This is a genomic window from Saccharothrix deserti, from assembly GCF_009769385.1.
GTDB classification, from domain to species: Bacteria; Actinomycetota; Actinomycetes; order Mycobacteriales; family Pseudonocardiaceae; genus Actinosynnema; species Actinosynnema deserti.
The window spans coordinates 512,142-562,689 of sequence record NZ_VKAB01000002.1; the positions used below are offsets into that span (position 1 = coordinate 512,142).

General features: G+C 70.5%; 51 protein-coding genes and 1 pseudogene (1 of these 52 running past the window's edge). 26 read left to right on the forward strand and 26 right to left on the reverse strand.

Annotated features, from left to right (window positions below; all coding sequences use genetic code 11):
* Both FM051_RS17045 and FM051_RS17050 read left to right on the forward strand, forming a co-directional pair.
* On the forward strand, window positions 1-1,900 hold the 3' portion of the coding sequence (locus FM051_RS17045) for a 2Fe-2S iron-sulfur cluster-binding protein (protein WP_158844007.1). Its footprint begins 851 nt before the window's first position; only the last 1,900 of its 2,751 coding nucleotides appear in the window; its start codon lies beyond the left edge, outside the window; its stop codon occupies window positions 1,898-1,900.
* Window positions 1,890-2,384 carry a sarcosine oxidase subunit gamma gene (locus FM051_RS17050; RefSeq protein ID WP_158844009.1) on the forward strand — a complete coding sequence of 165 codons (495 nt, stop codon included), beginning with the start codon at window positions 1,890-1,892 and terminating at the stop codon, window positions 2,382-2,384. Before FM051_RS17045 ends, FM051_RS17050 begins: the two co-directional genes overlap by 11 nt.
* Window positions 2,385-2,391: 7 nt before the next feature.
* On the opposite strand, the gene FM051_RS17055 is transcribed toward FM051_RS17050, so the two are convergent.
* From FM051_RS17055 to FM051_RS17065, 3 genes are all read right to left on the reverse strand, one after another.
* Window positions 2,392-3,882, reverse strand: a complete 1,491-nt coding sequence (locus FM051_RS17055; RefSeq protein WP_158844011.1) for a flavin-containing monooxygenase — start codon at window positions 3,880-3,882, stop codon at window positions 2,392-2,394.
* A 308-nt stretch (window positions 3,883-4,190) separates the two neighbouring features.
* Entirely contained in the window at window positions 4,191-5,795 is a 1,605-nt protein-coding gene (locus FM051_RS17060) for an SLC13 family permease (RefSeq protein WP_158844013.1), read from the reverse strand.
* 110 nt (window positions 5,796-5,905) lie between these two features.
* Window positions 5,906-7,330: a M1 family metallopeptidase gene (locus FM051_RS17065; RefSeq protein ID WP_158844220.1), complete on the reverse strand. Its 1,425-nt coding sequence runs from the start codon at window positions 7,328-7,330 to the stop codon at window positions 5,906-5,908.
* Window positions 7,331-7,403: 73 nt separating this feature from the next.
* Here FM051_RS17065 and FM051_RS51785 point away from each other — a divergent pair.
* Both FM051_RS51785 and FM051_RS17070 read left to right on the forward strand, forming a co-directional pair.
* Window positions 7,404-7,769 (forward strand): annotated as a pseudogene (locus FM051_RS51785) (hypothetical protein); the annotation flags it as partial.
* Window positions 7,679-8,137 (forward strand): hypothetical protein, encoded by a 459-nt coding sequence (locus FM051_RS17070; RefSeq protein ID WP_158844015.1) that lies wholly within the window; start codon window positions 7,679-7,681, stop codon window positions 8,135-8,137. The pseudogene FM051_RS51785 and the gene FM051_RS17070, both read left to right, overlap by 91 nt.
* On the opposite strand, the gene FM051_RS17075 is transcribed toward FM051_RS17070, so the two are convergent.
* Window positions 8,125-9,462, reverse strand: coding sequence for a polysaccharide lyase family 7 protein (locus FM051_RS17075; protein WP_158844017.1), 1,338 nt, complete (start codon window positions 9,460-9,462; stop codon window positions 8,125-8,127). The genes FM051_RS17070 and FM051_RS17075 overlap by 13 nt on opposite strands.
* A 138-nt stretch (window positions 9,463-9,600) precedes the next feature.
* Window positions 9,601-11,037, reverse strand: a complete 1,437-nt coding sequence (locus FM051_RS53170) for a glycoside hydrolase family 16 protein (RefSeq protein WP_158844019.1) — start codon at window positions 11,035-11,037, stop codon at window positions 9,601-9,603.
* Window positions 11,038-11,244: 207 nt separating this feature from the next.
* Here FM051_RS53170 and FM051_RS17085 point away from each other — a divergent pair, with 207 nt between their 5' ends.
* From FM051_RS17085 to FM051_RS17095, 3 genes are all read left to right on the forward strand, one after another.
* The gene (locus FM051_RS17085) at window positions 11,245-13,788 is read left to right on the forward strand and encodes a chondroitinase-B domain-containing protein (RefSeq protein ID WP_158844021.1); all 2,544 of its coding nucleotides are present in this window, start codon (window positions 11,245-11,247) and stop codon (window positions 13,786-13,788) included.
* Window positions 13,789-13,954: 166 nt separating this feature from the next.
* Window positions 13,955-14,626, forward strand: a complete 672-nt coding sequence (locus FM051_RS17090; protein WP_158844023.1) for a hypothetical protein — start codon at window positions 13,955-13,957, stop codon at window positions 14,624-14,626.
* A gap of 109 nt (window positions 14,627-14,735) precedes the next feature.
* Window positions 14,736-15,389: a hypothetical protein gene (locus FM051_RS17095; protein ID WP_158844025.1), complete on the forward strand. Its 654-nt coding sequence runs from the start codon at window positions 14,736-14,738 to the stop codon at window positions 15,387-15,389.
* A 45-nt stretch (window positions 15,390-15,434) separates the two neighbouring features.
* Here the strand turns inward: FM051_RS17095 and FM051_RS17100 are convergent, their stop codons facing one another.
* Complete coding sequence (locus FM051_RS17100) at window positions 15,435-15,581, reverse strand: hypothetical protein (protein ID WP_158844027.1); 147 nt, start codon at window positions 15,579-15,581, stop codon at window positions 15,435-15,437.
* A gap of 445 nt (window positions 15,582-16,026) precedes the next feature.
* Here FM051_RS17100 and FM051_RS17105 point away from each other — a divergent pair, with 445 nt between their 5' ends.
* The 6 genes from FM051_RS17105 (at window position 16,027) to FM051_RS17130 (ending at window position 23,478) form a co-directional block, all read left to right on the forward strand.
* On the forward strand, window positions 16,027-16,269 hold the full coding sequence (locus tag FM051_RS17105; protein WP_158844029.1) for a helix-turn-helix domain-containing protein: 243 nt from the start codon (window positions 16,027-16,029) through the stop codon (window positions 16,267-16,269).
* 107 nt (window positions 16,270-16,376) lie between these two features.
* Window positions 16,377-16,913: an FG-GAP repeat domain-containing protein gene (locus FM051_RS17110; protein WP_158844031.1), complete on the forward strand. Its 537-nt coding sequence runs from the start codon at window positions 16,377-16,379 to the stop codon at window positions 16,911-16,913.
* A 378-nt stretch (window positions 16,914-17,291) separates the two neighbouring features.
* The gene (locus FM051_RS17115; RefSeq protein WP_158844222.1) at window positions 17,292-19,733 is read left to right on the forward strand and encodes a M14 family zinc carboxypeptidase; all 2,442 of its coding nucleotides are present in this window, start codon (window positions 17,292-17,294) and stop codon (window positions 19,731-19,733) included.
* Between the two features lie 337 nt (window positions 19,734-20,070).
* Window positions 20,071-20,805 carry a carbonic anhydrase family protein gene (locus FM051_RS17120; RefSeq protein ID WP_158844033.1) on the forward strand — a complete coding sequence of 245 codons (735 nt, stop codon included), beginning with the start codon at window positions 20,071-20,073 and terminating at the stop codon, window positions 20,803-20,805.
* A gap of 144 nt (window positions 20,806-20,949) precedes the next feature.
* Window positions 20,950-21,378 (forward strand): hypothetical protein, encoded by a 429-nt coding sequence (locus FM051_RS17125; protein WP_158844035.1) that lies wholly within the window; start codon window positions 20,950-20,952, stop codon window positions 21,376-21,378.
* Between the two features lie 543 nt (window positions 21,379-21,921).
* Window positions 21,922-23,478, forward strand: coding sequence for a carbohydrate-binding protein (locus tag FM051_RS17130; protein ID WP_158844037.1), 1,557 nt, complete (start codon window positions 21,922-21,924; stop codon window positions 23,476-23,478).
* Between the two features lie 63 nt (window positions 23,479-23,541).
* Here the strand turns inward: FM051_RS17130 and FM051_RS17135 are convergent, their stop codons facing one another.
* The 4 genes from FM051_RS17135 to FM051_RS17150 are packed head-to-tail and all read right to left on the reverse strand — an operon-like array spanning window position 23,542 to window position 25,303.
* The gene (locus FM051_RS17135; RefSeq protein ID WP_158844039.1) at window positions 23,542-23,697 is read right to left on the reverse strand and encodes a hypothetical protein; all 156 of its coding nucleotides are present in this window, start codon (window positions 23,695-23,697) and stop codon (window positions 23,542-23,544) included.
* Window positions 23,678-24,004 carry an amidohydrolase family protein gene (locus tag FM051_RS17140; protein ID WP_158844041.1) on the reverse strand — a complete coding sequence of 109 codons (327 nt, stop codon included), beginning with the start codon at window positions 24,002-24,004 and terminating at the stop codon, window positions 23,678-23,680. Before FM051_RS17140 ends, FM051_RS17135 begins: the two co-directional genes overlap by 20 nt.
* A gap of 26 nt (window positions 24,005-24,030) precedes the next feature.
* On the reverse strand, window positions 24,031-24,750 hold the full coding sequence (locus FM051_RS17145) for a leucine-rich repeat domain-containing protein (protein WP_158844043.1): 720 nt from the start codon (window positions 24,748-24,750) through the stop codon (window positions 24,031-24,033).
* A 58-nt stretch (window positions 24,751-24,808) separates the two neighbouring features.
* Window positions 24,809-25,303, reverse strand: coding sequence for an FBP domain-containing protein (locus tag FM051_RS17150; RefSeq protein ID WP_158844045.1), 495 nt, complete (start codon window positions 25,301-25,303; stop codon window positions 24,809-24,811).
* Window positions 25,304-25,384: 81 nt separating this feature from the next.
* Between FM051_RS17150 and FM051_RS17155 the strand changes: the two genes are divergently transcribed.
* Window positions 25,385-25,954 (forward strand): TetR/AcrR family transcriptional regulator, encoded by a 570-nt coding sequence (locus FM051_RS17155; RefSeq protein ID WP_158844047.1) that lies wholly within the window; start codon window positions 25,385-25,387, stop codon window positions 25,952-25,954.
* Window positions 25,955-26,028: 74 nt separating this feature from the next.
* On the opposite strand, the gene FM051_RS17160 is transcribed toward FM051_RS17155, so the two are convergent.
* From FM051_RS17160 to FM051_RS51795, 4 genes are all read right to left on the reverse strand, one after another.
* On the reverse strand, window positions 26,029-26,640 hold the full coding sequence (locus FM051_RS17160) for a TetR family transcriptional regulator (protein ID WP_158844050.1): 612 nt from the start codon (window positions 26,638-26,640) through the stop codon (window positions 26,029-26,031).
* A 117-nt stretch (window positions 26,641-26,757) separates the two neighbouring features.
* The gene (locus FM051_RS17165; RefSeq protein WP_158844052.1) at window positions 26,758-27,399 is read right to left on the reverse strand and encodes a PIG-L deacetylase family protein; all 642 of its coding nucleotides are present in this window, start codon (window positions 27,397-27,399) and stop codon (window positions 26,758-26,760) included.
* 462 nt (window positions 27,400-27,861) lie between these two features.
* Window positions 27,862-28,584 carry a FadR/GntR family transcriptional regulator gene (locus FM051_RS17170; protein ID WP_158844054.1) on the reverse strand — a complete coding sequence of 241 codons (723 nt, stop codon included), beginning with the start codon at window positions 28,582-28,584 and terminating at the stop codon, window positions 27,862-27,864.
* Between the two features lie 79 nt (window positions 28,585-28,663).
* On the reverse strand, window positions 28,664-29,404 hold the full coding sequence (locus FM051_RS51795; protein WP_238412456.1) for an MFS transporter: 741 nt from the start codon (window positions 29,402-29,404) through the stop codon (window positions 28,664-28,666).
* On the opposite strand from FM051_RS51795, the gene FM051_RS51800 reads away from it, so the two are divergent.
* A complete protein-coding gene (locus FM051_RS51800) occupies window positions 29,285-29,596 on the forward strand; it encodes a hypothetical protein (protein WP_238412455.1) in 312 nt (103 codons plus the stop codon). The two genes, FM051_RS51795 and FM051_RS51800, sit on opposite strands and share 120 nt — an antisense overlap.
* Here the strand turns inward: FM051_RS51800 and FM051_RS17185 are convergent.
* From FM051_RS17185 to FM051_RS17200, 4 genes are all read right to left on the reverse strand, one after another.
* Window positions 29,565-31,061 carry a hypothetical protein gene (locus FM051_RS17185; RefSeq protein ID WP_158844060.1) on the reverse strand — a complete coding sequence of 499 codons (1,497 nt, stop codon included), beginning with the start codon at window positions 31,059-31,061 and terminating at the stop codon, window positions 29,565-29,567. The two genes, FM051_RS51800 and FM051_RS17185, sit on opposite strands and share 32 nt — an antisense overlap.
* 159 nt (window positions 31,062-31,220) lie before the next feature.
* The gene (locus FM051_RS17190; RefSeq protein WP_158844062.1) at window positions 31,221-31,421 is read right to left on the reverse strand and encodes a hypothetical protein; all 201 of its coding nucleotides are present in this window, start codon (window positions 31,419-31,421) and stop codon (window positions 31,221-31,223) included.
* 211 nt (window positions 31,422-31,632) lie between these two features.
* Complete coding sequence (locus tag FM051_RS17195; protein ID WP_158844064.1) at window positions 31,633-32,037, reverse strand: hypothetical protein; 405 nt, start codon at window positions 32,035-32,037, stop codon at window positions 31,633-31,635.
* Window positions 32,038-32,318: 281 nt separating this feature from the next.
* Window positions 32,319-32,984 carry a TetR/AcrR family transcriptional regulator gene (locus tag FM051_RS17200; RefSeq protein ID WP_202918876.1) on the reverse strand — a complete coding sequence of 222 codons (666 nt, stop codon included), beginning with the start codon at window positions 32,982-32,984 and terminating at the stop codon, window positions 32,319-32,321.
* A 69-nt stretch (window positions 32,985-33,053) separates the two neighbouring features.
* Here FM051_RS17200 and FM051_RS17205 point away from each other — a divergent pair, with 69 nt between their 5' ends.
* A complete protein-coding gene (locus FM051_RS17205; protein WP_158844066.1) occupies window positions 33,054-33,977 on the forward strand; it encodes a zinc-binding dehydrogenase in 924 nt (307 codons plus the stop codon).
* Window positions 33,978-34,265: 288 nt separating this feature from the next.
* Here the strand turns inward: FM051_RS17205 and FM051_RS17210 are convergent, their stop codons facing one another.
* The 3 genes from FM051_RS17210 to FM051_RS17220 all read right to left on the reverse strand — a co-directional run bounded on the left by FM051_RS17210 (window position 34,266) and on the right by FM051_RS17220 (window position 37,486).
* On the reverse strand, window positions 34,266-35,603 hold the full coding sequence (locus tag FM051_RS17210) for a ferredoxin reductase family protein (protein ID WP_202918877.1): 1,338 nt from the start codon (window positions 35,601-35,603) through the stop codon (window positions 34,266-34,268).
* 217 nt (window positions 35,604-35,820) lie between these two features.
* Complete coding sequence (locus FM051_RS17215) at window positions 35,821-36,285, reverse strand: hypothetical protein (protein ID WP_158844068.1); 465 nt, start codon at window positions 36,283-36,285, stop codon at window positions 35,821-35,823.
* A 16-nt stretch (window positions 36,286-36,301) separates the two neighbouring features.
* Entirely contained in the window at window positions 36,302-37,486 is a 1,185-nt protein-coding gene (locus FM051_RS17220; RefSeq protein WP_202918878.1) for a DUF6745 domain-containing protein, read from the reverse strand.
* A 210-nt stretch (window positions 37,487-37,696) separates the two neighbouring features.
* On the opposite strand from FM051_RS17220, the gene FM051_RS17225 reads away from it, so the two are divergent.
* A complete protein-coding gene (locus FM051_RS17225) occupies window positions 37,697-37,939 on the forward strand; it encodes an ATP-dependent Clp protease adaptor ClpS (protein WP_158844070.1) in 243 nt (80 codons plus the stop codon).
* A 98-nt stretch (window positions 37,940-38,037) separates the two neighbouring features.
* Here FM051_RS17225 and FM051_RS53175 read toward each other — a convergent pair whose 3' ends face one another.
* Both FM051_RS53175 and FM051_RS17230 read right to left on the reverse strand, forming a co-directional pair.
* Complete coding sequence (locus FM051_RS53175) at window positions 38,038-38,160, reverse strand: hypothetical protein (RefSeq protein WP_274383607.1); 123 nt, start codon at window positions 38,158-38,160, stop codon at window positions 38,038-38,040.
* A 1-nt stretch (window position 38,161) separates the two neighbouring features.
* Window positions 38,162-38,725 carry an alpha/beta fold hydrolase gene (locus FM051_RS17230; RefSeq protein ID WP_238412443.1) on the reverse strand — a complete coding sequence of 188 codons (564 nt, stop codon included), beginning with the start codon at window positions 38,723-38,725 and terminating at the stop codon, window positions 38,162-38,164.
* 71 nt (window positions 38,726-38,796) lie between these two features.
* Between FM051_RS17230 and FM051_RS17235 the strand changes: the two genes are divergently transcribed.
* Window positions 38,797-39,759 (forward strand): helix-turn-helix transcriptional regulator, encoded by a 963-nt coding sequence (locus FM051_RS17235; protein ID WP_158844072.1) that lies wholly within the window; start codon window positions 38,797-38,799, stop codon window positions 39,757-39,759.
* A 15-nt stretch (window positions 39,760-39,774) separates the two neighbouring features.
* On the opposite strand, the gene FM051_RS17240 is transcribed toward FM051_RS17235, so the two are convergent.
* The 3 genes from FM051_RS17240 to FM051_RS17250 all read right to left on the reverse strand — a co-directional run bounded on the left by FM051_RS17240 (window position 39,775) and on the right by FM051_RS17250 (window position 42,917).
* Window positions 39,775-40,251: a cupin domain-containing protein gene (locus FM051_RS17240; protein WP_158844074.1), complete on the reverse strand. Its 477-nt coding sequence runs from the start codon at window positions 40,249-40,251 to the stop codon at window positions 39,775-39,777.
* Between the two features lie 128 nt (window positions 40,252-40,379).
* Window positions 40,380-41,936: an HD domain-containing phosphohydrolase gene (locus FM051_RS17245; protein ID WP_158844076.1), complete on the reverse strand. Its 1,557-nt coding sequence runs from the start codon at window positions 41,934-41,936 to the stop codon at window positions 40,380-40,382.
* Window positions 41,937-42,020: 84 nt separating this feature from the next.
* Window positions 42,021-42,917 carry a serine hydrolase gene (locus FM051_RS17250; protein ID WP_238412444.1) on the reverse strand — a complete coding sequence of 299 codons (897 nt, stop codon included), beginning with the start codon at window positions 42,915-42,917 and terminating at the stop codon, window positions 42,021-42,023.
* Between the two features lie 78 nt (window positions 42,918-42,995).
* Between FM051_RS17250 and FM051_RS17255 the strand changes: the two genes are divergently transcribed.
* From FM051_RS17255 to FM051_RS17290, 8 genes are all read left to right on the forward strand, one after another.
* The gene (locus tag FM051_RS17255) at window positions 42,996-45,311 is read left to right on the forward strand and encodes an NACHT domain-containing protein (RefSeq protein WP_274383608.1); all 2,316 of its coding nucleotides are present in this window, start codon (window positions 42,996-42,998) and stop codon (window positions 45,309-45,311) included.
* Window positions 45,312-45,435: 124 nt separating this feature from the next.
* Entirely contained in the window at window positions 45,436-46,596 is a 1,161-nt protein-coding gene (locus tag FM051_RS17260) for a WXG100 family type VII secretion target (protein WP_158844078.1), read from the forward strand.
* Window positions 46,574-46,918 carry a hypothetical protein gene (locus FM051_RS17265; RefSeq protein WP_158844080.1) on the forward strand — a complete coding sequence of 115 codons (345 nt, stop codon included), beginning with the start codon at window positions 46,574-46,576 and terminating at the stop codon, window positions 46,916-46,918. The genes FM051_RS17260 and FM051_RS17265 overlap by 23 nt, the downstream gene beginning before the upstream one ends.
* Window positions 46,915-47,718, forward strand: coding sequence for an ESX secretion-associated protein EspG (locus FM051_RS17270; protein ID WP_158844082.1), 804 nt, complete (start codon window positions 46,915-46,917; stop codon window positions 47,716-47,718). Before FM051_RS17265 ends, FM051_RS17270 begins: the two co-directional genes overlap by 4 nt.
* A 31-nt stretch (window positions 47,719-47,749) precedes the next feature.
* Window positions 47,750-48,097: a YbaB/EbfC family nucleoid-associated protein gene (locus FM051_RS17275; protein WP_158844084.1), complete on the forward strand. Its 348-nt coding sequence runs from the start codon at window positions 47,750-47,752 to the stop codon at window positions 48,095-48,097.
* On the forward strand, window positions 48,094-48,396 hold the full coding sequence (locus FM051_RS17280; protein WP_158844086.1) for a type VII secretion target: 303 nt from the start codon (window positions 48,094-48,096) through the stop codon (window positions 48,394-48,396). Before FM051_RS17275 ends, FM051_RS17280 begins: the two co-directional genes overlap by 4 nt.
* Window positions 48,393-49,265 (forward strand): hypothetical protein, encoded by an 873-nt coding sequence (locus tag FM051_RS17285; protein WP_158844088.1) that lies wholly within the window; start codon window positions 48,393-48,395, stop codon window positions 49,263-49,265. Before FM051_RS17280 ends, FM051_RS17285 begins: the two co-directional genes overlap by 4 nt.
* The gene (locus tag FM051_RS17290; protein WP_238412445.1) at window positions 49,262-50,359 is read left to right on the forward strand and encodes an alpha/beta hydrolase; all 1,098 of its coding nucleotides are present in this window, start codon (window positions 49,262-49,264) and stop codon (window positions 50,357-50,359) included. The genes FM051_RS17285 and FM051_RS17290 overlap by 4 nt, the downstream gene beginning before the upstream one ends.
* The last annotated feature ends 189 nt before the right edge of the window (window positions 50,360-50,548 follow it).

Genomic DNA, 50,548 nt, shown 5'->3' on the forward strand with positions numbered 1-50,548 from the left:
CCGCACCGAACCACCGGCCGACCTGGCGGCGCGCGCGATGTCGCTGGGCATCACGGTGTCGCCCGATCAAGTGGTGCGGAGGGCCTCGGGTTCATCGCGGATCACCGGTGTGTCCACAAGGGATGGATGGCTGGACTGCGACCTGCTGGCGGTGTCCGGCGGGTGGAATCCGGTGGTGCACCTGTTCAGCCAGTCGCGCGGCACGGTGCGGTGGGACGACGGGCTCGCCGCGTTCGTCCCCGACGTGGCGGCGCAGGCGAACCGCGTGGTCGGCGCGGCCAACGGTGTGTACGACCTGGCCGACTGCCTGGCCGAGGGCGCGGCGGCCGGTGGCGAGGCCGCCGAACTGGTCGGATACCCCGGTGCGGCCCCGGAACTGCCGTCGGTGGCACGCCGGAACGCCACTCCCCCGGGCCCGCTGTGGCAGGCGCCCGACGACCCGTCGCGGTGCTTCGTCGACCTGCAACGGGATGCGACGGTGGCGGACGTGCTGCGCGCCACCGGCGCCGGGATGCGGTCGCCCGAGCACGTCAAGCGGTACACCACCATCGGCACCGGCGCGGACCAGGGCAGGACGTCGAACGTGGTGGCGCTGGGCGTGATCGCCTCCGCGCTGGGCCTGGACTCCCCGGGCGAACTGGGCACGACGACGTTCCGCGCGCCGTACGCGCCGGTGTCGTTCGCGCTGATGGCCGGGCGCAACCGCGGCGCGCTGCACGACCCGGTGCGCACGACAGCGATCCACCCGTGGCACGTCGAGGCGGGCGCGGTGTTCGAGGACGTCGGGCACTGGAAGCGGCCGCGGTACTACCCGCACGCGGGCGAGGACATGGACGCCGCCGTGCTGCGCGAGTGCCACGCCGCGCGCACGGGGGTCGGCGTGCAGGACGCCTCCACGCTCGGCAAGATCGAAGTGGTCGGCGCGGACGCGGGCGAGTTCCTCAACCGCATGTACACCAACGCGTTCAAGAAGCTCGCGGTCGGCTCGGCACGGTACGGGATGATGTGCAGGGCCGACGGCATGGTGTTCGACGACGGCGTGACCATGCGGCTGGCCGAGGACCGGTTCTACGTCACGACCACGACCGGCGGTGCGGCACGGGTGCTGGACTGGTTCGAGGAGTGGGCGCAGACCGAGTGGCCCTCGCTCGACGTGAAGTTCACCTCCGTCACCGAGCAGTGGTGCACCGTGGCGGTCGTGGGGCCGAAGTCGCGTGCGGTGATCGGCCGGTTGGCGCCGTCGTTGGACGTGTCAGCCGAGGCGTTCGGGTTCATGACGTTCCGGGACACGGTGCTGCACAACGGAATCCCTGCCCGGATCGCGCGGATCTCGTTCTCCGGCGAGCTGGCCTACGAGGTCAACGTCGCGTCGTGGTACGGGTTGGCGGTCTGGCGGGCGGTGCTGGAGGCGGGCGCGGACTTCGACATCACGCCGTACGGCACGGAGACGATGCACGTGCTGCGGGCCGAGAAGGGGTTCCCCATCGTCGGGCAGGACACCGACGGCACGGTGACGCCGCACGACCTCGGCATGTCGTGGATCGTGTCGAAGCAGAAGGACTTCGTCGGCAAGCGCTCGCTGCGCCGGCCGGACGCGGTCCGCCCGGACCGCAAGCACCTGGTCGGCCTGCTGCCGGTCGAGCCGGACGTGGTGCTGCCGGAGGGTTCGCAGCTCATCGCGCCCGGCACGCCGTTGACGCCGCCCGTGCCCATGCTCGGGCACGTCACGTCGAGCTACCGCAGTGCCGTGCTGGAGCGCAGCTTCGCACTGGCCCTGGTCAAGGGCGGACGCGACCGGATCGGCGAGACCGTGCTCGCGCCGCTGGGTGATCGGCTGGTCGAGGCGACGGTGACCGAGCCGGTGTTCTACGACAAGGAGGGGGCGCGCCGTGACGGTTGAGTCCTTGCGCCGCAGTCCGCTGGCCGACCACCCGCTGGTCTCCGGTAGCGGCGTGCGGCTGGTGGAGATCCCGTTCCTCACCGCGGTGAACGTGCAGGGCGCGCCGGGCTTCCCGACGCCCCCCGCCAGCGGCGTCGCCGCGTGGGGCGAGCGGTCGGTGTTGTGGCTAGGGCCCGAGGAGTGGCTGGTGGTCGGGCCGGACGGCGACACGTTCGACCTACCCGGCGGTGTGGACGTGTCGGCCAACCGGACCACGATCGAGCTCAGCGGACCGAACGCGAGGGACGTCCTGGAGAAGGGCTGCACCCTCGACCTGCACCCACGGGCGTTCGGCGCGGGCCGCTGCGCCCAGACCACCCTGGCCCGGTCGCAGGTGCTGCTGTGGCAGACGTCGAACGCCCCGGTGTACCGCCTGATGGTGCGCGGGTCGTTCGCGCACTACCTGGCCGACTGGCTCACCGACGCCGCCCAGGAGTACCTCTAGAGCGGGCCTAGGAGTTCCGTGACGTGCCCCGCCTCCGAGTCGCCGAATTTGCCCTCGTCAGGCCCTTGTAGCGGTGTGCGACTCCGCCTGGAAGCAGATATTCGGCCGGCAGGTTGCCGGCGCGGCGGGATGGCAGCCCCATGTCGTGCATGAGCTCGTCCGCACAGTGGATGTCGTAGGGACCGAAGTCGTAGCCACCGGAGCCTGGAAGCACCTGCTCCTGCCAGGCCAGGCGAGCATCGACGGCCTCCTGCATCTCCTGCTCGCTCGGGGTGGTGCGCAGTGCCACCCGGAAATGACAGGCCAGCCAGTGCGCGGTGAGTTCCACGCCCATGATGTTGTTGAAGACCTGCCGGAACCCGACGAACCCCAGCCGGTCGGCGCCGGGTGGCACGATGCCCCGGTAGAGGCGCATCCGCCCGGTGGAGTCGTGCACCCGCACCTTCGGATCCAGGAACGGGAAGACTTTGTGGTGGCCGGTGGCGAACACGATGACATCCGCCGGCACTTCCTCGCCGGTCGCCAGTCGCAGCCCCTTGTCGGTGTACGCCTCGACAGCACCGACCTCGGCGGCGATCAAGCCGCGGCGGACGGCCCGCACGTAGCCACGTGGCATCACTCCGGCGTGTGCCAGGTGGAAGGGGAGCGTGTGAGTGGGCCGCAGCTGCCTCGGCAGCCGGTACAGCCCCGTGGAAATCAGCATGTCGCGGGTGATGAGCCACCACAGACCCCGCTTGACCCGCTCGTTGATGCGGTCGATCGGGCGGACACAGGCCGGATCGTGGTAACGGGGCAGGAGCGCCTCACCGAGCCGGGTGAACAGGATCCACTTGTAGCCGACCAGACCGAGCACGAGCCGTTCGGGGATCATCCAGTTCACCTTGCGCTGCACGATCGTGGCTGAGGTCGCCTCGTGCGCGGCGCGGGTGATCAGGTCCAACGCGGACTTGCCGCCGCCCACGACGACCACGCGCCGGCCGGTGAACGTCTCGGCCCGCACCTCGTTGGAGTGCAGCACGGTCCCGCTGAACAACTCACGGCCGGGCAGGTCGGGCACCTGGACGTGATGATGAGCCCCGCTGGCGACAACGACGTAGTCGAATGTTTCGCGACGAACCCGCGCCGCCTGGTCCCCGGCGGGCCGGGAGTCGACCGACCAGCCGGAGGCGCCCACCCGCCCGAGCCCGTCCACCGGCCGGATGGAGATCACCTCGGTGCCCGGTCGGAGGCGGTCGAGCACACCGAAGGTCTCGGCGTAGTCCTCCAGGTAGCGCTGGGTGTCCACCGCGCCGGCGAAGTGCAAGCGGTTGGGCAGGTCCGCGAACTCGAAGAGGCGGAGCGCGGACTGGTTGGCCAGCCCGTCGTAGCAGCCCCCTGGTGACCAGATCCCGCCGACCCGCTGGTACTTGTCGAAGACCGTGACGTCGAAGCCGTTCTCCAACAGCACCTTGGCGGTGACGATTCCCGCGGGGCCCGCCCCGACAACACACGCTCTCATAGGCTGCCACTCCCCGGGGTGATCGGCGCATCCAGCACGCCCATCATCCCGGTCGCGGACCCCCATGCCCAGCGACGTGATCAGGACACGGGACACGGTGGGCATGACAGCCACGTCGGGCAGCCACAGCAGGCAGGCAAGCCGGCCCGCCAGTCAGGCCGGCTGCGAGAGCAGCGCGTCGGTCGTCTGCGCGGTGGACGCGGTGCCGCCCACGTCGGCCGTTCGGGAGGACCTGGCGGGCGGGCCCGATCACCTCCGGCCGATGCCGTCGCCCGGGCGCACCGCGACGCGGTGCGCCGTCCCGGCCATCAGGCGCCGATCCCGAGCAACGCGACCATCGCGGGCAGGCCGAGCAGGATCAGGATCGCGCCGATCACGTCGAAGGAGATGCCCGACCGGATCATCTTGGTGATCGGCACCGCGCCGGAGCCGTAGACCACCGCGTTCTGCGGTGTCGACACCGGCAGCATGAACCCGAACGACGCGGCGAACGTCGCGGCCAGCGCGGGCACGAACGGGTTGGCCCCGGCGGCGACCGCGATCGGGATGATGATCGGGACCACCACGGCCGCCGACGCCGTGTTGCTGGTCGTCTCCGACACCACGATCGCCAACACGACGGCGAAGATCGTGATGGGCACGACGCTGCTCAGGCCGAGCGCGTCGGAGGCCGTCTCCCCCAGGGTCCTGGCCAGGCCGGTGCTCGCCAGCAGCGAGCCGAAGATGATGCCGGTGCCGAACAGCAGGATGGTGCCCCAGTCGATCTCCGCGGCGTCGCGCCAGCGCAGCGTGAACTCCCGCTTCGGCCAGTCGGTCGGCAGCAGGTACAGCAGGGACGCGCCGAGCACCGCGACGACGCCCTCGTCGAGCCGGTCGCTGATCGCCGCGTAGACGTCCGAGTCGTTGCCCGCCACCAGCGCGACGATGCCGGGCACGATCCACAGCGTCACGGTGACCCCGAAGGCGACCAGGGTGTTCTTCTCCGCGCGGGACAGCGGGCCCATGGCCGCACGCTCTCCCGCGACGTAGTCCGAGACGCCCTCGATGCGCCGGATCTCCGGCCGGTTGAGCAGCAGCAGGACGACCGCCAGCGCGACGAACATGAGCGCGCAGATCGGCAGCGCGGTGGCCGTCCACTGGGCGAACGAGATCCGCTCGCCGGTGGCCTCTTCGATCAGCCCGCGACCGATCAGGTTCGGCGGGGTGCCGACCGGTGTCAGCAGACCGCCGACGCTGGCGCCGTAGGCCAGCATGAGCATGATCGCGGTGCCGACCCGCAGCCGCAGCGGGTCGAAGTCGGCCGCGACCATGCCCCTGTCCTGCAACAGCTTCGCGATGACGCCGAGGATGCCCAGCGCGGTCGGCAGCAGCATCGCCACCGTGGCGGTGTTGGACACGAACGCGGACAGCACGCAGGTGATGCCGCCGAATGCGACGATCACCCCCGTGGCCGAGCCGCCGACCCGGGGCAGGGCGAGGATCCGGAACGCGAACCGGCGGGCCAGACCGTGCTTGAGCATCGCCTGGGCCAGGATGAACGCGCCGATGAACGTGAAGATGGTCGAGGACCCGAACGGGCGCAGCGCGTCGTCGGGCGGCACGACGTTCAGCAGGACGATGAACGCGACGCCGATGAGCCCGCCGACCGGGATCGGCACCGCCTCGGTGATCCACAGGACGATGACGCCGAGGAGGATCCCGCCGAGCGTCTGCTGGTTGCCCGGGATGTCGAGGGGCAGGGCCAGGAAGACGATCGCGACGAGCGGCGCGAGCCACAGCCCGACCGTGCGGCGGGCGCGCTCGAACTTCTCCTCGGCGGGGGTGAGCCGCTGCTCCCCCAGGCCGCGGTAGGTCGCGTGACCGAGCAGGGCCTTGTCGACGTCGGTTCGGTTCGTGGGCTGTTCGTCCGCCATCGTGACCTCCCGTCGATGCACCACCAGCCTGACACCGGTGGCGGTCACCGGCCACCCGTGCGCCGTGCACGGGTCCCGGCGACCGCCGACCGGCGGATCGGCTCAGCGCGTCAGCGGCGGTGGATCTGCCGGAACGACACCGGCTCGGCGGTGGCCGCCGCGGCCGTCATCACCACGGGCTTGCCCGCGCTGAACACCCAGGTGCGGAACAGGGTGTCCAGGTCACGCCCCGCCACCTCTTCGGCCAGCGCGGCGAACTCGGCCGACGTGCCGTTGCCGCGGGCCTTGCGCTCGGCCCACGTGCGCAGCGTCCGGAAGAACACCGCGTCGCCGACCTCGGTCCGCAACGCCTGCAACGCCAGCGCGCCGCGCTCGTGCACCGCCGCCCCGTACTGGTACTGAGGCGTCGGGTCCGCCACCGCCACGTCCCACACCTCGTGATCGGCCGCGTAGTAGTTGTACGTCCAGTTCGCGAGCTCCCGCGCGGTGCCCTCGCCGTTGGCCTCGGACCAGAGCCACTCCGCGTAGGTGGCGAACCCCTCGCTCAACCAGATGTCGCTCCACCGGCTCATGGACACCGAGTTGCCGAACCACTGGTGCGCCATCTCGTGCGCCACCACGTACGTGTTCGGCCCGTTGCGGAACACCCACGCCGGGTACGACGGCCGGGTCTGGGTCTCCAAGGACGACGACGTGTACGGCGTGACCAGACCACCCAGGTCGGCCATCGGGTACGCGCCGAACTTGCCCTCCAGGAACCGCACCACCTCGGGCGTCCGCTCCACGCTCTGCTGCGCCGCCGTCCCGCTCAACGCGGTCGAGTAGGCGTTCAGGACCGGCTTGCCGTCCGCCGTGGTGGACCGCCGGAGGTCGAACTGCCCGATCGCCAGGAACGTCGCGTACGTGGTCTGCGGCGTGCCGCTGTACCAGCCCCACGTGACCCGGCCGTCGTTCTGCGGGTACGTGCCCAGCAGCTCGCCGTTGGAAATGGCCTCCACCCCGGCGGGCACCGTGATGGCGACGTCGTAGGTGGCCTTGTCACTGGGGTGGTCGTTGCTCGGGTACCACCACGGCGACATCGACGGCGCCGCGATCGCCAACGCCCCGTCCGGCGTCCGCTTCCACATGGTGACGGGCACGTCCGCGTGCGTGTCCGAGGGCGAAACCGAGTACCCGACCGTCACGAACACGTTCGTCCCGGCGGGCACGTCGCCACCCGTGCCGACCAGCAGCTCCTTGTGGTGCTGCGCGAAGCCGCCCTCCCGCCCGTCCACCTTGGTCCACCGCACGGGCAGCGCGAAGTCGAAGTAGACCCCCGACAACTCCCGCGTCGTGGTCAGCAGGACCGTCGTGTAACCGGACACCACGTCCGTGGCGGGGTCGTACTCCAGATGCACGTCGTAGTGCTTTACGTCGTAACCCCCGTTGCCCGCACCGGGGTAGTACGGGTCTCCCAATCCGGACGGGCCTGGCTCGCCCGCGTGCGCCGGCACCGCCGCGAACACCAGCGCCGCGACGACCAAGCCGGACAACATCGCTCTCACTTGTGGTCCTCCTCCGCGAGGGGAGTTCGTGCCCCCCTCACGGACGAAGACGCGTCGACCGGCGATCCTGTTGCTCGTCCGCCACGATTGCGAACGGCTGCCTTCGGCGTCACGAAGTGCATTCCGGTTCCCGGCGGCACCCGGTCCTCTGTGGACGTTCAGGCGACGGGGAAGACGCGACGCTCGCCACCGGCCGCAGCGACTTCCGTCGGCACCAGCGGGTTTCACCGGTCGCCGGCACGAGCTGGCCACGTTGACCGCCGCCCTGGACGCCGGGAACGACGAGGGCGCGTCCGTGGTGATCTCGGCGATCGGCGGGCCGGGTGGCGTGGGCAAGACGTGGCTGGCGTTGCACTGGGCACACCGCCACCTCGACCGGTTCCCCGACGGCCAGCTGTTCGTGAACCTCCGCGGCTTCGACCCCGCCCCCTGCCGGACCGGGAGGCCGCGCTGGAGTGGTTCCAGGCCGAACACGCCAACCTGCTGGCCACACCGCACATCGCCGCAGAGCTGGGCCGGCCCGACGTCGCCTGGCACCTGACCGAGGCCCTCGGCTACTACCAGCAGGCCCGCGACCTCTTCCACGACGTCGGGCACACCTACGCGGAAGCGAGCACGTCCGACTGGCTGGGCCACACCCACACCGCCCTCGGCGAACACGACCAGGCCCGCCGGGCGTGGCGGCGCGCCGTGCGGCTGTACCGGGCGAAGGGCTTCACCACCGATGCCGAGGCGGTTCAACGCCGCCTCGGCACCAGTAGCGCACCCCCTCGCGCTCACGTCGTTCAGGGCGCGTAGACCACGATCTCCAGGACGGAAGTCCAGTCGTTCGAGGTGTTGCCGTAGCCGACGACTCGGAGGTAGCGGGCTTTCGCGTCCGCGAAGTCGTAGTTCTCGAACCCGGCTGTGCCACCGCTGCTGTCGCGCCGCGGGAGGGCGGTGGTCCACTCCTCGCCGTCGACGGACGTCTGGAGTTCGAAGGTCGCCTTCCTGGTGTCGCCCTTCGACCAGGCGATGGCCGTCGATCCGGCGTCCACCGCCCGACACAGGTCCAGCCGCAACCAGACGCCGTCGCCTTCGTCCGACCACCGCGTGGTCATGTCACCGTCGATGGTGTTCTCCGGCAGGTTGCCGTCGTCGTCGCTGGCCCACGTGTCGCACACCTCCAGCTTGCCGCCCGTGGACGGCGGCGGAGTGGTCGTGGGCGGCAGGGTCGTCGTGGTGGTGGGCGGCAGGGTCGTGGGCGGCACGGTCGTGGTGGGCGGCGGAGTGGTCGTGGGCGGCGCGGTCGTGGTGGACGGCGCGGTCGTGGTGGGCGGCACGGTCGTGGTGGGCGGCACGGTGGAGCCGTGGGTCACGCGCACGTCGTGGACGACGACCTGGCCGTAGTTGCTGCTGCTGCACGGCGAGGAGTTGGTGCAGTTGGCCTGGGTGTAGGCGCCGGCCTTGAAGTAGGCGGTGGAGACGGACTTGTTGAGCTTCGTCTGCAGCACGCCGTTGTAGTAGGCCTCGATGACACCGCCGCGGGCGATGAACTTGGCCTCGAACCGCGTCCCCAGCTGGTAGTTGTCGGTCACCAGCTTGTGGTGGGCGTTGTCGCCGTCGGTCACGTAGAGCTTCGTGCCTTCCAGCCGGAAGACCGTGACGTCGTCGTCGCCACCGTGGATCTGGCCCGCCACCAAGTGCGACTTGCCGGCGGGCAGGTTCGTGATGGTCTGGTCGACGACCATCGTGTGCACGCCGGACGTGGTGGACCAGGCGGCCTTCGAGCCGTCGCGGTTCACCTCCCGCAACTCGGACCGGGGGTACTTCGAGCCGCTCGTGGTGACCCCGTTGACCGCCGAGCGGAACCGGATGCCGTCACACCCGTTCGCGACGAACCACGGGTCCACGCGGAACGTGTCGAGCTGCGGTTGCGTGACCTCGTCCACCGAGCCCTGTGATCCGGTGGGGAGTTGGATCTTCCACATCGACAGGTCCACCACGTCGGCCGGGTACTCGCACGCCGCCGCGGTCGGAGGTTCGGCCGCCGTGCCGCCACCGGGCGCCGCGACCGCGACCGCGACGCCGGACAGCGCCACCACCACCATGGCCGACACACCGGCCACTTTCCTTGCGTACATCGTTGTCCTCTCGAAAACGCACACCTGGATCGTCAGTGGTGACGAATCCGCGGAAGACCCAGGTTGGCGCACACCGGGCACCCCGGTGTGCGCCGTGTCCGGTTGATGCCGTGCCCGATTGACGCCGTGCCCGGTCGATCAGTAGTAGACGCGGACCCAGTCGACCTCGAACACCGCCGGCCGCAGGCCGCCGTCACCGGTGAAGTTGTCCAGCTGGATGTTGAGGTGGCCCGACGGCATCGCCTGGATGTCCGCCCGACCGTCCGGGCCCGCGCCGCCGGACAGGCGGAACCACTCGACGCCGTCGACGTAGCCGACGAGCGCGGTGGGGCTCCACTCGAAGGCGAAGTTGTGCCACTGGGTCATGTCGACCGGGCAGCTCTCGCGGTAGACCTTGTTGTCGTTCGGGCTCTTCGGGTAGTGCAGGAACGCCGACAGGCACTGCTCGTCGGGGTTCGAGTACTCCACCCAGTCGTACTCGCCGTCGATCAGCCGCTTCCCCGAGGTCGGCCAGATCAGGTGCAGCGGGTGGTACAGGCCGCCGGACGCGCCGGTGTTGCGCGAGCGGGACCGGATCTCCCACTTGCCGTACTGGCGGTCCAGCTTCTGCCTGAGCCAGCCGGTGTCGCCGTTCGCCTCACCGGTCATGGTCATGATCCCGCCGGCCACCGCGGAGTTCTTCGCGCAGCGCCTGCCGTTGCCGGCGTGGCCGTCCCAGCAGCCCTCCGTGCCGCCCACCGTGCCGCTGGGCGTCGCCCACTTGGCCGGGTCCACCGGGCCGGTGTAGTCGAACTCGTCCGAGATCGGCTGCGGCGTGCCCCAGCCGTGGCGGACGGCGGCCTGCGTCTGGTCGCCGGGCTGCGTGGTCGTGGTCGTCGGCCCCGTCGTGGTGGTCGTGGTGGTGGTCGGGTTCGTCGGACCGGTCGTGGTCGTGGTGGTCGGGCCGGTCGTGGTCGTCGGGCCGGTCGTGGTCGTCGGCTCTGTGGTGCCGGTCGGCGTGGTCGTGCCCGCGCGGTAGTCGCACGCGGTCGCCCGGAAGCTCGCGCCGGTGGCGGTGTACTCGTGGTCGCTGAGCACGTTGGCGCGCACCGCGCCGGCCGGCGTGGTCAGCTCGGCGGCGACCCGCGTCCAGCCGGTGGTCGCGAACGACACCCACGGGCCGTCGACGTGGCCGATGTACCCGCTGTTGTCGCCCTCGGGCGTGGAGTACCAGTCGACCTCCACCCGGGCACGACCGCTCTGCGTGGCCGCGACGTCGTAGGCGAAGGTCCACCGCTCGCCGGCCTTCACGGGCTGCTGCGGCAGGTAGAGCGACGGGTTCGCCACCGCGTTGTTCTGCTGCGCGTAGGCGAACCTCGCGGACTGGTGGTCGGTGACGGCCTCGCGGACCGGGGCCGTGCCGCGCAGCGGCCCCCACTCCGCCAGCGTCTTGTTCAGCACCGGGTTGTTGCACGTCGACACGTTCGTGCCGGTGCCCGCCGGCGGCTGCGCCACCGACACACCACCCAGGACCAGCGCGGTCGCGACGCCGACGACGCCTCCCCCGACGATCCATCGTCTCCGCTGAACGGCCATGGACTGCTCTCCCTGTGATCGTGGACGTGCCAAGCCACCGGAGCATGGAGCCCTCCGCTGAACGCGCGCTGATCGCCCGCTGACCGCCGAGGTCACGCGGCCGGACCAGGCGAATCAGCGCACGTTCAACGCGCGGTCAGCGGCGGTCGCCAGGATCGGCGCGTCCGGGGACCCGGACCACACACCGTCAGACCGAGGTGAGGTTCGATGAAACGAACTTGTCGTGTGTTACTGGTGGGCGCGGTCGCGCTCGGCGCGGTGAGCGCGCCGGAGGCGGTCGCGGCGGCGGCTCCCCCGCTGCCGATCACCGGTGTCGTGGCCAGTGACGATGACGGCAACGTCCCGGCCAACAGCATCGACGGCAACCTGAGCACCCGTTGGTCGGCCGAGGGTGACGGGGTGTGGATCAGGTACGACCTCGGCTCGGCCGCGACCGTCGGCTCGGTGTCGGTCGCCTGGCACCAGGGGAACACCAGGAGACAGACCTTCGACGTCCAGCTGTCCGACGACGGGTCGTCGTGGCGGACCGTCGTCGCGCGGAAGGTCAGCAGCGGCGGCACGACCGGCCTGGAGGACTACGACTTCCCCGACGGCTCCGCGCGGTACGTGCGCGTCGTCGGCTACGGCAACACGTACAACGACTGGACCAGCATCGCCGAGGCCACCGTCAACGGGGCGGACGACGACGGCGGCGGCGGAACCTGCGCGTACCCGGCCGACGTGCTTGACCTGGCGAACTGGTACATCGGCCTGCCGATCGGCGAGGACGAGAGCCCGACCGACGTCGAACAGCCGGAGCTCGACACCTACAAGATCGACCCGTGGTTCACCACGACCCCGGACTGCGACGCGGTCCAGTTCCGCGCCGGGGTCGACGGGGTCACCACGAGCGGTTCGAGCTACCCGCGCTCCGAACTGCGCGAGATGAACGGGACCTCCAAGGCGAGCTGGTCGTCCACCTCCGGAACGCACACGATGGTGGTCGAGCAGGCCATCACCGCGCTGCCCGAGGACAAGCCGCACGTCGTCGCCGGGCAGATCCACGACGCCAGTGACGACGTCTCGGTCTTCCGGCTCGAAGGCGGCAACCTCTACATCACCAACGGCGACACGAGCCACCACAAACTCGTGACGAGCAACTACGTGCTGGGCACCAAGTTCCAGGCCAAGTTCGTGGTGAGCGGTGGTCAGATCAAGGCCTACTACAACGGCGTGCTGCAGACGACGATCTCGAAGAGCTTCTCCGGCGGCTACTTCAAGGCGGGCGCGTACACGCAGGCCAACTGCACCAACTCCTCGCCGTGCAGCGGCGGCAACTACGGCGAAGTGAAGATCTACGGGCTGAGCGTGACCCACGACAACGGTGACCCGGGCACCGGCGACCCGGGTTCCGGTGACCCTGGTTCCGACCGCACCGTCAACGTCGCGGACTCGGCCCAACTGCAAAGCGCGCTCGGCAACGCCCGGGCCGGCGACCGCATCGTGCTCGCGAACGGCAACTACACGATCGGCAAGATGACCGGGAAGAACGGCACCGCCGCCAAGCCCATCACCGTCGTCGCGGCGAACCGCGGCCAGGCGGTGATCACGGACGGGCAGCTGGAGGTGGCGAGTTCCTCGTACGTGACCTTCGACGGTCTCAAGTGGACGAACAGCGACACGTTGAAGATCACGAGTTCGAACAACGTGCGGCTCACCCGCAACCACTTCCGGCTGACCGAGGAGTCGTCGCTGAAGTGGGTGATCGTCCAGGGCGCGAACAGCCACCACAACCGGATCGACCACAACCTGTTCGAGGAGAAGCACCAGCTGGGCAACTTCATCACGATCGACGGATCGGCCACGCAGCAGTCACAGCACGACCTCATCGACCACAACCACTTCCGCAACATCGGCCCGCGCGCGCAGAACGAGATGGAGGCCATCCGGGTCGGCTGGAGCGGGATCTCCCAGTCGAGCGGGTTCACCACGGTCGAGTCGAACCTGTTCGAGAACTGCGACGGCGACCCCGAGATCATCTCGGTGAAGAGCAACGACAACACCGTCCGCTACAACACGTTCCGCACCTCGCAGGGCACGTTGTCGCACCGGCACGGCAACCGCGGCGCGTTCTACGGCAACTTCTTCCTCGGCGGGGGCAAGGCGGGCACCGGGGGCATCCGGATCTACGGCCAGGACCACAAGATCTACAACAACTACTTCGAGGGCCTGACCGGCACCGGCTACGACGCCGCGTTGCAGATCGACGGCGGCGACGTGGACACCTCGGGCGCGCTGAGCGCGCACTGGCGCGTCTACCGGGCGACCGTCGTGAACAACACGTTCGTGGACAACGCGTCGAACATCGAGATCGGCGCCAACTACAACCTCGCGCCGGTGGACTCGGTCATCGCCGACAACGTGGTGGTCGGCAGCCGGGGCAAGCTGTTCAACGAACTCAAGGCACCCGTGAACACCACCTACAGCGGGAACATCGCGTGGCCCACCGGATCCGCGACCGTCGGCGTGGCCAAGCCCTCGGGCGCCGTCCGCGTGGTCGACCCGCTGCTGGCCCGTGACGGGTCGGTGCACCGGATCGGCGCGGGCAGCCCGGCGATCGACACGGCCGCCGGCGGCCACGCCTTCGTGACCGACGACATGGACGGCCAGGCTCGCACGGGTGGTGTCGACGCCGGTGCGGACGAGCGGTCGTCAGCCGCGGTCGCCCGAGGCCCGCTCAGCGCCACCGACGTCGGCCCGAACAGCCCGTAAGCAGGGCCTCTCGGGTTCGACAAGTTGGTGAGTGTTCACTAACCACGGTGGTCGGTGAACACTCACCAACGAGGAAGGTCTACCCGGGGTCCCCAATTCGATGGCGACCCGCCGGTGCCCACGCCTACCCTCCCGTCGCCGGTTGGGCACGAACGGAAGGCGTCAGGTGCGACTGGAAGGGCGGGAGTGGCGGACGCTGGTCAGCACCGTGCGGCTGGGCGGCAACGACTACCGGGTCATCCGCCCGGCGCGCCCGATCGCCCACGCATCGCTGTACGAAGGACGGCTCGGCGCGCAGCTCTCCGTCGACAAGGCCGCCACCGTGGACCTCGCGTTCGCCTGGTGGCTGGCCGCCCGCTCACCCCGCAGCCTCGTCCACCTGCCGCTCCGCTCGAGCGATTCGTCCTGCGGTGAGTGCCACGGCGACCGGAAGCTGGATCTGGTCCTGCTGCACCACAGCCTCGGGTTTCCGGTGTCCCGGTGGAGACAGGTCCGCGCCCGCCTGTCCACCCCGGTCCCCCACAAGGTGAAGCTCCCACCGCGAGCGTTTCCCACGTTCGACCGCGAGGCGCACGCGCGGTGGACGCACCGCGACTTCCGGGACCACCTCCGCTGGGACATCGCCGCCGACACCCTCTTCCTCGTCGGCAGCCGCCACGCCTACGAACTCGAAGGCAACCAGGTACGCGCGCTCGCCGAGGAGTGCCCGGCCGACCTCGCCACGTTCCCCGACAGGCACTGCTGCGCGGAGATCGGCATGGGACGCCCCAGGACACCGCCCGACCGCCGCAATCCGTACGCGGACCTGCACGTCGAATGCTGCAACCGTCACTGGTGACGACCGGTCATGTCAGCGCGACGAACGAGCGTGAAGTGCCGCCGGTCACGGGGTTGCTCCGCCGGAGGACTTCGAAAGCTACGATCCCCGCCGGCACCCAGGGGGAAGTTTGAGATACGCGCTCGTCGTCGTGGCACTGCTCGCCACGGCGTGCTCGTCCACGCAGTCCACTACAGCGCCGGCCGCATCGGCGCCCGGCACGAGCACGACCAGCACCACGACGACCACGCGATCGGTCGACCCCGAGCTGGGCCCGCGCCGCCTCAAGGCCGCCGCGCTTCCCGTGGACGCGCTCACCGCGTACGGCGCCGACCAGCCCAAAGACGACAAGTACGGCATCTGGAACGTGACGGACCTGTGCGGCGGCGTCCGCGACCCCGGCAAGTACACGTCGTACTACCGCTCCTGGAGCAGCGACCGCATCGCGGCGTTCAACTACGTCCACCGGTTCGAGGACACCACCGCCGGCGAAGTGCTGAGCTGGGTGGCGGACCGCGCCAGGACCTGCCCCTCCTACACGCACGCCGACGGGAGCACCCGCGTCGTCCAAGCCGACATCGAGCTCCCCCGGAACCCGATCCTGGCCGGGACGTTCGGGTACTGCGAGCAGCTCTACAGCGACACGCACCTGTGCGCCGCCGTGATGAGCCGCGACAACCTCATGTCGGTGTTCGCGGTAGCCGGCAGGGGAAACCGCGACGACGTGCGCGCCCAGCTGCTGGAGGTCCTGCCGAAGGCGGTCGACTCGCTGCTGAAGGCGTGATGCGGTGGCGCCCCACCCCCAGCGGGGCGCCACCGCGAGCCGGTGTCAGAGGCGCACGCAGAGGTGTCCGACGTCCTTGTAGCCGTCGCCCTGCTTCTCCCACGCCTCACCGCACAGGTCCGTGCCCTCCCGGAGCTTGCGGTTGAAGTGGACGACCACCCACGGCACGGGGTTGCCGTCCCCGCCGACCACGTGCTGCTCGACGTTCGACGTGAATCCGACGTGGCCGTACCAATTGGGCCGTGACCGTTCTGGTAAACCTCGACTTTCTCCACCACGAGCCCGGAGTGGACGACGTTGATGCAGACGTACTCCTCGCAGTCCTGAGTGTTCTGCAGCCTTTCCTCCCCTGCCGCCGAGGCGGTTCCGGTGGCGAGTGTGGCGAACGCGCAGAGGGCGGCCGATGCGAGACGTGACTTCAACATCGCGGTTTCCTTTGTTCGACGAGTTGATTCACCCGACAGGGCAGAGAGGCGACGGGCCGTGCCCGTTCCGCTATCCAGGTCTACCGCATCGGAGAATTGTTTCCGCGCGTCCCGCCGCCGAGACAATCAACGTGAGACAACCCGGAGCGCAGGAGACAACCCTGCCGAGCCGGTCGGACGAAGGGACGGGCATGCCACGGCCGGAGAGTCCGGTGGATCCGCAGGCAGGGGTGGTGCAGCTCTTCGCCCACGACCTGCGCCTGCTGCGCGAGAAGGCAGGCTCCCCGCCGTACCGGGCGCTGGCCCGGCGCGCCCACTACGCGCCGGCGACGCTGGCGCGGGCGGCCGGCGGCCGGGAGTTGCCGAGCCTCGCGGTCACCCTGGCGTACGTGCGGGCCTGCGAGGGGGACGAAGAACAGTGGGAAGCCGTTGGCACGAGGTCGCCGCGGCTTTGACACCGGGAGCACGGGCAAAACCGGAGAAGATCCCGGAACCGCCGGCGCCCGCGAAAACGGAAGTGCGGCCACAACCGGAGGAGCCGCGAAAAGCGATCCGTCCCGGAATGCACCGCCGGTGGCTGATCGCGATCCTGGCCGCCCTGCTCGTGCTGGGTGGATCGGCGGCGGTCGTGGTCACCGCGGAAACCGCCCCACCGCAACCCGGGAAACCGCCGGCCGGAAAAGCGGAGATGGTCGACGCGCACAGCGCCGCCGACGGCACGATCCGGGCGTGGCCGAACACGGGCGGCTTCCCGGCGTGGCCGTGGGGCGACCCGGTCAGCATGGTGCTGGGCCACAACGACCCGGTCCTGACCCGCTTCGCCGACCTGGACGGCGACGGGTTCGACGAGCTGATCTCGATCAACCCGGACGGCACCACCTCGGCGTGGTGGAACAACCACACCTTCCCCGACCACCCGTGGCACGCCTCGGTGATGATCGGCAAGGGTTGGGTCGGCGACCTGGTGCGCATCCAGTTCGCCGACCTCACGGGCGACGACCGGCCGGAACGCCGACCAGGCCGGGTCGGGTCCGGGACGGCCATCCATCCACAAAAGACGGCGATGCGTTCCGAATTGGACGGAATTCGACGCTGTTAAAATGACAACCATTGCGACTGCCGGTGATCACTGCTTACCATCGCGCGGGAAGACCTTGATCGTCGTACTCGGCCTTCCCTGCCTCAAGTGGGATCGGAGTCATCCGTGCGGGTCTCCCCTGCGCCGCAACCGCAACCGCAACCGCCGTTGCCCAAGCCCGGCTCGGGTCGCGATTCAGCGCCATAAGACCTCCGCCAAAAGCACGACGTCCGGCCCACGCGGATCGGACGGCCCGGTGACATGGACGGGTCACCGGTGTCCACCGTCGACAAACGTCCGTGGTCATCAGAACCAGCGTCACGCCGCCACCGCGGGTGGCGGCGCATCTTGGAGGGGACGGGCGTGAGCTCATCAGCAAGTCGAGCACAGGCGTGGCGGATGGCCGCCGCGGTGGGGCTCAGCGGGGTCGTAGTCATCGGGTTGACCTCGGCGACCGCCAGCGCGGAGGACAGCGTCCTGCGCAGTGACAAGGCCGTCGCGCGTTCGTGTTTCGAGAAGGCGCTGCCGAAGGGCGCCCAGGGCGTCGACCGCCGCGAGTTCACCTCGACGGTCGACGGCCTCGTCCAGGCCCGGCTCCGGCCGCACGGCGGCGGCTCCGGTGACTGGGACGTCGCCGTGTTCGACAAGGCGACCGGTGGGGTCGTCGCCGCCTCGGCCGCGCTGCGCAGTGCCGAACTGGCCGAGAGCTTCGTGACGAAGGGGCAGGCGCTCGTCGTCCAGGCCTGCCGCTACGCCGGCTCCTCGCGCACCGTCACGCTCGGCGTCGACTTCCTCGCCGTCGACACGCAGGACGGCGCCACCCAGCGCGCCGAGATCGTGCGCGTGGACACCCCCACCAAGCAGCACAAGAACCGGCTCTTCGCGCTCGGCCTCGACGTGACCGAGAAGGCCGACGCCACCGGCGTCGAGGTCGTCCTGGCGGGCGACGCCGACCGCAAGACGCTGCGCGAGGCCGGCATGACGTCGACCGTGGTGCAGGCCGACATCTCGGCGAAGTCGATCGCGAACGCGAAGACCGACCGGGAGTACGCGGCCAGGACCGAGGCCTCGGTGCTGCCGTCCGGGCGGACCGCCTACCGCCACCACTACGAGTACGACTACGAGCTGAAGGAGCTGGCCCGCGCGAACCCGGGGCTGGTCAAGGCCTTCACCCTCCCGGAAGCGACCTGGGAAGGCCGCGACGTGGTCGGCGTGGAGATCGCGACCAACGTCGAGAACACCAGGGACGGCAAGCCGGTCGACTTCACCATGGGCGTGCACCACGCGCGTGAGTGGCCCGCCGGCGAGCACGCGATGGAGTGGGCGCACGAGCTGGTCAAGGGTTACAAGGCGGGCGGCGAGTTCAAGCCGCTGGTCGAGAAGACCCGCAACATCGTGGTGCCGATCGTCAACCCGGACGGCTTCAACATCTCCCGCGAAGCCGAGCCCAAGGGCGACTTCAGCAACTTCGACTACGAGATGAAGCGCAAGAACTGCAACGTCAACGACTCGCCGGAGAACTTCCGCACCGGTTCCTGCGCGGCGAACCCGGCGGGCCGGCTGCGCGGCACCGACCCCAACCGCAACTACGCGGGCTTCTGGGGCGGCGCGGGCGCGTCGACGAACTGGAGCAGCGACACCTACCGCGGGTCGGCCCCGTTCTCCGAGCCGGAGACCCGCAACGTCCGCTCGATCATCGCCAACCGCCAGGTGACCAACCTGATCACCCTGCACACCTACTCGAACCTGGTGCTGCGGGTGCCCGGCGTCGCCGACGTCCGGCCGCCGCTGGACGAGCCCGCCTACAAGGCCCTCGGCGACAAGCTGGCCTCCCGCAACGGCTACACGAGCCAGCCGGGCTGGATGCTCTACGACACCACCGGGAACACCGAGGACTGGTCGTACTTCGCGACCGGCGGCTGGGGCTTCACCTTCGAGGTCGGCCCCGACGAGTTCCACCCGCCGTTCGAGAAGGTCATCGCCGAGTACGCGGGCCTGGCCCCGGCCGCGGGCGCGGGCAAGGGCGGCAACCGGCAGGCGTTCATCGACATGCTGGCCAGCACCGCCGACCCGGCCTCGCACGCCACGCTGGTCGGCTCCGCGCCCAAGGGCTACCAGCTGCAGGTGCGCAAGGCGTTCACCACGCCGACCTCGCCGGTGGTCCAGCCGGACGGCTCCACCGCCGACCCGATCCAGTGGGCCGACGTGATCAAGTCCGACCTGCTCAGCACGGGCGGCCGGTTCAGCTGGGCGGTCAACCCCTCGACCCGCCCGTACGTCGCGGGCCGCTACGGCCGTGACCCGCAGGGCCCGGCGCAGGCGAAGATCGCCCTGGCCAACCCGGACGGCATCCCGGCGGAGAACACCGACTTCCCCGGCAACCCGACCGCCGAGCGCATCCCGTTCCGCGTGGACGGCCTGCCCGCGGTGGACAACGGCAAGATGGAGGTGACCGTCGGCTGGGGCACCACGGACACCGACTGGGACCTCTACATCTTCGACTCGGCGAACAACCTGGTGACGTCGTCCGCCAACGGCGGCACCAACACCGAGAAGGCCGTGCTCTTCGACCCGCCCGCCGGTGACTACACCGCCGTGATGGTCAACTACGAGCAGGCCGACCCGGCGACGCCGGACGACTGGTCGAACCTGGCCGTCGACTTCTTCTCGCCGCTGCCGACCACCTACGGCCCGAAGGAGCCGTACACCCTGACGTGCAGCGACCAGCGCGGCAACCTCGTCGGTCTGGCGGAGATCTACGCCGACCGCGGCCAGACGGTGGACGTCGGCGCCGTCTGCACCCGTTCCGCGCGCGCCGCGAAGGAACGCGTCAACAAGTAATCCACGTGAGTGACCGTTCGGCGGCCGGTGCTTCCCAGCACCGGCCGCCGAGCTTTTCCACGCTTCCGACTAATCGACGGAAGGCGCTAAGTCGACATTCTCTCCGACAACCCGCAGCCGTCGGACCTGGTTCGTCGCAGCACGATCTTCCAGGGTCGCCACCAGCGACGACGGGCGAACCGGCGCTTCGTCTCACATTCCCAAATCGAAAGTAAAGACCCGATAATGTCCGATTTGTGACACGACGACCCAATTGGGATAATTAGCACCCAACTGAGATGAGAGCGCGCTCACGGACTCTTTTCTTTTTCACTCGAAAGGGTGAAAAGTAGGGGGCGTGAGACTCAAGCAAACCCTGCCGGTGCTCGTGACGCTGGTGCTCGCCGGCATCGTCACCACGGGCACCTTCGCGCAGTCGCAGACGTCGTCCCAGAGCCCCGTGAACGTCACCCTGGGCGCCATCCGGTCGGACCCCTCGCAGCCCGAGCTCGACGCGACCTACGGGCACTCCGAGCTGGAGCTGAAGTACATCAGCAAGGACGCGGCGAGCACGAACGGCTGCACCGTGCGCAACCGTGAGGAGACGGAGGAGGCCGAGGTCACCCCCGGCTCCGGCTACGTCACCGTCGCCGGGGTCCGCTACGACCTCGTGCAGTTCCACTTCCACACGCCGTCGGAGCACCGCTTCGCCGGCTACGCCTTCCCGCTGGAGATGCACCTGGTGCACCGCAGCGCCGCGGGCAAGCTGCTGGTGATCGGCGTGCCGATCCAGGCGGGCCCGAAGTCGGTCGTCGACGACGTGCTCGCCGCGCTGGCGCCGGAGTGCGGCGACCCGGTCGACGTGCCGGCCATCGACCTGAACCAGCTGCTGCCGTCGACCCACTACACCTTCCACTACAACGGTTCCCTCACCACCGCCCCCTACACCGAGGGCGTGTCCTGGTACCTGGCGACGCCGCTGACCGTGACGTCGGCGACGCTCGCCCGGTTCAAGGCCGAGTTCCCCGAGGGCAACGCCCGCCAGGTCCAGCCGCTCAACGGCCGGACGTTCGCCGGCGTCCCGATCATCTGACCACCCACGGGCCCGGTGTGGTGCCACACACCGGGCCCCTCAGTCCACGCGTCCCACCGGCGGGGTGTCCGTCCACTGTGGCCACCGCCGCGCAGTGCCTTTCGCCTGCGGTTCGCGGCTTGCGGTTCGCGGCTTGCGGTTGCGATGGCGGCCGTGGTGCTGCTCTCGCTGTTCGGCCCCGGCTCGACGGCGAACGCCGCCACCGGTCTGACCTTCCGCGGTGACTTCAGCTGGAACAGCACGGCGATGAAGCGTTACGCGGTCTGCGCGTTCGTCGCCTACGAGAACAACAACGAGACGGGCTCCAGGCTGACCCGCTGCGACGGCGCGGGCAGCAACTCGAAGTACGACAGCCTCCAGGGCTGGGCGGGGAACCCGACCTCCAACGGCGGCGTTCTCATCGACGCCCAGCGGGTCGGCTACCAGGGCGGCAAGTGCCCGACCATGCGGGGCTACGCCTACATCAAGTGCTACTACCTCGGCGGCAAGGGCGCGCCGGTCATGACCGTGTCCGCCTCGTCGAACGCGAACTTCGCGGGCGGCACCGCTCTCGTGTCGTGGTACTACCAGTAAGGACCGATCCGTCCAGCTGACGGAATCCGGTCCGGCGCGGCTGCCATCCGCACCGGACCGAACGAAGCCCGGCCGAGCCACGCTCGGCCGGGCTTCTGCCGTAAGCGGCCGCGTCGAACGGCCAGTCGGCGGAAACCCGTAGTCACGTGCCGGGCGTTCTCCCCCACCACGTGATCATTCGTGGCGACATGTTGATCAATCAAGGGTGCCCGCGGCGTCGAATACCGCGTCGAACACTGCGTCGAACGGCGTGTCGAATGACGCGCCGAACCCGCTCGACCAGCACCCCGATCACCCGGTCGTTCATATTCATGAATACCCGGGTCGTTCATGTCCATGAATGAATAATCAAGTCTATTGACGCGTTCCCGGCAAGCACCTAGCGTCCGAAGAAAGCGATTTCCTCCCCCGGAGGCGGTGTTGGGCTGTCCGGCCCGCACACCCCCTCTGACCAGCCATGCCGTCATACCGGGAACCGCCACAAAAAGGGGTCGGCTCATTACCGACCCCCTCGTCAGAGCCGACGAACCTGGAGAACAAACGATGCAACCGAGACCAGCCATCGCGTACGTCAGCCTGCTGGCCGGTGCGCTCGTCGCGCTGTCCGGCACGACGGCGCTGGCCGCGCCCACCCGTTATGAGGCCGAGAGCTCCCCGGCGGTCTGCACCGGCACCATCGACTCCGACTGGAGCGGCTACTCCGGCAGCGGGTTCTGCAACGGCAACAACGCGGTCGGCGCCTACGCGCAGTTCACCGTCAACGCCTCGACCGCGGGCACGGCGACGGTGAAGGTCCGCTTCGCCAACGGTGGCACCACCGCGCGGCCCGCGAACGTCACGGTGAACGGCTCGGCGGCCCCGGCGGCGTCGTTCGAGAGCACCAGCGCGTGGGGCACGTGGGTGACGAAGACGCTCACGGTGCCGGTGAGCTCGGGCAGCAACGCCATCCGGTTGAGCCCCACCACCTCCGCCGGCCTGCCCAACATCGACTACCTCGAGGCCGAGCTGGGCGGCACCCCGCCGCCGACCGGCGCCGCGCTGTACGTGGCGCCGAACGGCACCGACAGCGCGGCGGGAACCGAGTCGGCCCCGACGACGCTCACCTCGGCGATCACCCGCATCACCCCCGGTGGGACGATCTACATGCGCGGCGGGACGTACCGCTACTCGCAGACGGTCACCATCCCGCAGGGCAACAACGGCACCTCGGGCGACCGCACGGAGCTGTTCGCCTACCCGGGCGAGACCCCGGTGCTGAACTTCTCGGCGCAGGCCGAGGACCCGGCGAACCGCGGCCTTGCCGTGAACGGGTCGTACTGGCACGTCAAGGGCATCGTCGTCGAGCGCGCCGGTGACAACGGGATCTTCGTCGGCGGCAGCAACAACATCTTCGAGCGCACGGTGACGCGCTTCAACCGCGACACGGGGCTGCAACTCTCGCGGATGCTCTCCAGCACCCCCAAGGAGCAGTGGCCGGCCAACAACCTGATCCTGAGCGCGGAGTCGCACGACAACGCCGACTCCGACGGCGAGGACGCCGACGGCTTCGCCGCGAAGCTCACCTCCGGTCCCGGCAACGTCTTCCGCTACGCCGTGGCCCACAACAACATCGACGACGGCTGGGACCTCTACACCAAGACCGACACCGGTGCCATCGGCGCGGTGACCATCGAGGACTCCCTGGCCTACAAGAACGGCACCCTCAGCGACGGCTCCCAGGCCGGCAACGGTGACCGCAACGGCTACAAACTCGGCGGCGAGGACATCGGCGTCAACCACGTCGTCCGGCGCAACATCGCCTACGACAACGGCAAGCACGGGTTCACCTACAACCGCAACCTCGGCACGATGGCGGTGTCGGACAACATCAGCATCGACAACGACGAGCGCAACTTCACGTTCGACGGCGGCACCTCGGTGTTCCGCAACAACACCTCGTGCCGCAGCGGCAGCGGGACGAACGACAGGATCGTCGGCAGCTCCGACAGCTCCAACCAGTTCTGGTCCGGCTCCAACGGGTCCCGGTGCTCCTCGTACTCCGGTGCCCTGCGCTGGTCCTTCGCCTCGGACGGCCGCCTCTCCGTGACCTTCGGCGGGTAACACCGCAACCGATGGCCCTGGCCGGCCCACCCGATTCGCTCGGACGGGCCGGCCAGTTCGCGGTCACGACGCGGATCGCGGTCCGGCGGACACCGGGCGACCGCTGCGCCAGACGGCGCGGATCCGGGTGTCGAGTGCTGCCACGTCCAGTCCGGTGCCGTGCAGGGCGACCAGGTCGGCCCGTTTGCCGTCCGCGATCTCACCGCGGTCCTCGGCCAATCCCAGCGTCCCGCACCGTGGTTACACCACTGCGCAGCAACGCGGCGAGCACCGGAACAGCCGACAACGAGCGGGCCGAGCGGGGCAGCCCGTAGGGGTCCTCGTGTGCCGGCGTCATGCAGACGTGGGTGTGGCAGTCGATGAAACCCGGCACCAGCAAGGAACCCGCGCAGTCCACCGCCTCGTCCGCGTCCAACCCCCGCCCCACCGCGGCGATCCGCTCGCCTTCCACCACCACATCGGCCTGGGACACCTCTCCGGACCGGACGTCGAACACCGAACCACCGGCGAGCAGCACACGTTTCACCGGCCGATTGTCCCCGCGCCCCCGGTTCACATCAGAACCACGCATCCTCGCCGCTCCAGCTCGGTCAGCATCGACGGCGAGGGTTCGCACGCGTTCCAGCGCAGATCCAGTTTCTCCAGTGAAGGCAGCTCGACGACCCAGTCCGGCAGCCGCGTGATGTGGTTGCTCCTCACGTCGAGCAGGCGCAGTCGGGGAAGGTCGGCCAGCGACTCCGGCAGTTCGGCGAGTGCGTTCTCCCGCAGGTCCAGGTGGCGCAGTTCGCGGAGTTCGCCCGTGGACGGCGGCAGGTGTTTGATCCCGTTGCCCCGGAGCCAGAGTTCGCGCAGGTCGCGGAGGTGACCGATGCTGTCAGGCAGTGCGGTCAATCGGTTGTGCTGTGCCCGCAGCTCGATCAGGGCGGTCATCCGACCGATGGTCCGGGGCAGGGCGGTGAGCGTGTTCTCGCCGACGTTGAGGTAGCGCAACCGGGTCAGGTTGCCCAGTGAGTCCGGGAGCCTGCTCAAGTCGTTGTCGTGGAGGTAGAGACATCCGCTGAGGTCGCCCAGGTCGCCCAACTCGTCGGGCACTGACGTGAGGTCGTTGTGGCCGAGGTCCAACGTGGCCAGCCGGCGCAGCTGTCCGATCTCGGACGGGATGGCCGTGAGCCCGTTGTCGGCGAGGATCAGCACCTGCAGCTCTGTGCGTTGCCAGACCGAGTCGGGAACTTCTCCGAGCTGTTGACGCCACAGGTTCAGCACGTCCCGCACGTGGGTGGTTCCTTTCGTCCGACAGCAGGTGGCAACGCCACAGCTACGCTTGGAAGGGTCAGCCGACCACCCTGCCCAGGAAACCGGTGAGCTTGGCCGTGGTCCGTTCGATCTTCTCCTCCAGCGTGAGCGACTCGTGGAGTCGCCCGCCGGGCCCGGCGTCCTTCTTCCCGCGCAGGTAGAGCGAGCACGCCAGATCGGCACAGATGTAGGCCCCCACGGAGTTGCCCTGCTGGCCGCTCTTCCCCGCTTTGCGCGCCGTCATCAGCGTGACGCCGTCTCCGGGATGCGTGGTCAGGCACAGGGAGCACATGCTGCGCCGTGGCTGACCGGCAGACGATGACGCCAGTCGCAGCGCCACGCCCACGAGGCCGTCGCCGGTCTCGGTGACGAGGTAGGCCCGCTGCGGCGACGCGGGGTCCCGCCACCCGAGGAAGTCCAGGTCGTCCCACGGTCGCGTGGACAGGTCCCCGGGCAGGGCCAGGCGCTTCGCCTCTCCTTTGGTGCAGTTGACGAACGACGCGCGGATCTCGCGCTCGGTTAGCGGTCCCATGGGCCCAAACCTACGCGTGCTAGATAGATCGAGCAAACGATTAGGTGTTAACCTAGAGCTCCTAGGTTCAGGAAGGGCGACATGGCACGCGCGGGGGTGACCGCCGAACGCCTGGTCCGGGCAGCGGCGGAGTTGGCCGACGAAGTCGGCTTCGAGAACATGACCGTCTCGGCGCTCGCGCGCCGGTTCGGCGTCAAGGACGCGAGCCTGTACTCGCACGTCAGAAACGCGCAGGACCTGCGGGAACGAGTAGCCGTCCTGGCCTTGGCGGAACTCGCCGACAGGGTCGCCACCGCCCTGGCCGGCCGCGCGGGCAAGGACGCCCTGGTCGCCTTCGCCAACGCCTACCGGGACTACGCGAAAGACCACCCCGGCAGGTACGCCGCCATGCAGGTCGAACTACCCCCGGAGACGGCGGTGGCCAGCGCGGCACGCAGGCACGCGGAGATGACACGCGCCATCCTGCGCGGCTACGACCTGTCCGAGCCCGATCAAACCGACGCCGTACGACTCCTGCACAGCACCTTCCACGGATACACGACCCTGGAAGCAGCGGGCGGCTTCCGCCACACCCCGCGCGACACCAACGCCTCGTGGTCCAGAACCCTGGACGCCCTCCACGTCCTCCTCGACCACTGGCCACCCTCCTGACAACCCGCCACGCCAAGCCGCGAAGCCGCCGACCTCTTCAGTCCACTGTGGACGTCCGGGTGCGGGTGGCCGAGTCAGGAGTCGGTAGCCGAGGTCGGGGGGCTCGCGATGTCGGGGCGTGCCTGGTGCAGGCAGGTCTTCAACCGTTGCAGGTAGTCGTCGAAGGACTCGTCCGCGGGCCAGGTCTGGTAGGCGGTGTTCTGTGCCGTGTCGGCCAGGTTGATCTGCAGAGCCGTGGCCATGGCGTCGCCTTCGGGGGTGCGCGATGCCGCCCACGCGCGCAGGTCGGCGAGGAACTGCTCACCGACGAGGGCCCAGCTCGACTGGTTCAGGCTCGACTGGGCAAGGGCGGGAGAGCGGGCCCTCAGCCGTCGTTGTGTCAGGGTCCGGTCGCGGAGGCGCTCGTTGAAGCCGATCAGGATCGCGGTCAGGGCGTCCCACAGGGGTTCGTCGGCGGGACGGGCCGCCATGATCGCCCGCCACTGGTCGCGTTCCTCGGGGTCCTGGTCGAAGACGACGGCTTCCTTGCCGGCGAAGTAGTTGAAGAAGGTGCTGCGGGAGACGTCCGCGGCGGCGGCGATCTCCTCGACGCTGACGGCCTCGAACCCGCGTTCCTCGAACAGCCGGAGCGCGGCGCTCTGGATCGCGCGCCAGGCGGCCAGCTTCTTGCGTTCACGCAGGCTCATGACTCGTCCTCACGGCCCCAGCGTACAGAAATCTCAGTGCAGACTTGCACGCCGTCCAAGTTCCCACCGAGGACCCCGAGCGCCGCTGGTGGCGCCCGGGGCCGCACGCGTACTCGGTCAGCAGGCGTCCACAAGTCCCGGCAGGACGCTGAGCTGGTGTCTCACGACCTGCAACGGCTCGGCGGCCGCGTGCCCGCTCAGCCAGCCGAACCAGGCGTCCTTGAGCGCCAGGTGCTCCGGCCGCAAGTACGCGCGGTCGGCCTGGGTGCGGTGCATCTCGATGGCGCGCTGCCGCACGTTCGCGGAGTACTCCGTGACCGGGGAGAAGGCCGTCGGGGTGAACGCGTGGCCGCTGCTCGGCGTGCGGTACCAGGACAGGCCGACGGTCGACCGGCGCAGCGCCGCGCTGGTGATGGCCGTGACGGCGCGGTGGTCCTGGTGGGTGTCGTCGGGGTGCGGCGCGAAGACCATGTCCGCCGTGGCGATCTGCTCCTCCAGCCAGCGCACGCGCGCCGGCGTGACGTCGAGACCGCCGTCGCGGCCGGTCGGGTCGGCGACGAGGTCGGCGCCGAGGATCGCCGCCGCCGACTTGGCCTCGGTCAACCGGGTCTCGTCCGAGCCGGTCATCAGGACGATGGTCACCCGGTGCCCGCAGGCCGCGTAGGCGGCCAGCAGGCTGCCCACGCCGTACTCGGCGTCGTCCGAGTGCGGCGACACCGCCACGACGGTCTGCGATCGGAACGGGTGCTGCTGATTCACCGTGAAGATCCCTTCAAGACAGGACAGCCTCTAACGCCTTCAGGATCACGCCCGACCCGGAGCACGGGCGTCAGGGCGCGCGCGGAAGTCCCGCCTTCGGGGGTGAGGAATTGCTGGTGGTCGAGTGTCCATGAGCGTTCATTTGCGGTGCATGCGTAGCGTGTGATCTTGGCTGTGGTCCTGGCGGGATGGCGCGGGCGCAGGGGTTTCTCCGCGTGCGCGTGCCGCCGGGTGCGTGAGGGCAGGTTGCCGGTCGCGCTGCCGGTCGCCGTCGACCGCTCGGGGCGACACTCCGGGCCCCCTCGGCACGATCACCCGATCGTGATCTTGCCGGTGGGCGAACACGTGTTCGACCATGGGTGTCATGGTGGAGGTGTCGAGGTCGTCAGCGGATATCCGTGACCGAACGGGTGAAGGGCCGGTGAGTGCCGCGCGGCGGCGCCTGCCACCGTGGTACGTGGGTCAGGCCTGGCCGGGGTGGCGGTCGAACACGTACGTCCCGAGGTCGTTCTCCGTCTGACGCAGGTGGCCGTGCATCGCCCAGCGGGCCTGCTCGGGGTCCTGGGCGCGGATCGCCTGGAGCACGTTGCGGTGGTGTTCGATGGCGTGGTCGCGGATCTCGGCGTGCGACGAGGTCTGCTCGCGCGCCTGCACGAGGAGTTGACCGAGCGGGTCGAACAGCACCGAGATGAACGGGTTCGCCGCGGCGTCGAGCACCGCCTGGTGGAACGCGATGTCGGCGGTCACGAAGCCGTCCACGTCACCGACGCGCGCCGTTTCCACCATGCTGCGGATGGCCTTTTCCATCGCGGCGAGGTCGTCGTCGGTGCGCCGGGCCGCCGCCAGTTCCGCGACGCTGACCTCGATGATCCGCCGCGCTTCGAGCAGCCGGTACGGGATGCCCTCGGCGGTGGCCCCGCCGAGCGACCGGGCCGCGCGCAGCACCGCGTCCAGGGACATCCAGCGGTCCGGCGGGTTCACGTAGGTGCCGCGCCCCCGCTCCACCCGGACCACGTTGCGGGCACGCAGGGCCTTGATCGCCTCGCGCACGGTCAGCCTGCTCACCTGCGCGCTCTCGGCGAGCTCGGTCTCGCTCGGCAGCGCGGAACCCGGCGGGTACCGACCTTCGACGATCTCGTCGAGGAGATGGTCGGCCAGGTCGTCGGCGAGGGGAGCGCGTGACATCGAACCTCCGAGAGCGGACACATCAGATGTCCTGCGGAGATCGTATGCCAAGCGCTCCCCGACGGGCGACCCGACTGCGTCAGTCCGTGACCAGCACGGGCTGCGCGGGAACGGCCGCAGCCCGCCTGCGCAGGGACAGCACGAGCAGGCCGGACAGCGTCATGAAGCCGGCGACCACCAGCATCCCGGCCTGGAACGAGCCGGTGGTGTCCTTCAGCCAGCCGACCAGGTAGGCGCCTGCGAAGCCGGACAGGTTGCCGATCGAGTTGATGAACCCGATGCCCGCCGCCGCGGCCGTGCCGACCAGGAACGTCGAGGGCAGCTGCCACAGCACCGGAACGGCGCAGAAGATGCCCACGGCCGTCACGGTGATCGCGATCATCGTCGTCAGCGGCGACCCCAGGTGGAGCGACACCGCCACCGCGGTCGCGCCGACGAACGCCGGGAGGGCGACGTGCCAGATCCGTTCCCCGGTGCGGTCGGAGTGCCTGCTCCACAACAGCATCGCCACCGTTGCCACGGCATAGGGCACCGCGGTGATCAGACCGACCTCGACCAGGCCGAACTTCGTCCCGGCTGCCGTCTGGACCGCTGCCGTCCCGTGCTCGACCGCCTCGCGTCGTCGGTGGCCCACGTCGGACCGCAGCCCGGCGACGGACAGGCCATGAAGGTCGTGAACCAGTTGCTGTGCGGCGTCCACATCGCGGCGGCCGCGGAAGCCCTGACCCTCGCCAAGGCGCTGGGAGTGGACCCGCAGGCGGCGTTGGGAGGTGCTGGGCAAGGGCGCCGGCCACGGCTCCCGCGACGACTCCCGCGTCATCGACGTACTGGACCCCCGCACCTGATCCCGGTCCCCGATCAGCCGCCTCGTCCGCCGCGCCGTGACAGGAGTCCGACGCGGCGGGACGGCTTTCAGTCACGGGCGGGCGAACTGGCATCCGGCCGAAGAGGAACCAACCGGCGGTCGACGGACCCCACTGCTAGCCCACCAGGACGGAGGCGGCGGGGCTGAGGTTTCCGGCCGTGTCGTACGCCCACACCGATGCGGCGACCGGCACGGTGGCGGGCACGGCGAAGCCGGTGGTGTTCCCGGTGCCCGTGTACGCCCACGTGCCCGCGTCCACGGCTGTCGGCGGGACACCTCCCGCGTACCAACGGACGACCACGCCCGCGAGGCCGGCGTCCGCCGGGTTGGCCCAGTCCAGGGTCACGCCGTCGGCCGTGCGGGTGGCGCGCAGCCCGGTCACCGCGGCCGGGGGCGTGAGGTCGTCCCGATCGTGGAAGCGCATCCTGATCCGGTCACCGAGGCCGCCCTCGCAGGTCACGTTCATTTCCAGGTCCAGCAGCGCGAGTTCCTCGTCCGGGCCGGTGAAGCCGAGGTCGAAGATGTCCACCGTGCCGCTGGTGACGACGCAGGCCGCGCTCCCGTAGGAGGGCCACATCCGCAGGCCGGACCCGTTCGCGTACACGTGCCGCCCCTTGGTGAGCCGCTGCGCGTTCTCGTAGTAGAAGCGGGCGTTCCGGATCGTGTCGTCGGGTTCGAACGCCTGGGTCTCCAGCCGGTACGGCCCGCCCCGGGCCGCCGCGTACGGAAGCACGCGCTGGTCCGGGCTGCCGACGTCCACCACCCACTCCGAAACGCCCTGGGCACCCGCGCCGTCCAGCGACACCGAGGTGTCCCCCGCCGTCGTCGTCACCTTCAGCTCGGCGTGCCGCGGGCCGGGAGCCTTCGGGATGAATCCGACCGTCACGACACAACCGGACGTGGTCAAGGTCGCCGTGCACCCGTTCCGCCGGATGGGGAACTCGGCGGCGTGAGGGCCGACGATCGCCACGGAGGTGACGTCCACGGGTGTGCCGGACGTGCTGCGGACGGTCACGGGCACGTCGGTGTCGGGCGTGGTCGGGTAGGTGGCCCCCGGCAACCGGACGTTGCGAGGGGCGACCTCGTAGGCTGCGTCCGGGTAGCCGAGCCGGAGTTCACCGAACATCGGTTCCAACCCGTCGCAGTACCGCTGGAAGGTGATCCACAGCCGCTCGATGGCCGGGCCGTTGCGCTGGATGTCCCGGACCTCGAAGTCGCCGGACTGGTCGTTGCAGAAGCCGAATGAGTGGATCGAGATCCCGGGCCGCCCCGTTTCTTCGAACGGGTGCCGTTGCGCGTCGCCGTAGTGGCCGACTTCCAGGTACTTCCCCGAGTCTTCCCGCGAGCTGAAGTCGAACTCGGCGACGAGCGAGTCGTTCTGCCTCACGTCGATCGCCATCGCCTGCTGGTGGATCTGGTTCGACTGGATGACGTTGAGCCGCGAGTTGCGGTGGTGGTAGTGGAAGTTGCCGAAGGCCGCGGACGCGAGCGTGATGGAGAACGTCTCCTGGATCGGCTTGGCCTGGGCCGTTCCCGCCGGGATGGCGACGACGGCGGTCACCGCCAGGAGCAACGCGGCAGCCGCGGCGGACCGGATTCGGCGTCGATGCATGCGAAACCCTCGGTTCACTGAAGTGGATCTTCCCCGGAGCGGCGTCACCCTACCGCCCTTTTGCCGCCCCGGTAAGCACTTCCGCAGTGGAACAGGGATGTGGCCCGTCGGCTGAGCCGACGGGCCACGGGAACCCACGAAGCGCTGATCAGGTGAGCGTTACGGCTGCACCTGGTACGTGCGCCTCACCTCACCCGACACGACACCTTCGGGAGTCCGACTCGACACGGTGAGCTCGAACGCCCCGAGGGGTGTGCAGGTGAGCGTCGCCTTGCCGTCCGGACCGACCGGCACGACCTGCGGCGCGTTGCCCGCGATGTACCACAGCACCTCGTGCGAACCGGGCACCGCGGGGGTCACCGTGAACTCGACCGGCTGACCCACCTTCGCGGTCGACGGGCCGCCCTCCGGGAACTGCGGGCTGGTCGCCGTCGGCGCTGAACGTGAAGTCGCCCGCGATGCCCTCGCCGCCGTCACCGGGCGGGACGCCGTTCTCCCGGTACACCGTGGAGGTCACCGTCGGCGACCGCCTGCTTGACCACGTCGAGGACGTTCCAGCTGAGCGACGACGTCACGCACTGGTCCGTCGGGTTGGGCCCGCCACCCGGACCACCTCGCGCGGCTGGTTCGCCCACGTGATCGCGTCCGAGGGCTCGACCACCCACAGCTCGGTCGCGCGCGGCTTGGTGCAGTCGTTCGCGGACCGCTCCGGCGTGCGGATCCACGCGGTGAACAGCTGGGTGCCCGGGAACGGGGTGAGGTCGAACGTGAAGTAGGACTTGCCGATGTGGTGCTTGTCCTCCGCGTCCCGCCATGCGCCGACGCGGGCGTCACCGGTGGTGACGGCCTCGTTCGGGGAGCGGGAGTCGGTGGTCAGCCACTTGATCGAGTACCGCGAGGTCGAGTTCGGGCTCTGGGCAGCGGCGGCGGTGCCCGGCACCACCGCGAGGCCACTGATCAGAGCAGCGACGAGCACTCCGGTGCGCGCAATGCGCCCGGGTCTTCCGGACGATCTCATATCCACCCTCGAGGCACGACGACGGGCGTCATGCCACGTCTGATGCCGGAATAGTCACAGGTGGAGGCGCGGTTTGTCGCGCAAATAGGGCACCGCCCTCGGATCACTTCGTCTCGATGCGCCCGTTGAACCCGACCCCAGAGCCCGGCACGTGACCGTGGCAGGTCAAGGCGGACGTGGCCGCGCTCGTGCCGCCCGCAGTCCACGACCACGCGAAGTGCCGTCGTGCCAACTGTGTCCTAAATGGACGCTGGACGGGCGGGCGGTTCCGGTGAACGCGGGCCGACCGTCAGCGTCAGGCTGCCGGGAATGGCGGCGAAGGTGTCCCGCAGGTCGGCGCCCAGGTCGGCCCGACTCGGTGCGCCCGACCGGGAAGCCCACTTCTCCAGCGCTTTGTTGAACGCGGCGACCAGGATGTCGAGCGCCAACCGCGGCCGCACGTCGTCGGGGTCGGCGATGTCGAACCGGTCGTGCACGATCGCCAGGGCGGCACGGGTCGTGCGATCGCAGAAGTCGAGGCCGTGCGCGTTCATCGACGGTGTGGCCGCGGCCAGGTTCCTGCTCAGCACCACCCGCGACGCCCAGCCGTCGGCGGTCATCCGCTCCAGCGCGGACAACAACGTCTCCTGCAGCATCTCCATGAGGGGACGGCCGTCCGGGTCGCGGACGCGCAGTTCGTCGAGGAACGCCGCCCACAGGTCCTGGGTCGGCGCCATCGCCACGTCTTCCTTGTTCACGAAGTTGCGGAAGAACGTCCGCTTGGAGACCTCGACCGCGTAACACAGCTCGTCGAGCGTCGTCCGCGTGAAGCCCTGCCGGGTGAACAGGTCCAACGCCGTGTCGATCAGCGCCTCACGCGTGCGCAGCTTCTTGCGCTCACGCAGCGGCGGTCGGGCAGCGTCCACCCGGCCACTCTACCCCTGAGAAGCGAATGCCACTTGTACGTTTATGCCACTGAGTGGCACTATGGATCCATGCGTGCACTTCTCGTCGATCACTCAGCACCCGGCGGACTTCGGCTGGGCGAGGCACCCGATCCACAACCGCGCCCGAACCAGGCGCTGATCCGGGTCACCGCCACCTCGCTCAACCACGGAGAGGTCAGGTGGGGCCTGGCGAACGCGCCGGACGGCACGGTGCTCGGCTGGGACGCCGCCGGAATCGTCGAACGGCCCGCCGCCGACGGTTCCGGGCCGGCCGCCGGCACCCCGGTGGTGACCATCGGCGTCGACGGCGCGTGGGCCGAACTCCGCGCCGCCGACACGAACTGGCTCGGCGTCGTGCCGGAACACGCCGATCACGGCGCGATCAGCACGGTTCCCGTCGCGGGCGCCAGCGCGCTGCGCGCCCTGCACCGGCTCGGCCCCATCCTCGGCAAGCGCGTGCTCGTCACCGGCGCCACCGGCGGGGTCGGCCGCTACGCCGTCCAGCTCGCCCGGCGTAGCGGCGCGCACGTGATCGCGTCGACCGCGGACCCGGACGCGCACGGCGACAGCCTCCGTGGGCTGGGCGCGCACGAGGTGATCAGCGAGCCACGCGAGCTCGACCAGCCCGTGCACGGCGTGGTGGACATGGTCGGCGGCCGGCAGCTCGTCGACGCCTACGGACGGCTCGCCCAGCACGGCACCCTCGTGTCCGTCGGCCACGCGTCGGGCGAGCCCGAGACGTTCCCGCCCGGCACGTTCGACAGCGTGGGGCACGACCGTGCCGTCACCTCCTTCGGCCTCCTCGCCTACGCCGATCTCACCGAGGACCTCGGCTGGCTCGCGGCCCGAGTGGCGGCCGGCGAGCTCGATCCCCAGATCTCCTGGCGTGACTCGTGGGAAACCGCGCCGAAGGCGATCGAGGCGCTCCTGGAACGCCGCCTCCACGGCAAAGCCGTCCTCGACCTGACCTAGGAGTCGCGGGAGTCGCGGCACGCGGCCGCCTCGGCGTGCGGGCGGGGATGGGATGGGATGTGACCGTCCCCGTTGCACACGTCACAGCGCTTTAGCATGGGCGGATGCTGGGGTGCCTGCGCGCGGGACCACGGATGATTGACCGACGGCAGTCCGGCCGGCGGGTGCGGTGGCCGGACGCTGTGCTGTGGGTGGCGTTGACGGTTCCGCTCGTGCTGGAGGTCGTGCCACCGGTCCGGAGGCCGCAACAGCCTTGGCCGCAACCGGTCATCGGGCCGCGAGCCGTCGTCAGGCCATGCTGAACTTCTCGGCGTGCACCTGCACGTTGGGCACCTTCAGTTGACGGAGGCCGTTCAGCACGGCCGACGTCATCGCGGGCGGGCCGCAGACGTACACGTCGCGTTCGGTGATGTCGGGGACCAGGCGGCGCAGGGCTTCCGGCTCGAACGGCCGCACTCCCTGCCCGGTCCGGCCGGTGATCAGGTGCAGCCGTCCACGACGCGCCGCGACCAGTTGCCTCAACTCGTCGAGCAGCGCGGCGTCGCTCTCATCGCGCACCCGGTACAGCACGACGAAATCGCCCGGCGTGCGTTCCTCCAACAGGGATCGGATGGGCGTCACCCCGATGCCGCCGGCGATCAGCAGCACGCCCGGCCGCGTCCGGTGGATCGAGGTGAACGCCCCGTACGGGCCTTCCAAGAACACGCGGTTCCCGACTTGGAGGTTCCGCAGTCCGGCGCTACCGGTGCCGACGGCCTTGGCGGTCAGCCGCAACGTGCGACCGTCGGGCGCCGCGGACAGCGAGAACGGGTTCGCCAGCCACCAGTGGTTGTGCCCCGGGAACCGCCAGACGAAGAACTGACCGGCCAGCGCGGGCAGCCGCTCCAGGTGACGGCCGGTGACGTACACCGACACCACGTTGGGCGACTCCGGCACCACGGCCGCGACCCGGAACCGGTGGCGGGAGTTGCGCCACAACGGCACCACGATCCGCCCGACGACCAGCGAGCCGAAGGCGAACAGCCACAGTGCCCACCAGTAGGCGAACGCGAACGCCGAGGACTTGAACGTCGTCGTCTCCCGCAACTGGTGCACGAACGCCAAACCCAACGCCACGTACAGCAGCAGGTGCAAGGCGTGCCACGTCTCGTACCGCAGCCGTCGCCGGACGTACCGCGTGGAAACGGCCCCGATCACCACGATGATGGTGGCCGCGAGCATGCCGAACAAGGAGGCCGGTACACCCGCCAGCGCGAGGAACGTCTTCCCCGTCGACGCGTTGTCCAACGCCGCGTACCCGAGCACCACGATCGTGGCGTGCGTGAGAACTGTCCACAGCAGAGTGAAACCCACCCACCGGTGCCACACCGTCAGCCGGTCCATGCCGATGCGCCGGTCCAACCACGGCAGCCGGGCCACCAGCAGCAACTGGAACATCAGGATCAGCGCGGCGTGCAGGCCGAAGAACTTGGCGACGGTGAGGATCTCGTTCTTGCCGGCGCCGGCGGTGAAGAACAGGACCTCGACGATCGCCACGTTCACGGCGACGAACGCCCACAGCGCCCACCGCGCCTGGACGACCGGTGCCAGGCCGCCTCGCCGAATGTGCGAATTCGTCGCCACCATCGTTCGTTCACCCCTCATCGCCGAGCGGCCACCACGCGTGACCGGCGCCCGCGATACGTCGACGACCACGTGGAGTCGGCACAGTATGCATCCGTCGGTCGCCCGGCGAATCCCCCGAACGAGAATCGGCGGCCTGTCTCGGACAGCGCGCCGGGGGTGGGGGCCCCAAACCCGTGGCCCAAACCCACCCAGGAGGCGCCCGGGGAACCCCCCCGAGCTAGTCGGCGACCAGCGCGCTACCGCTCCACGCGGAGGAGAACCCCATGGGGCGGCGCACCGCCACGTGCTCACGCTGGCGGCGCACCAGCCAGCGACCGGGTGCGATGCCGGTGGCGCCGTGCTCGGGGTGCACGAGGTAGGCGGGCGCGGTGTTCTCCACGTACGCCACGGCCAGGCCCAGCGGGTCCAACACGTTGCCGGTCCACCGGGCCGAGTCGCGATCGGCGGTGAGCGTGTGCGGGTTGCCGCCGGCGACGCCGCGCACGAGTTCCACCCCCTCCGGCGGGACGTCCGCCAGCCGCGCGGACCGGCCGAGCCGCACCACCGAGGACACCAGGTCGAACGGCAGCACGAGCACGTCGCCCTGGGCGTGGAGGCCGTCGACCACCGGGATCGACACCTCCCGCTCCAGGTGGTCGAGCACGTCGAGGTTGGTCTTGTCGAGCAGTTCGAAGAGTTTCATCAGCACCTTTGAGTGTTCAGGTCCGTCGGACGAGGAGGGCGTACTGGGCGCCCGTGAGGCCGTAGGTCCAGGCGGCGGCGTCCACGGGGTCGTCGAACCACGCGGGGACGCGCAGGCCGTACCTGCGGCGGGTGCCGTCGCGTTCGACGGACCCGTTGACGGTCACGAGGAGGCGCTGGTGCGCGCCCCACCCGGCCGGCTGGTCGTAGAGCCGAAGCTCGTGGCCCCCGTTGCCGGGGTCGGGCGCGGTGCCGACGAGGGCCAGCTCCGCGCCGTCGAGGAACTCCCGCCACCCCAGGCGCTCGATGGCGCAGCGGCGCACCTCGGCGTTCCGCTCGGCCGCGATGCGCTCGTGGGTCGGGTCCTCGACCACCCACGCGGGCACGCGGGTGCCGTGCCACAAGTGCAGGGCGAACCCGTCGCGGTAGACCACCGCCGGCCCGCTCCCGTGGTGCAGGCGGGGTTCGTCGCCCGCTTCGAGGTGGACCTCGACCGGTCGCTCGGACACCACGCAGCGGCCCTCCTGCGGCCACCACCAGCCGCACGACCGCGCGAGCACCGCCCACAACTCCAGTTCGGCGGAGTCCGCGGACGTCGACGAGAGGCCGCCGAGCAGCCGGTGCACCTGGAACCGGGCGATCCAGTCGACCTCGTGCTGGCCGTACCAGCACAACCCGACCGAGTCACCCAGCTCGGCGCGCACGAACCCGGCCACCCGGTCGCGCACCAGGCTCAGCAGTGGTGCCAGCAGGTGGGTTTCCGCGACGGTGGCGAGTGACCGCCCGGCGCGCAACTCGTCGAGGGCGTTCTCGGGCGCCAGTGGAACCCACGGGCGGGGTGGCAGCAGCCGGTCCAGCCGCCACCGCAACGCGCTCCACCGGTCGGCGATGGCGTTGGCGACGTCGTCGGACGGGTCGCGCCCGGGGTGGCGGATCGGTCCGGGAGGCACCAGGCGCAGGGCCGCACGGGGCGAGTCGACCCAGGTGAACTCGGGTGGCGGCCGGCCCGCGAGCCGGTAGAGCGCCGAGATCGCGGCCTCGGCGGCGGCACGGTCGGAGGGGCCGGTGGCCAGCGCGTGGGACTGCCACTCGTCGCGCAACGCGACGGCACGCCACCAGCGCTCGGCGTCGATCGGGACCGCACGGGGAGGGGAAGGGGTGAACTCATGACGGGCAGCGCCACGACGGCGCCGGCCGCTCACAGGTCGAGGGCGCTGCCGCCCTTTCGAATCGACATGGCCGGGATGATCGCACCGCGCTCACCGGTCGCGCAAGCCCCGCTCGCCGACGCGTCCAGTGTGGACGGTGGGCGAGCCGGGCTCGCGCAATCCCTGTCGTGCCTGCACGATCACGTCGCCCGCCCGTGCCTCGGGCGTCCACCCATGCCTGCGGCGGTGACGCATAATGCGCCGATGAGCGGTGGGTGGCGGGTGTCGGTCCACAACGACGACGTGAACACGGTGGTCACGGTACGTCACCTGTTGGGTGCCTTCTGCGGCGGTGACGCGGTGTGGACGGCACACGCGACGCTGGCCGTGCACCAGCGCGGGGCCACCGACGTGGCGGAGTTCCCCGACGAGGCGTCGGCGGAGGCACTGGTCGTGGCTTTGCAACGGCAGGACAGTCTGGCGCTGGACCCCACGCTGAACACCTGATCCGCACGTCCCGCACCATCGCCGTCCCCAACGCTCCCCCATTCGCGTCGGAAACCGACTTCTACGGCGGGGTTCCACCGCGCCGTAGAAGCGCCGCGTCAGTCCTCGGTTGCCACTGCGGCGAGGAGCCGGGCCAGTTCGACCGGCTTGCTGATCATCGGCCAGTGGCCCGAGTCGATGTCGACGAAGTCGACGCGCTCGGCCTCGGCGAGTTCGGGCACGTCACCGGCGGCGATCCAGTCCTGGGCCTGGGCGGGGGGTGAACTCGGGGCACACGAGCACGACCGGGACGTCGAACCGCCGCGCGTCCGTCAGGCGCACCACGCCCTTGGTCACCCCTTCGGGCACGGGGATCGCGGCGGACGCGAAGCCGCGCCTGGCCTCCTCGTCGAGGTCGGCGGAGTCCGGTCCCTCGTACGGGTCCCATCCGGGGAAGGGCATGACGCCGTCCTTCACCTCGAAGAAGTCGGCGTAGAGCTGTCCATCGGCAGCCGGGAAGCCGCCGATCAGGGCGACCTTGGCCACCTTCTGCGGGCGCGCGTCGGCGGCCAGCCAAGCCAGGGTGCAGGCGGCGGAATGCCCCACCACCATGGTTTTTTCGGGTGACGAATCCACGGCCGCGAGCACCGCCGCCACCTGGTCGTCGAGCGTGGCGGACGTGGATCCGTCCCCCTGACCCGGGAGGGTGAGCGGCACGGGGCGGTGGCCGAGTGCCTTCAGCGCGGGCACGACGTCGTCCCAGGCGGATCCGTCCAGCCACAGGCCGGCGATGAGCAGGATGTCCATGCCCGTCACGCTAGGACCAGTTCCGGACGATCTACTTCCGGTTCCTGCTCGCGACCACTTAACCTGCTCGGGTGCCGACCGATCTGAGTCCCACCGCACGGGCTCTGCGTGCGATGGAGATCCTCCAGGCCCGCCCCGGCGCGACGGCCGCCGAACTCGCCGCGGGGTTGGGTGTCACGGAGCGGGCCGCGCGTCGGTACGTCGGGATCCTCCGCGAGGCGGGCATCCCGGTCGAGTCGACCCGAGGTCCCTACGGCGGGTACCGGCTCGGGCGCGGGACGAGGCTGCCCCCGGTCGTCTTCACCGAACCCGAGGCACTCGGTCTGGTGATGGCGGTGCTCGACGGCCACCCGGCGGCCACCGACGTCGACGACCTCGTCGGTTCCGCCCTGGGCAAGGTCGTCCGGGCGCTGCCCGAGAGCGTCGGCAGGCGAGCGGCCACGTTGCGGGAGCACGCGTCGGCCGCGCCCGACCGGCATTCGGCCCGTCCGGATCCCTCCACCACCAGCGCACTCGTCGCCGCCATCGCGGCCCGATGTCGTGTGCTGGTCACGTATCGGAGCGAGTCCGGCAACGAGTGGGCGGCCGAGGTGGACCCGTGGGCGGTCGTCGTCCGCCACGGGCGCTGGTACCTCCTGTGCCACTGCCACCGCGCGGACGCGATCCGGACCTACCGGGTCGACCGCGTCCGCGCGGTCCAGCAGACCGCACACGAGTTCGAACCGCCCGACGGCCTCGACCCGGTGGCAGCAGTCGAGGAGAACCTGGGCACCGGGTGGCAGTTCCCCACCCGCGTCGTGTTCCGCGCTCCGCCGGCCGACGTGGCACCGTGGATCCGCGCTCCCATGGGACGGCTCGGACCATGGGGAGACGGGTGCGTTCTCGTCGGCAGCACGAACAATCCGGCCATGTACGCCCAGGAGTGGCTGGCGAGCGTGCCGTTCGACTTCCGCGTCGAAGGCGGGCAGGAACTCCGTGCCGCCGTCGCGACGGTCGCGTCGCGCTTCGCCGCCGCCCTGGCCGACCAACCCTGACGGCTCAACGGAGGACTACGCCGGAGCGGGCGTGTGAACGATGATGCCGTACCGGGCCGCCGTGGTGACGAGGGTTTCGATCGTGTCCGGGGCCGGAGGGCCCGCGGCGACGTCGGCCGGCAGCTTCCCGGAGAGTTCGAGCAAGAACTCCTCGTGTCCGCCGGGAAGGGCGACGAACAAAGTCCGAGCGGGGTAGTCCGACGGGTTGGTGAAGGCATGGGTGCGTCCCTTGGGCATGAACATCACATCCCCGGGAGCCAGCACTGTGCGACCGTCTTCGGTCTCCAGCGCCAGTGTGCCTTCGATGACGTACCACATGAGTGCCTCACGGGTGTTGGTGTGCAGCGGGGCCCCGGCACCCGGCTGGATCGTGATCTCGACGACCCCCGCGAGCCCGTCCGTCTGCCCGGTCCCCAGCAGGACGTGGTTGTCCATGCCGAGGAAGGTCGACGTCTGCCGCTCGTTGACGCTGACGTGCACGTTGTTGCTCATCACAGGCCTCCGGTGGGTCCGGGCGGAGTGGCTTTCCGACCCCGCCGTTCCCACTCCAGGGTTGAGCACCGGTGCGTGCGGGCCATCGGTGGAACCTACCCACTTCCGCGCGGACCGTGAGGCCTGCTTCACGCGTCCTTGGCGGGCAGGAGATCGTGTTCCAGGGCGAAGAGCGCCGCGGCGGAACGGGTTGTGACGCCGATCTTGGCGTAGGTGTGCTGCACGTGGTGCTCGGCCGTTCTCGGCGAGATGTGCAACCGCTCGCCGATCTCCCGGTTCGAGCACGCCCTCGCCAGCAGCCGCAGCACCTCGATCTCCCGGTTGCTCAGCCCGCCGGGCCGGAGTTCCCGCCGACGCCCTACCCGTTGTCCGGCGGCCTCGACGACCGCCGCCACCGCGTCGTGGTCGAGCTTCCCCGACTTCGCGGCTGCCCGGAGCTGTCCGGCGGCCTGTTCCGGATCCAGGGCATCCCGGTGGGGACGCTGCTGGGTCATCGCCTGGAAGGCGTCCGCGGCGGCCAGCACGCGTGCGGCGGGCGGGATCTCGGGAGCCCGACACCCCCGGTGGTAGCCGGAACCGTCGAGCCGCTCGTGGTGCATCCCGGCGGTGCGGGCCATCGGCTCCAGCGTTCGCGACGTCGCCAGGATCCGCTCGCCGTGGTACGCGTGCATGCGCACCTGCTCCCAATCCGGCCCGGTGAGCGGCCCCTGCTTCTCCCACAGCAGGTCGGAGATGCCGACCTTCCCCAGGTCGTGCAGGAACGCGGCGACGTGCAGGCGCCGGACGGCCTCGGCGTCGAACCCGAGGCGCTCCGCCGCGGCTTTCGCCAGTCCGGCCACTTCCTTCGAGTGGCCGTGGGTGAACGGGGTCTTCAGGTCCACCAGGTCCCCGAAGGCGGCGGCGACCAGTGGCAGATCGCCTTCGGGTTTCTCCACTACCGGCTCCGGTTCCGCCGCCATGACCCGTTCCCGCGGATCCCCCGCACCGGCCTCACCCAACAATGCCGCCGCGTTCCCGAGGAACTCGGCGACGATCGCGGGATCGAGCAGCGATCCGCCTCGCCGCGACACCGCCCGCACGGCCGCCGCGACACCCCCCAAGTCGTGGAACAAGGTCGCTTCGGACGCCACGCGGGCAATGCGCGCCGGGAACAGGATCTGGTCGCCTTTGAGCCGCCGCGGGTGGCCGCTGCCGTTCCACGCCTCCTTCACCTGGAACAGGGCGCGCTGCACCCCGGAGGCCAGATCGATCCGGCGCGCGGTCTCCCTGGCGATCTCACACACGGTGGAGTCGTAGCGCCGCCCCAGGCCACGCCCCCGGGCGACGATGAACGCCGCCGTCCTCACCCGTCCCAGCGGGGGCAGCCCGCGCGTGGACTCCGGGATCAAGGAAGTGAAGACGTCTTTCGGATCCGCGAAGTTCGTCCTGGCCCCTGCCCGGTTCGCCGTCAGCTCATCGCCGAACGCCGCGGACATCTCGTGGGAGAACGCCGCACAACCGACGTGGGCCAGGAGCGAGGTGTAGAAGGTGTCGGCGACCTCGTGCTCGGCCAAGCCGATCCTCCGCGCCAGCGCCACTCCGACCAGGCACGAGCGCATCGCGTGGCCCGGGGCCAGCCCGTACCCCGAGTCGGCCACGAGCGACAGACCCCCGAGCAGGTCCGCGAGGCGGAGCTTGGCAGCCATCCCCCGATTGTGGCCAGTCGGGCGAAAAGATCGCCCGCTGACCGGGTTTCCCCGGGTCAGCGGGCGCTTCCGAGCCGGAACGGATCAGGACCGGAGGTAGCGGTCGGCCAGGTAGACCAACTTGGTGAGCTTGGTGATGCGGTCCGCGGAGACGTCCCACGTGGTGCCCTCGGGCTCCAACGTCAGCACGACCATGATCTTGCGGTCGTTCCGGCCGTAGGTGCCGGTGGTGTGCATCGCGGGGCTCGTCAGGTCGAGGTCGGCCGCCTCCGAACGGGTCACCGGGCCGTCCTCGGCCGCCCCGATGTCGGTGCGGGGCTTCTGCGGCTCGACGCACGGCCGCGGCGGTACGTCGCCGAACCGGGACCAGCCCTGCTTGAACGCCACCTCGCCGGGCACCGCGCTCGGGATGCCGAACGACTGGTCGAAACCGTCGGTCGCGCAGGTCGTGGCCTCGTGCAGGTTCCCCATGATGAAGTCGCGGAACTTCGGGTGCGCCTCGTCGAGCACGTAGCGGTAGATCTTGACGACGTCCGCGGCGCTCAACGCCGTGTAGCCCCAGAACCCGACGTTGACCGGCGGCTCGGTGTCGTCCAGACCGAGCTTCACGACCATCCGCTCGACGATCTTCTCCCACCCCTCCTGCACCCACAGCTCGCTCGCGGCGTTGTCGTCGCTCGAACGCAGCATGGGCACCAGGCGGACCAGGTCCGCCTCGGGGATCTCGGCGTCCGGTCCTCTCGTCTCGAGGTAGTCCAATGCGATGAGGATCTTGACGATCGACGCCGAGCGGATCTGCTCGTGCTCGTTGTACGCGAGAGTGGTCCGGCCCGTCCCGCGGTCGAACACGGCGAACGCGGCGGTGACGTCCGGCGCGATCTCGGCCTCGGGTCGGGGAGCCGCGCCGGCGGTCACGGTCGGCGTCAGCGCGAACAGCGAGGCCGCGGCGACCACGGTGGCTGACGTGCGGAAGATCTTCACAGTTGGAAAATACCGGCTTCGCCGGCACCGGCCACAAACCGGCCGAATGTGGCCGGTGCCCTCGATAGGGTTCGGAGCGTGGATGTCGCCCGCACCGAGAGTCACGACGAAGCCGGTCGTTTCGGCGCGTTGCTGAGACAGCTGCGGTCGCGGGCGGGGATGACGCAGGAGGCGCTCGCGGAGCGCGCCAAGCTCGGGGTGCGCACCGTTCGAGGGCTCGAAACCGGCGAGCGCGCCGATCCCCGGGTCGGCACGGTGCGGCAGATCGCCGACGCGCTCGAACTCGAAGCGGCCGACCGGGTCTCGTTGTTCGCGGCGGCCGGTCACGCCAGGGCGGACGGTCACGCCACAGGGGAACGGGCCGTGCGCGAGCCGGAGCCCGACCGGCCGCGCTCGGTGGTCGACGACCGGCTCGCCGAAGCCGCCGGCCGGCTCGCGTACTCGGTCCGCACCCGCTGGCAGCGGGAGGAGGAGCACCGCCAGATCCACGACCCGCTCCCGCTGCCCGTCCGGTGGCGCCCGGTGGCCGCGGAGCTGACCGACTCCTGGGCCAACATCCGCCGCGTGGATGCCGGGGACACCGCCGCGCCGCTGGACTTGGCCGGTCGGCTCGACGGGATCGTGGACGTCTACCGCCGCATCCCGTCCGGCCGGCTGGTCGTGCTCGGCCGGGCGGGCTCCGGCAAGACGGTCCTGGCCCTGCGGTTCGTCCTGGACATGCTGAAGAACCGGGCCGCGGACGCGCCCGTACCGGTGATCTTCGGCCTCGGCTCGTGGAACCCCACCACCACCGCCCTGCGCGACTGGCTCACCGAACAGCTGGTGCGCGACCACCCGGACCTCGCCGCGCCGGGACCCGGCAGCTCGACGCTGGCCGCCGCGCTGGTCGAGACCGGCCACGTGCTGCCGGTCCTGGACGGGTTCGACGAGATCGCCACCGGCCTGCACCGCGCCGCCCTGGACGCGCTCAACGGCACCGGCCTGCCGCTGCTGCTGACCAGCCGTCCCGACGAGTACGCCGACGCGGTGGCCGGCATCGACGTGCTGACCGCCGCCGCCGGTGTCGAGCTGACCGACCTCACCACCGCGGACCTGGCCGACTACCTGCCCCGCACCACCCGCAAGACCGGCCGGGACGGACCGGTCTGGCAGCCGGTCCTGACCGAGTTGGGCGATCGCCCGGACAGCCCGGCGAGCGTCAACCTGGCCGCCGTGCTGACCACCCCGCTGATGGTCGTGCTCGCCCGCACCATCTACAGCGACAGCCCCGAGCACGACCCGGCCGAACTGCTGGACACCGACCGGTTCCCCAGCCGCGAAGCGCTGGAGGACCACCTCCTGGGCACCTTCGTCCCCACGGTCTACCGACGTCGACCGTCCGAGCAGGAGTGGGATCTCGAGCGCGTCCAGCGCTGGCTGGGCTACCTGGCCGACCACCTCACCCGCCTCGGCACCCACGACCTCGCCTGGTGGCAGCTCGGCACCGCGATGCGCCGCCCTTCGCACCTGCTCGTCGTCGGGCTCGCGGTCGGGTTGGTCATGGGGCTGGTCAACCAGGCCGTGGACGTACTCCTGGCCAGGTCGGTGACCACGTTCTCGCTGGTGTTCTCGGTCATGATCGGCCTGATGTCCGGCACCGCCTTCGCGCTCGCGCACCTGCTCGTGACCAGACGGGGGGAAACCGCCATCCGGCCCTCCCGGGTGCGCTTCCGGATCCGCGGCGCGGTGCGGGCGGGCGTGGGCCCCCGGCTGCGCATCGGGTTCGTGTCGGGGCTCCTGCTCGGCGTCCAGTACGGGCTCGTCCGCGAGGTGGCGCGCGGCCTCATGCTCGGCGTCGGGCAGGGCCCGCTGGTCGGGATCGTCGACGCGGTCGTGTTCGGGATCGTGTTCGGGTTCGGGGCCGCGCTCGTGATCGGGGTCATGGGCCTGTTCGAGGCGCCCCTGAACATCAGGGCCGCCGCCGACCCCACGAGCCTGTTGCGGGCCAACCGCACGACCGTGCTCGTCCAGGTGCTCGTGTTCGGATCCGCGCTCGCGCTCGTCGTGCCGCTCACCGGGTGGCTCACGGTCCTCGGACTGCAACAAGCGCTGCTCGCCGTGTCCGTGTCCGCGTCCGAGTTCACGTTCTACTGGGACCCGGTGTTCGGCCTCGCGATCGGGCTGGTCGGCGGTGTCGGGGGCGGGCTCGCGTACGCGCTGAGCCTGACGGCGTGGGGGCACTGGGTGGTGTTCGCGCGCGTGTGGCTGCCGCTCACCGGACGGCTGCCCTGGGCGCTGCCGGCCTTCCTGGACGACGCCTACCGGCGTGGCGTGCTGCGCCGGGCAGGGGCCGTCTACCAGTTCCGGCACGCCCGGCTCGAAGACCACCTGAGCCGGTCTTCCGCCGATCGGTGATCCGTTTCCCCTGGTAGGACCGGCAGGCCACAAATGGCCGGTGCCTGGCCTGGCCTCCATCGGCAGGTGAACCCCACTCTTCGGTGGCCGGCTCGGGCCGGCCACAGGGGAAGGGGGATCCGGGGTGCCAACTTGGTACACCACCGTCGGGGAGTCAGCGGACGCGGCGGGCGGTCCGGGTGACGTCTGGGCGGAGTACTTCGCCGCGCCGGTGCCGACGGGTGGCGTCAACTGGGACGCGTACACCCACGAAGAGCTGCACGACATGCTCTGGCAGGACGCCGACGTCGCCGATGTCGGCACGGTCGCCGAGCAGTGGCGGCGGCACAGCGTCGAACTGGCCGCCCAGGCGGCCGAGCTGCGGGACCAGCAGGCCGCTCTGCGGGCCGGTTGGGAAGGCGAGGCCGCCGAGCTGGCCGGGACGGCGCTGGGCGAGCTCGCCGACCGCCTCGACGCCATCGGCGCCCACGCGGAGGCCGGCCGGCAGGCCGCGCAGGACGCCGCCGACGCGCTGGCACGGGCCCGTGCCGCGATGCCGCCACCGACCGGCGCACCGGGCGGGCCGGAGACGCCCGCGTTCCCCAGCCTGCCCACCGCGCCCTCAGTCCCGTACCAGGCACCCACGATCCCGACCTGGTCCACGACGCCCACGGTGCCGACCGCACCCACCACGCCGTCCGCGTCCTCCACGCCGACCTGGTTCTTCACGTTCGGCGCGCCGCCCACGACGGCGACGGGCACGGCGTTCGGGGCGGCGGCCACCGGCGGGATCAGCATGTACTTCACCGGCTCCGCCGCCTCGCAGGCGAAGTCCCAGGCGGTCCAGGCGATGCAGGGGTACGAGTCGAGCCTGACCGGCGGCAGCCGGTCGATCTCCTCGTCCACCACCTTCGCCTCCCGCGCGTACGGGGTGGCCGGGACACCGCGCGCGGACCGGACAGAGGCGTTCGCCGCCGGGCGACACGGCGGCGGAGGTCAGGGAATACCGGGCGCCGGGGCGTCACCCGGTGTGCCCTGGGAGCAGTTGGCCGGCCCGGCCCCACTGCAACCGGGACCGACGGCCGGCGTCAACCCGCGCGTCCCGACCGGTGTGCCGCTGACACCCACCACCACCCCTGCCGATCCCAACGCCGGCCGGGTAGTGGGTCAGGGCGGCATGGCGGCACCGGTGAGCCCGCGCGCCGACGGGGAGGGCGACCGGCCCCACCGCAACCGCATGCCCGTGATCGACCAGGAACTCTTCAAAGTGGAGGTGCCGACCATTGCCCCCGTCATCGGGTCGTAACGGCTATCGGGTCGAGCCGGACGAACTGGCCGCCCGACTCGCGACGCTCACCTCACTCGGTGAGTCGACCGCCGCCCTGGTGGCGTCGGCGGGCCGGCTGGCCGAACGCCGGCCGATGCTCGGCACCGCGCCGCCCGCGGTGCACATGGCGGAACGGCTGCGGGAAGCGGCCGGCCGGTCCGGGCTCACCGGCGCGGTGGAGGCGGCGGACCGCGAGCTGACCAGCTTCCAGGAGGCGCTCGCGGCGACCATCGCCAAGTACGAGGCGGGCGAGTCGGACGTCGAGTGGACGCTCCGGACCACCGGGAAGGCCGGGCAATGACCGCCGTCGTCGAGCGCGAGGTCCACTTCGGACTCCTCGAACTGGATCTCCTCGCCACCCACGCCGGCGTGCCCTTCCCGTTCCCGCTGCGGGTGCCGTCGTTCGGCCGGCTCGCGGCCGAACGCGACCGGCTGCTGGCCGAGGCGGCACACCTGCTGCGGACCCGCGGGTTGGCGGCCGGGCACGGGCCGCTCGGTGTCGCGGCCGACCTGGTCACGGCGCTGCGCGAGCACCGTGGCGCGGTCGACCTCGTGGTGATCGGCCCCGGCACGGCGACCGGAACAGTGGCGATGGTCCACCGGACCGGGGCGGTGGTGTGCAGCCAGTCGTTCGGTGACGGGGCGCCGGACACCGTGCGGGTCCGGCGGCTCGACCCGACCGAGGTGGCCGACGAGTTGGCCGGGGCGGTGCCGGCCACGCCGGCGGCCGTGACCATGCCGATCACCCTTCCGCCGGGCGTCGTGGGCGGCGCGACGCGGCTGCTCGAAGACGTCGGCGACGACGACGTGACGGCCCGGCAACGCGTCCGCGACCTGGTCCGCGCCCAAGGCGGCGACCCGGCCGTGGTCGACCGGCTCGCCGGCCTGCTCCCGAGCCTGACCGGCCGGGGTCAGCTCGGCGCCACCCGGCGCACACCCACCGGCAGCGGACGCGTCGGCGCCGAGTTGTCCTGGTTGGACGGTCCGCGTGGCCGGGTCCGGATCGACCAGACCGGTGACGGCTGGACGAGCGTCAACCCGTTGCGGCAGCAGGACTTCCGACGCGCCGCCGGCGTGGCCACCGCACTCGCCGGCGACTGACTTCGTGTTATTCCCACAGAGGGGAAGAGAAATGGATCCAGCACAGTACCTGGCGGACTACGACGACCGCCTCACCCGCGCGGCGACCGGCGCCCAGGCGGCGAGCGCGAGCCTGCGGCAGGCCGGGGGCACCGCGACGTCGCCGCGTGGCGAGGTCGCGGTGACGGTCAGCGCCGGCGGAGCACTCGACGACCTGCGCCTGACGCCCGCGGCCCGCGCGCTCGAAGCCGACCAGCTCGCCAGGCTCATCATGACCACGGCACGGCAGGCGCAGCGCGAGGCCGGCGCGCAGGTCGCCGCGATCATGACCGAGCACTTCGGCGAGGACGCGGCGCTCCGACTGGTCGCGCACAGCACGCCGCCGGAGGTGGGCCGGTGAACAGGTTCGCGGTCGAGCCCGACCAGATCGACACGCACGCCGGCAGCCTCGCCGGTGTATCCGACCAGCTGTCCACTTTGGCGTCCGTGCTGCCGGACTCCCTGGGCGACCAGGCACTCGGCGCGTTCGCCCAGTTCCTCACCGCCGGGTTGCAGGGCGCGATGGGCCAGACCGCGGCGGCCGTCGCGCACGCGTCGTCCTCTGTGGACGAGGTGAGCACCGGCCTGCGGCGCACGGCGGAGCACTACCGGCGCATCGACGACGACAACTCCGCCACGTTCACCCGGGAGTACCGATGACGACGACGCAGACCCTCGAACAGCCGCCCGACGCCACCGCCACACCGAGCATCACCGGCACACCGACAGCCACCGGCACACCGACAGCGGCGCAACTGCTCGCCGAGCTGCGCACCACCACCGCCTCCGTGCAGCGCAAGGACTGGATGTCGGCCGACATCACCGGCTCCGGCGCGTCGCTGGACCTCCTCGGCGGCGGCACCGACCCGCTGTCGAGCCTGTCCGGCGCGGGCCTGGGCTGGTTCACGCCGTTCGTGTCGTTCCTCGCGGACCCGCTCACCCAGCTCACCGGCAACCCCGGCCCGGTCGCCTCCGGAGCGCAAGCGCTCGACACCGCCGGACGCGACCTGGCCGGCATCGCCGACACCTACCGGCGTTCGACCGCCGAGGAGACCACCGGGTGGTCGGGTGAGGCCGCGTCCGGGTACCGCTCCGCCGGCGCCGAGCACGCCGACGGGATCGCCGCGCTCGGTGAGGCCGGCAGCGCGGTGGCCGGTGCGATCGCCGGTGCCGGCGAGGTGGTCGCGCAGGTCGTCGACATCGTCACGCGGCTGGTCACCGAGGCCGTCGGGAAGATCGTCCCGATCATGGGCCAGGCGGTGGCCGCGGCACCGGCCACGTTCGGTCAGAGCATCGCGGCGGCGATCCCCCAGTGCGTCCAGATCGCCGTGGATTACGGCGGGCAGGTCCTCGGCAAGCTCGCCGCCCTCCTGACCAGCGGCCAGAACCTGATGAAGCTCGTCGAAGGCGCGCTCGCGGTCGTGCGACTGGTCCAGCAGGTCCTGTCGACGATCAGCCGGAAGAGCAGCGTCGACACGCCGACACCCGCAGACTCCCCCACCACCGCGGAACCGGAGGAACGACCGTGACCAGGACCATCGGCGGGCAGGCAGCCGTGATGAAGGTGCTCCGCAGGACAGGTGTGGTCACGGCGCTCATCGCCATGACCGCGGGACTCGCCGCGCCCGCGACGCAGGCGACGACCGCACCCCCGCACCTCACCGACGGTTTCGGGCTCACCGTGGTGAGCCAACCCGCGTGGGCCGACGACCGGCAGCGCACGTTCACCTTCACCGTCGAATCGGCCGAGGTGCCGGCGTACGGCGTGCTGCCGGGCCAGGTGTCCGGCGAGCACGTGGTCATGGTGACGTTGCCCGAGGGGTACGACGGCGCCACCCGCTACCCGGTGCACTACACCCTCCACGGTGCCGGCGACTACCCGAACGCCACCCGCACCAAGGACATCGTCGAGAAGTCCACGGCGGGCGTGCCCCTGATCACCGTGAGCCCGAACGGCAGCGGCCGTGGCTGGTACTCGAACTGGCTCAACCCCGGCGCGCTCGGCCGGCAGAACTGGGAGACGTTCCACCTCGACCAGCTCATCCCGTTCATCGACGCCAACCTGAGCACCGTGCCCACCCGGGACGGCAGGGCGATCTCCGGTCACTCGATGGGTGGCTTCGGAGCCTTCCACTACGCGGAGCACCGGCCTGAACTGTTCAGCTACGTCGGCAGCTTCTCCGGCACGCTCGACCTGCTGAACCAGGTGCTCCGCGCCGCGGTCGTCGGGAGCACGCAACTGGAGGCGTTGGGCACGCCCACGGTGCCGGTCGACGCGATCTTCGGCATGCCGATCTGGCCGCTGGACGGCGTGTGGAACGCGCAGAGCCCAGCACAGCACGTCGGGCCGCTGCGCGGCATGGGCGTGGCGATGTACTCGGGCAACGGCGGCGACCTGACGGTGGACCCGGTCCAGGCGGTGGCGGAGAACCAGGACCGGCAGGCCGCCGCGGTCACCGCGGACCACCTGCGGGCGGCCGGCATCCCGTTCGACTTCCTCGACTACGGCGACGGGTCGACCTGGGCGCCGGGCTGCACGGGCAAGCACAACCAGACGGCCTGCCTGCAAGCCGACATGGACCACTTCGTCCCCTTGATCATGGCCCGCCTCCGGCACCCGTGACGCCCGCTCTCACGGCGACCACCGCCGGAGGCCCACCCACTTCGGAAAGGAAGACATGGGGCTAGCCCGCTGCTTTCACGGTGTTTCGGCGCGAAAGGGTGTCGATCACGGAGAAAGGTGCTCTGAGCTGCAAGGATATGACTTGTCGAGGGTCATGTCCGAACCAGTTCAGGAGCACCTTTCTGGTGA

Coding starts and splice junctions, on each gene's coding strand:
- FM051_RS17115 (WP_158844222.1), top strand. CDS start 17,292: ATGGCCGCCGCGGTGGGGCTCAGCGGGGTCGTAGTCATCGGGTTGACC.
- FM051_RS51795 (WP_238412456.1), bottom strand. CDS start 29,404: ATGACGCGGGAGTCGTCGCGGGAGCCGTGGCCGGCGCCCTTGCCCAGC.
- FM051_RS17060 (WP_158844013.1), bottom strand. CDS start 5,795: ATGGCGGACGAACAGCCCACGAACCGAACCGACGTCGACAAGGCCCTG.
- FM051_RS17210 (WP_202918877.1), bottom strand. CDS start 35,603: ATGGTGGCGACGAATTCGCACATTCGGCGAGGCGGCCTGGCACCGGTC.
- FM051_RS17285 (WP_158844088.1), top strand. CDS start 48,393: ATGACGACGACGCAGACCCTCGAACAGCCGCCCGACGCCACCGCCACA.
- FM051_RS17130 (WP_158844037.1), top strand. CDS start 21,922: ATGCAACCGAGACCAGCCATCGCGTACGTCAGCCTGCTGGCCGGTGCG.
- FM051_RS17055 (WP_158844011.1), bottom strand. CDS start 3,882: ATGAGAGCGTGTGTTGTCGGGGCGGGCCCCGCGGGAATCGTCACCGCC.
- FM051_RS17075 (WP_158844017.1), bottom strand. CDS start 9,462: ATGTACGCAAGGAAAGTGGCCGGTGTGTCGGCCATGGTGGTGGTGGCG.
- FM051_RS17085 (WP_158844021.1), top strand. CDS start 11,245: ATGAAACGAACTTGTCGTGTGTTACTGGTGGGCGCGGTCGCGCTCGGC.
- FM051_RS53170 (WP_158844019.1), bottom strand. CDS start 11,037: ATGGCCGTTCAGCGGAGACGATGGATCGTCGGGGGAGGCGTCGTCGGC.
- FM051_RS17155 (WP_158844047.1), top strand. CDS start 25,385: ATGGCACGCGCGGGGGTGACCGCCGAACGCCTGGTCCGGGCAGCGGCG.
- FM051_RS17160 (WP_158844050.1), bottom strand. CDS start 26,640: ATGAGCCTGCGTGAACGCAAGAAGCTGGCCGCCTGGCGCGCGATCCAG.
- FM051_RS17110 (WP_158844031.1), top strand. CDS start 16,377: ATGCACCGCCGGTGGCTGATCGCGATCCTGGCCGCCCTGCTCGTGCTG.
- FM051_RS17125 (WP_158844035.1), top strand. CDS start 20,950: ATGGCGGCCGTGGTGCTGCTCTCGCTGTTCGGCCCCGGCTCGACGGCG.
- FM051_RS17205 (WP_158844066.1), top strand. CDS start 33,054: ATGCGTGCACTTCTCGTCGATCACTCAGCACCCGGCGGACTTCGGCTG.
- FM051_RS17065 (WP_158844220.1), bottom strand. CDS start 7,330: ATGTTGTCCGGCTTGGTCGTCGCGGCGCTGGTGTTCGCGGCGGTGCCG.
- FM051_RS17270 (WP_158844082.1), top strand. CDS start 46,915: ATGACCGCCGTCGTCGAGCGCGAGGTCCACTTCGGACTCCTCGAACTG.
- FM051_RS17225 (WP_158844070.1), top strand. CDS start 37,697: ATGAGCGGTGGGTGGCGGGTGTCGGTCCACAACGACGACGTGAACACG.
- FM051_RS17230 (WP_238412443.1), bottom strand. CDS start 38,725: ATGGACATCCTGCTCATCGCCGGCCTGTGGCTGGACGGATCCGCCTGG.
- FM051_RS17170 (WP_158844054.1), bottom strand. CDS start 28,584: ATGTCACGCGCTCCCCTCGCCGACGACCTGGCCGACCATCTCCTCGAC.
- FM051_RS17150 (WP_158844045.1), bottom strand. CDS start 25,303: ATGGGACCGCTAACCGAGCGCGAGATCCGCGCGTCGTTCGTCAACTGC.
- FM051_RS17185 (WP_158844060.1), bottom strand. CDS start 31,061: ATGCATCGACGCCGAATCCGGTCCGCCGCGGCTGCCGCGTTGCTCCTG.
- FM051_RS17215 (WP_158844068.1), bottom strand. CDS start 36,285: ATGAAACTCTTCGAACTGCTCGACAAGACCAACCTCGACGTGCTCGAC.
- FM051_RS17245 (WP_158844076.1), bottom strand. CDS start 41,936: ATGGCTGCCAAGCTCCGCCTCGCGGACCTGCTCGGGGGTCTGTCGCTC.
- FM051_RS17275 (WP_158844084.1), top strand. CDS start 47,750: ATGGATCCAGCACAGTACCTGGCGGACTACGACGACCGCCTCACCCGC.
- FM051_RS17240 (WP_158844074.1), bottom strand. CDS start 40,251: ATGAGCAACAACGTGCACGTCAGCGTCAACGAGCGGCAGACGTCGACC.